This window comes from Wenyingzhuangia aestuarii (genome assembly GCF_011927765.1).
Lineage (GTDB): Bacteria > Bacteroidota > Bacteroidia > Flavobacteriales > Flavobacteriaceae > Wenyingzhuangia > Wenyingzhuangia aestuarii.
Map to the genome: position 1 here is coordinate 57,672 of NZ_JAATJG010000004.1, position 57,671 is coordinate 115,342.

The 57,671-nt window shown below is 31.8% G+C and carries 50 protein-coding genes and 1 tRNA gene (2 of these 51 cut by a window edge); 24 read left to right on the forward strand and 27 right to left on the reverse strand.

Translation table 11 applies throughout. From position 1 onward, the window contains the following. Both GGR97_RS05025 and GGR97_RS05030 read right to left on the reverse strand, forming a co-directional pair. Nucleotides 1-1,158, reverse strand: the 5' portion of a protein-coding gene (locus GGR97_RS05025; RefSeq protein ID WP_167897429.1) for a hypothetical protein. It extends 69 nt beyond the left edge of the window; 1,158 of the gene's 1,227 nt are visible here — the first part of the coding sequence; the start codon lies at nt 1,156-1,158; its stop codon lies beyond the left edge, outside the window. 4 nt (nt 1,159-1,162) lie between these two features. Further along, on the reverse strand, nt 1,163-2,467 hold the full coding sequence (locus GGR97_RS05030; RefSeq protein ID WP_167897430.1) for a DUF4270 family protein: 1,305 nt from the start codon (nt 2,465-2,467) through the stop codon (nt 1,163-1,165). Nucleotides 2,468-2,714: 247 nt separating this feature from the next. Between GGR97_RS05030 and GGR97_RS05035 the strand changes: the two genes are divergently transcribed. The 4 genes from GGR97_RS05035 to GGR97_RS05045 all read left to right on the forward strand — a co-directional run bounded on the left by GGR97_RS05035 (nt 2,715) and on the right by GGR97_RS05045 (nt 5,577). Beyond that, nucleotides 2,715-3,716: a Kelch repeat-containing protein gene (locus tag GGR97_RS05035; protein ID WP_167897431.1), complete on the forward strand. Its 1,002-nt coding sequence runs from the start codon at nt 2,715-2,717 to the stop codon at nt 3,714-3,716. A 92-nt stretch (nt 3,717-3,808) separates the two neighbouring features. Continuing rightward, complete coding sequence (locus GGR97_RS05040; RefSeq protein WP_167897432.1) at nt 3,809-4,858, forward strand: sensor histidine kinase; 1,050 nt, start codon at nt 3,809-3,811, stop codon at nt 4,856-4,858. 4 nt (nt 4,859-4,862) lie between these two features. Continuing rightward, entirely contained in the window at nt 4,863-5,075 is a 213-nt protein-coding gene (locus tag GGR97_RS15390) for a LytR/AlgR family response regulator transcription factor (protein ID WP_317165740.1), read from the forward strand. Nucleotides 5,076-5,079: 4 nt separating this feature from the next. Continuing rightward, entirely contained in the window at nt 5,080-5,577 is a 498-nt protein-coding gene (locus tag GGR97_RS05045; RefSeq protein ID WP_317165741.1) for a LytR/AlgR family response regulator transcription factor, read from the forward strand. Nucleotides 5,578-5,589: 12 nt separating this feature from the next. On the opposite strand, the gene GGR97_RS05050 is transcribed toward GGR97_RS05045, so the two are convergent. The 11 genes from GGR97_RS05050 to GGR97_RS05100 all read right to left on the reverse strand — a co-directional run bounded on the left by GGR97_RS05050 (nt 5,590) and on the right by GGR97_RS05100 (nt 16,274). After that, a complete protein-coding gene (locus GGR97_RS05050) occupies nt 5,590-6,159 on the reverse strand; it encodes a pseudouridine synthase (RefSeq protein WP_167897433.1) in 570 nt (189 codons plus the stop codon). 212 nt (nt 6,160-6,371) lie between these two features. Further along, nucleotides 6,372-6,908: a Crp/Fnr family transcriptional regulator gene (locus tag GGR97_RS05055; protein ID WP_245229453.1), complete on the reverse strand. Its 537-nt coding sequence runs from the start codon at nt 6,906-6,908 to the stop codon at nt 6,372-6,374. Between the two features lie 75 nt (nt 6,909-6,983). Further along, complete coding sequence (gene arsC / locus GGR97_RS05060) at nt 6,984-7,325, reverse strand: arsenate reductase (glutaredoxin) (RefSeq protein WP_167897435.1); 342 nt, start codon at nt 7,323-7,325, stop codon at nt 6,984-6,986. Between the two features lie 11 nt (nt 7,326-7,336). Continuing rightward, nucleotides 7,337-8,443: a peptide chain release factor 2 gene (gene prfB, locus GGR97_RS05065; protein WP_167897436.1), complete on the reverse strand. Its 1,107-nt coding sequence runs from the start codon at nt 8,441-8,443 to the stop codon at nt 7,337-7,339. 80 nt (nt 8,444-8,523) lie between these two features. Continuing rightward, a complete protein-coding gene (locus GGR97_RS05070; RefSeq protein WP_167897437.1) occupies nt 8,524-10,671 on the reverse strand; it encodes a peptidylprolyl isomerase in 2,148 nt (715 codons plus the stop codon). A gap of 89 nt (nt 10,672-10,760) precedes the next feature. Next, complete coding sequence (locus GGR97_RS05075) at nt 10,761-12,017, reverse strand: hemolysin family protein (RefSeq protein ID WP_167897438.1); 1,257 nt, start codon at nt 12,015-12,017, stop codon at nt 10,761-10,763. A 5-nt stretch (nt 12,018-12,022) separates the two neighbouring features. After that, nucleotides 12,023-12,208 (reverse strand): hypothetical protein, encoded by a 186-nt coding sequence (locus GGR97_RS05080; protein WP_167897439.1) that lies wholly within the window; start codon nt 12,206-12,208, stop codon nt 12,023-12,025. After that, entirely contained in the window at nt 12,201-12,791 is a 591-nt protein-coding gene (lptC, locus tag GGR97_RS05085) for an LPS export ABC transporter periplasmic protein LptC (RefSeq protein WP_245229454.1), read from the reverse strand. Before lptC ends, GGR97_RS05080 begins: the two co-directional genes overlap by 8 nt. A gap of 126 nt (nt 12,792-12,917) precedes the next feature. Next, nucleotides 12,918-14,276, reverse strand: a complete 1,359-nt coding sequence (locus GGR97_RS05090) for a tetratricopeptide repeat protein (RefSeq protein WP_167897440.1) — start codon at nt 14,274-14,276, stop codon at nt 12,918-12,920. A gap of 11 nt (nt 14,277-14,287) precedes the next feature. Then, complete coding sequence (locus GGR97_RS05095) at nt 14,288-15,550, reverse strand: hypothetical protein (protein WP_167897441.1); 1,263 nt, start codon at nt 15,548-15,550, stop codon at nt 14,288-14,290. Beyond that, nucleotides 15,531-16,274 (reverse strand): type III pantothenate kinase, encoded by a 744-nt coding sequence (locus GGR97_RS05100; RefSeq protein WP_167897442.1) that lies wholly within the window; start codon nt 16,272-16,274, stop codon nt 15,531-15,533. Before GGR97_RS05100 ends, GGR97_RS05095 begins: the two co-directional genes overlap by 20 nt. A 99-nt stretch (nt 16,275-16,373) precedes the next feature. On the opposite strand from GGR97_RS05100, the gene GGR97_RS05105 reads away from it, so the two are divergent. Beyond that, nucleotides 16,374-16,446, forward strand: a tRNA-Phe gene (locus GGR97_RS05105). Between the two features lie 60 nt (nt 16,447-16,506). On the opposite strand, the gene GGR97_RS05110 is transcribed toward GGR97_RS05105, so the two are convergent. Further along, entirely contained in the window at nt 16,507-17,367 is an 861-nt protein-coding gene (locus GGR97_RS05110; RefSeq protein WP_167897443.1) for an AraC family transcriptional regulator, read from the reverse strand. A gap of 233 nt (nt 17,368-17,600) precedes the next feature. Here GGR97_RS05110 and GGR97_RS05115 point away from each other — a divergent pair, with 233 nt between their 5' ends. The 12 genes from GGR97_RS05115 to GGR97_RS05170 all read left to right on the forward strand — a co-directional run bounded on the left by GGR97_RS05115 (nt 17,601) and on the right by GGR97_RS05170 (nt 37,263). Further along, nucleotides 17,601-20,675, forward strand: a complete 3,075-nt coding sequence (locus GGR97_RS05115; RefSeq protein WP_245229455.1) for a SusC/RagA family TonB-linked outer membrane protein — start codon at nt 17,601-17,603, stop codon at nt 20,673-20,675. 11 nt (nt 20,676-20,686) lie between these two features. Next, nucleotides 20,687-22,225 carry a RagB/SusD family nutrient uptake outer membrane protein gene (locus tag GGR97_RS05120; RefSeq protein WP_245229456.1) on the forward strand — a complete coding sequence of 513 codons (1,539 nt, stop codon included), beginning with the start codon at nt 20,687-20,689 and terminating at the stop codon, nt 22,223-22,225. A 10-nt stretch (nt 22,226-22,235) separates the two neighbouring features. Beyond that, nucleotides 22,236-23,906 (forward strand): type 1 periplasmic-binding domain-containing protein, encoded by a 1,671-nt coding sequence (locus GGR97_RS05125; RefSeq protein ID WP_167897444.1) that lies wholly within the window; start codon nt 22,236-22,238, stop codon nt 23,904-23,906. A 67-nt stretch (nt 23,907-23,973) separates the two neighbouring features. After that, nucleotides 23,974-25,491 (forward strand): hypothetical protein, encoded by a 1,518-nt coding sequence (locus GGR97_RS05130; RefSeq protein WP_167897445.1) that lies wholly within the window; start codon nt 23,974-23,976, stop codon nt 25,489-25,491. Between the two features lie 41 nt (nt 25,492-25,532). Then, on the forward strand, nt 25,533-26,576 hold the full coding sequence (locus GGR97_RS05135) for a glycoside hydrolase family 130 protein (protein WP_167897446.1): 1,044 nt from the start codon (nt 25,533-25,535) through the stop codon (nt 26,574-26,576). A 1-nt stretch (nt 26,577) separates the two neighbouring features. Continuing rightward, on the forward strand, nt 26,578-28,146 hold the full coding sequence (locus tag GGR97_RS05140; protein ID WP_167897447.1) for a hypothetical protein: 1,569 nt from the start codon (nt 26,578-26,580) through the stop codon (nt 28,144-28,146). Between the two features lie 27 nt (nt 28,147-28,173). Next, nucleotides 28,174-29,769, forward strand: coding sequence for a sodium:solute symporter (locus tag GGR97_RS05145; RefSeq protein ID WP_167897448.1), 1,596 nt, complete (start codon nt 28,174-28,176; stop codon nt 29,767-29,769). A gap of 197 nt (nt 29,770-29,966) precedes the next feature. After that, a complete protein-coding gene (locus tag GGR97_RS05150) occupies nt 29,967-30,896 on the forward strand; it encodes a T9SS type A sorting domain-containing protein (protein WP_167897449.1) in 930 nt (309 codons plus the stop codon). Nucleotides 30,897-31,008: 112 nt separating this feature from the next. Continuing rightward, on the forward strand, nt 31,009-33,597 hold the full coding sequence (locus GGR97_RS05155) for a beta-mannosidase (RefSeq protein WP_167897450.1): 2,589 nt from the start codon (nt 31,009-31,011) through the stop codon (nt 33,595-33,597). An 11-nt stretch (nt 33,598-33,608) separates the two neighbouring features. After that, nucleotides 33,609-34,580 (forward strand): type I phosphomannose isomerase catalytic subunit, encoded by a 972-nt coding sequence (locus GGR97_RS05160; RefSeq protein ID WP_167897451.1) that lies wholly within the window; start codon nt 33,609-33,611, stop codon nt 34,578-34,580. Nucleotides 34,581-34,602: 22 nt separating this feature from the next. After that, a complete protein-coding gene (locus GGR97_RS05165; protein ID WP_209272323.1) occupies nt 34,603-35,436 on the forward strand; it encodes a sialate O-acetylesterase in 834 nt (277 codons plus the stop codon). A gap of 261 nt (nt 35,437-35,697) precedes the next feature. Beyond that, nucleotides 35,698-37,263 (forward strand): choice-of-anchor I family protein, encoded by a 1,566-nt coding sequence (locus tag GGR97_RS05170; RefSeq protein WP_167897452.1) that lies wholly within the window; start codon nt 35,698-35,700, stop codon nt 37,261-37,263. A 35-nt stretch (nt 37,264-37,298) separates the two neighbouring features. Here GGR97_RS05170 and GGR97_RS05175 read toward each other — a convergent pair whose 3' ends face one another. Both GGR97_RS05175 and GGR97_RS05180 read right to left on the reverse strand, forming a co-directional pair. After that, nucleotides 37,299-38,090: an alpha/beta fold hydrolase gene (locus GGR97_RS05175; RefSeq protein ID WP_167897453.1), complete on the reverse strand. Its 792-nt coding sequence runs from the start codon at nt 38,088-38,090 to the stop codon at nt 37,299-37,301. Nucleotides 38,091-38,169: 79 nt separating this feature from the next. Further along, on the reverse strand, nt 38,170-39,018 hold the full coding sequence (locus tag GGR97_RS05180) for a transketolase (RefSeq protein WP_167897454.1): 849 nt from the start codon (nt 39,016-39,018) through the stop codon (nt 38,170-38,172). A gap of 227 nt (nt 39,019-39,245) precedes the next feature. Here GGR97_RS05180 and GGR97_RS05185 point away from each other — a divergent pair, with 227 nt between their 5' ends. Further along, entirely contained in the window at nt 39,246-40,154 is a 909-nt protein-coding gene (locus tag GGR97_RS05185; protein WP_167897455.1) for an ROK family protein, read from the forward strand. Between the two features lie 37 nt (nt 40,155-40,191). Here the strand turns inward: GGR97_RS05185 and GGR97_RS05190 are convergent, their stop codons facing one another. Further along, nucleotides 40,192-41,373: an aspartate aminotransferase family protein gene (locus GGR97_RS05190; protein ID WP_167897456.1), complete on the reverse strand. Its 1,182-nt coding sequence runs from the start codon at nt 41,371-41,373 to the stop codon at nt 40,192-40,194. After that, a complete protein-coding gene (locus tag GGR97_RS05195; protein WP_167897457.1) occupies nt 41,366-42,868 on the reverse strand; it encodes an OstA-like protein in 1,503 nt (500 codons plus the stop codon). Before GGR97_RS05195 ends, GGR97_RS05190 begins: the two co-directional genes overlap by 8 nt. Nucleotides 42,869-43,038: 170 nt before the next feature. Between GGR97_RS05195 and GGR97_RS05200 the strand changes: the two genes are divergently transcribed. Then, on the forward strand, nt 43,039-43,374 hold the full coding sequence (locus GGR97_RS05200; protein WP_167897458.1) for a cupin domain-containing protein: 336 nt from the start codon (nt 43,039-43,041) through the stop codon (nt 43,372-43,374). A gap of 58 nt (nt 43,375-43,432) precedes the next feature. Here GGR97_RS05200 and GGR97_RS05205 read toward each other — a convergent pair whose 3' ends face one another. The 5 genes from GGR97_RS05205 to GGR97_RS05225 form a co-directional block, all read right to left on the reverse strand. Beyond that, nucleotides 43,433-44,704 carry an adenylosuccinate synthase gene (locus GGR97_RS05205; protein WP_167897459.1) on the reverse strand — a complete coding sequence of 424 codons (1,272 nt, stop codon included), beginning with the start codon at nt 44,702-44,704 and terminating at the stop codon, nt 43,433-43,435. Nucleotides 44,705-44,727: 23 nt separating this feature from the next. Further along, complete coding sequence (locus GGR97_RS05210; protein WP_167897460.1) at nt 44,728-45,168, reverse strand: Fur family transcriptional regulator; 441 nt, start codon at nt 45,166-45,168, stop codon at nt 44,728-44,730. A gap of 82 nt (nt 45,169-45,250) precedes the next feature. Continuing rightward, on the reverse strand, nt 45,251-47,452 hold the full coding sequence (locus GGR97_RS05215; RefSeq protein WP_167897461.1) for a RelA/SpoT family protein: 2,202 nt from the start codon (nt 47,450-47,452) through the stop codon (nt 45,251-45,253). A gap of 97 nt (nt 47,453-47,549) precedes the next feature. Next, nucleotides 47,550-48,794, reverse strand: coding sequence for a M48 family metallopeptidase (locus tag GGR97_RS05220; RefSeq protein ID WP_167897462.1), 1,245 nt, complete (start codon nt 48,792-48,794; stop codon nt 47,550-47,552). Further along, nucleotides 48,795-49,592 carry a TrmH family RNA methyltransferase gene (locus GGR97_RS05225; RefSeq protein ID WP_167897463.1) on the reverse strand — a complete coding sequence of 266 codons (798 nt, stop codon included), beginning with the start codon at nt 49,590-49,592 and terminating at the stop codon, nt 48,795-48,797. 102 nt (nt 49,593-49,694) lie between these two features. Between GGR97_RS05225 and GGR97_RS05230 the strand changes: the two genes are divergently transcribed. Then, on the forward strand, nt 49,695-50,330 hold the full coding sequence (locus GGR97_RS05230; RefSeq protein ID WP_167897464.1) for a hypothetical protein: 636 nt from the start codon (nt 49,695-49,697) through the stop codon (nt 50,328-50,330). A gap of 4 nt (nt 50,331-50,334) precedes the next feature. Here GGR97_RS05230 and GGR97_RS05235 read toward each other — a convergent pair whose 3' ends face one another. Continuing rightward, nucleotides 50,335-51,138 carry an HAD family hydrolase gene (locus GGR97_RS05235; RefSeq protein ID WP_167897465.1) on the reverse strand — a complete coding sequence of 268 codons (804 nt, stop codon included), beginning with the start codon at nt 51,136-51,138 and terminating at the stop codon, nt 50,335-50,337. Between the two features lie 223 nt (nt 51,139-51,361). Here GGR97_RS05235 and dnaB point away from each other — a divergent pair, with 223 nt between their 5' ends. The 4 genes from dnaB (at nt 51,362) to GGR97_RS05255 (ending at nt 54,963) form a co-directional block, all read left to right on the forward strand. Further along, on the forward strand, nt 51,362-52,879 hold the full coding sequence (gene dnaB, locus GGR97_RS05240; RefSeq protein WP_167897466.1) for a replicative DNA helicase: 1,518 nt from the start codon (nt 51,362-51,364) through the stop codon (nt 52,877-52,879). A 163-nt stretch (nt 52,880-53,042) separates the two neighbouring features. After that, nucleotides 53,043-53,594 carry a hypothetical protein gene (locus GGR97_RS05245; RefSeq protein WP_167897467.1) on the forward strand — a complete coding sequence of 184 codons (552 nt, stop codon included), beginning with the start codon at nt 53,043-53,045 and terminating at the stop codon, nt 53,592-53,594. Between the two features lie 231 nt (nt 53,595-53,825). Next, nucleotides 53,826-54,320, forward strand: coding sequence for a VOC family protein (locus GGR97_RS05250; protein WP_167897468.1), 495 nt, complete (start codon nt 53,826-53,828; stop codon nt 54,318-54,320). Nucleotides 54,321-54,423: 103 nt separating this feature from the next. Continuing rightward, a complete protein-coding gene (locus GGR97_RS05255; RefSeq protein WP_167897469.1) occupies nt 54,424-54,963 on the forward strand; it encodes a pyridoxamine 5'-phosphate oxidase family protein in 540 nt (179 codons plus the stop codon). A gap of 29 nt (nt 54,964-54,992) precedes the next feature. Here GGR97_RS05255 and GGR97_RS05260 read toward each other — a convergent pair whose 3' ends face one another. The 3 genes from GGR97_RS05260 to GGR97_RS05270 form a co-directional block, all read right to left on the reverse strand. Then, nucleotides 54,993-55,985 carry a ThuA domain-containing protein gene (locus GGR97_RS05260; protein ID WP_167897470.1) on the reverse strand — a complete coding sequence of 331 codons (993 nt, stop codon included), beginning with the start codon at nt 55,983-55,985 and terminating at the stop codon, nt 54,993-54,995. Between the two features lie 95 nt (nt 55,986-56,080). After that, the gene (locus tag GGR97_RS05265) at nt 56,081-57,025 is read right to left on the reverse strand and encodes a glycosyltransferase (RefSeq protein ID WP_167897471.1); all 945 of its coding nucleotides are present in this window, start codon (nt 57,023-57,025) and stop codon (nt 56,081-56,083) included. 10 nt (nt 57,026-57,035) lie between these two features. After that, a protein-coding gene (locus tag GGR97_RS05270) for a quinone-dependent dihydroorotate dehydrogenase (RefSeq protein ID WP_167897472.1) crosses the window boundary here: on the reverse strand, nt 57,036-57,671 show its 3' portion. It continues 405 nt past the right edge of the window; the window shows 636 of its 1,041 coding nt (coding positions 406-1,041); its start codon lies off the right edge, out of view; the stop codon is at nt 57,036-57,038.

The window sequence follows — 57,671 nt, forward strand, 5'->3', positions numbered from 1 at the left end:
TTCTTGAACCAAACCTCCGTTTATAGCACCTTCTTTACCATAAGAATAAGATATATTTACTCTATCCTCTCCAGATTTGTTAATAGGAAAACCAATTCCTACAGATCCAAAGTAACTATCTATTTGGGTGTTAGATATATTTAAAAATCCCGTATTGTAATTTAACCCAAATCTGTATTTAGTACGACTATAGATATTGTTACTTTTGTATTCCATACCAAAAGCATACATGGTTTGATTTACATATCGTTCATCATTTAATTGTTGGTTGGTATTACTCCAAAACGTTTTCTTAAAATCTAAGTTTGTTTTTATTTGATTGAATGTAGAATTTAATCCAAAACCAAAAGACATAGGAAGCTCTACATTGTCTAAATCATATTCCTCATCTTCTTCTATCATAGTTACAGATCCAGCTGCAGATGTTTTATAGGATGTTCTTGTTTGTGATCCACTTAAAGAAGATGGCAATTCAAAAACTCCCCCTAAAGTTATTTTGTATTTTTCTTTTTGAAACAAAGCATATTGAAACCCAGTTTTTAAAAGTACACCATTGTAATAATTAGTTTCATTAATATTTACCGCATAACCAACAGCCAACTGACTATCTTGTTTGATAGAACCAAATAAGGCCGAAAAATCTAATCCTAAATGCAATCTAGATCCTAACTTAAAACCTGTAGACACATAAGCTTTGTTTAAGCCTCCAGATCCTGTAATTCTTGTTGTGTAAGTACCTATTCCACCATCAATATTATTAGCTATATCTACTTTGTAACCTGTAGAGGTGTAAGGCAATAATCCTAAACTCATTCCCCATCCTTTTTTAAGAGGAAACGCAAACGCTATATGCGATACATTTCCTTTTGTAGAACTTTCACTAATACTGTTATTTTTTAAAGTACTATACAAACCGCTTACTCCCAGTTCTTGCAAAAAAGTTTCGGGTACCATAGCTCCTAAACTGGCTGGGTTAAAAAGATTGATTTCGTTAAAAACACTTTCTGCAATTCCAGAATTTCCCATTCCTGCCAATCCTCCAGAAACGGCAATATTTTCGGATCCTACTCCATATAATGAATACGGAGAGTTAATGTTCTGAGCTTGTAAAACAAGAGTTGCAGTAAACAAATAAAACACTATAATAATTCTAAACATGCTTTTAATAATTTAAGTATTTAACGGTTAGTTTAACATTGTTTTTGTTCTCTAATATTATCTTATCTACGTTGTCAGATAAATTAGCAAACTGCACCATTAAAGCATAATTTAAGGCTTCATCAGCATTAATCATTTGTGTTACAAAACCTGTTAAATCCACTGAATAATATGTAGTGTTTTCAAACTCGTTATATCCTCCATTAAGTATTGCATTGGCCAATGCTCCATCTGCATCGGTAAGTGTACCTATAATTCTATTTTTATGATCTACTATATAGACGTACAAAACTTCCGGAAAAAATTCTATGTTAGCACTTGACTTGTGCGGATAAAAAACCAATTCAGCATCTAACACCGTACCTGTTTCTGCTATGTATTTTAGCTGTCTTAAATGTGGTACTTCTATTCTAGCAGAAATTCCCGTTCCTGCCTGACTATAAAATAATTGATTAGAATCTTCAGATGAAATTACCGTTTCTACATTGGTAAAACCATTTATTTCTGCAGATGACAAATCGGTTTTAATGGCATTAAACTGCTTATCAATACTAGAAATATAAAAATCCATGTAATAACTGATCACAGCATCTCCTCCTCCTTGTGGTACCGAAAAATAAAGCCTCATGCAAGAATTATTAGCTACGTTGGCACTGGTTACTACATTAAAACCTAGTATATGACTATCTAAAGAAGTATCTGGAACAATGGTTACACCTTTAAAATATTGAATAAAATCATCTACATTATTAATTTCGTTGTCTTGAATTTTATCAAAAATTTCTGCTCCCAATGTATTGTCCATAGGAATGTAAATAGAATCTTGACTAATTTTAGGAACAAAGGTTAAAGATCCTAAAGACTCATTAGCATAGGATAAGCTAGAGGTGTTGTAAAAAGCATCCTCTTCCACAGGTTCTACTGTTTCTAAAACTCTATGTATGGTATAGGTTTGTGTTTTGGTAGTATCTGCAAAATAATATCCATCATAACTTAAAACAAATCCAATAGAATCAAAAACAGCTTCCGAGTCTATTGTAAAAACTCCGTTCTGTAGCTCAAAATATGACTGGGAAGTTAATTTTCCTAAAAAATCATCAGTAACACTTCCTAATAAAATTCTACTTGTGCTAGACGTTTCTAAGGAATCTAATAAATAGGTTCCTGTATTTATAGAAAAAGTATCTATTTCCCTAACACGTATATCACTTTCAACAAAATTGCTTCCAACAGTATAATTACTTAATTCATCCGATGAGCATGATGTTAAAAACAACACCCCCAGTATCCACACAAATAAAAACCTCATTGTTTACTTTTTTAAACAAATATATTGGAGGACTCTAAACAAAGAGCTAACAAATATACCAACACCTATTTTTTATAGATAACTTTTAAAAACCAGTAAAAAGGCTAAAATTCAATTTTATCGTTTTTTTTAACAACTATATAGATACATTTTACGTGTTAATCTATTTTGTGGTTTTTTCTCTAAAGCAACTCCTACTTTTGGTTCATAATCAAGAAAATGTTAACCAAAATAAAATCCTTTTTAAATGAAATATTTAATACCTAAAAGAGTCCTTTTATCTTTATCAGTACTTACGTCAGTCTTTCTAATTAGTTGTTCTAGCGATGATAGTGACGACGATGAATTTGGAAACTGGGTAGAAAGTTCCACTTTTGATGGAAATTCTAGATCTAACTCTGTAAGTTTTACCATTGGTACTAAAGGTTATTTAGTTGCAGGGTATGATGGTGATGATTATTTAGCAGATACATGGGAATACAACTCTGACAACGATTACTGGGTAAAAAGAGCAGCTTTTCCTGGTGTAGCTAGAAGTGGTGCTGTAGGTTTTACTATTAATGGAAAAGGCTATATAGGTACAGGATACGATGGTAGCAACAGGTTAAATGATTTTTGGGAATACGATCCTACAAACGATACTTGGACACAAAAAGCTGACTTTATTGGAACAGCAAGATACAATGCCATTGGTTTTTCTATTGGAAATAACGGATACATTGGTAGTGGTTACGATGGTAGCGAGCAAAAAGATTTTTTTAAATACAACCCTGCCACAGATACTTGGGAACAAGCTTTAGGTTTTGGTGGAGAAAAAAGACAAGAAGCTTTTGTATTTACTATTAACGATGTAGCTTATATTGGTGGAGGAATTCACAACGGATCTTACGAAGAAGATTTTTACGCTTTTGATGGAACCAACTGGACAAGATTAACAGATTTGGATGATGACGAAGATGATGATGATGACTATGAAATTTTACTAAGCAATGGTGTTGGTTTATCTCTAAATGGAAAAGGATATGTTTCTACAGGAATATCTAACATTGTAAACTCTACTACCTGGGAATACACACCTGCAACAGATACTTGGGAAGAAATGCCAAACTTTGAAGGTTCTGCAAGACAAGATGCATCTGCTTTTGTTTTTGACAATAAAGCATATCTATTAATGGGTAGAAACGGAAACTACTATTTTGATGATGTTTGGGAGTTTAGACCCGAAGAATTAGAAAATGAAGATGATTAATCTATATACATAACACCCAATCCTTTTTTTACTTTGAGAGTTTTTTGTTAATTACAAAAGAACTCTCAATTTCTGTTTCTAAAAATTTTAATATGGTATTTAAAAAGTCATCTGCAATTCTTATTCACTTTTTGGTGTGGATTTTACTATTTGCCATTTTAGGTATTCAGCTCTATTTAAAATTTAACACTATACCAAATGACTTTTATATCAAAGCTGTAACCTACTTAAGTGTGTTTTATTTTAACTACTTAATTTTGGTGCCTTATTTATTATTAAACAAAAGAATATTTTTATACATCACCGTTTCCATTGTCTTTTTTGTGTTGATTCCAATGCTTATAGAACCTTTAAATAGACATCCTAATTTTAGAGATTTTAATCCTAGAGTACCTAGATTTGATGATCCAAACACCATATTTCCAAGATTTAGAAGAGATTTTAAACATCCAGGATTCTTAAATTATTTGTTAGTAATTTTGTTCTTTGCTCTAAGTACTAGTGCACGTTTAATGATGGAATGGTACAAAAAAGAAAAAGAGAGAGTTTTAATAGCTTCTCAAAAAGTTAGTTCCGAACTATCTTTTTTAAGAACACAATTAAATCCACATTTTCTATTTAACACCTTAAATAGTATTTACTCTTTAGCTAATAAAAAATCGGATGATACAACCACAGCTATTATAACATTGTCCGAATTAATGCGTTATATGATTTATGAGGTAAATGAAGAATTGGTTCCTTTAAAAAAAGAGGTTGCCTACATTCAAAATTATATTGACCTACAACTCTTGCGGTTAAAAGATTCTAGCGGTGTTAGAATTAATATTATTGGAGATTTAAATTATAGAATTGAACCCTTATTACTAATTTCGTTTATAGAAAATGCGTTTAAATACGGTACAGATTTTAAAGGTAACACAGATATTTGTATAAAAATTACGGTTACCAACCATGTACTGCATCTATATGTTTACAATACATTGTCTATACAAAAAGATAAAAACAAAAGCTCAGGAATTGGGTTAGAAAACATTAAAAACAGATTAAATTTACTGTATCCTAATCAACATGAATTAACTATTACAGCTGATAAAAATTCATTTAAAGTAAACCTAAACATTCAACTAAAAAAGCAATAAAAACATGAAATGTATTATCATAGATGATGAGCCTTTAGCTGTAGAACTAATTGAAGATTTTGTTTCTAAGATTTCTTTTTTAGAATTGGTTGCTTCTTGCTCCAATGGTTTTGAAGCTACAGAAATCCTTGAAAAACAAGAGGTTGATTTGATTTTTACAGATATTGAAATGCCTAATTTTTCTGGAATTGATGTAATTAAAATCGCTTACCAATAAGCCAATGTTTATTTTTACCACTGCTTATACGCATTATGCTATAGAGGGATTTAATTTAAATGCTATTGATTATTTGGTAAAGCCCATTCCATTTCATCGATTTTTAAAAGCAGCCACTAGAGCTCATGATCAATTTAAATTAAAGGTAGAAAAGCCTATAGAACCAAAGGTAAGTAATACGCAACAACAATATATTTTTGTAAAATCTGAATACGAGAATATTAAGATTGATTTAGATGATATTAAATATATTGAATCTTTAAAAGACTACCTTAAAATTTATACGCATTTAAAAAAACCTATTCTTACCCTTAGCAGTATAAAAAGTTTTGAAGAAAAACTAGGAAATCAAAATTTTGTTAGAGTTCATAAATCGTTTATTGTATCTATAAAACATATATACTCTGTACAACGAAACAGAATTATTATTGATGAAAAATGGATTCCTATAGGTCTTACTTACAAAGATGATTTTATCAAAAAAATTGGAAAAGTTATCTAAAACACCAATCATTTATGTAAAAGATTCTACCTCTAATATTCCAGTTTCTGGTATTTGATCTAAATGCATATTCCCAATTCTTACACGTATCAAACGTAAAACAGGATAGCCTACGGCAGAAAACATTTTTCTAACCTGTCTAAATTTTCCTTCGGTAATAGTAATACTTGCCCAACTAGTTGGACCATGCCTATCATCTCTTACTGTTTTAGCTCTATGTGGTAGTTTTACCGGTGTTTCTATTTTTTTAGCAACACACGGAAGCGTTTGGTATTTTTCTTTCTCTACTCCTATTAAAACACCTTCTTTAAGCAGATTAATTGCTGTTTCTGTAATTATACCATCAAGCTGAACATGATATTCTTTTTCTACCTTTTTAGAACGTACTCTTTCGCTTTCCATTCCGTCTGTTGTTAATAACAATAAGCCTTCACTAGGTTCATCTAGTCTACCAATAGCCATGGTTTCTTTGGGTACAACGTACAAATCTCCTAAAAACTTTTTTTTATGCGCATTCTTTTCGGCACTCGTAAATTGAGAAATATATCCGTAAGGTTTGTGTATTAAAAAATGTCTGTGCATGTAGATACTTGTTATAAAATAAGAGGAGTAAGATAAAAAAATAGCGACTCTAAACAAGTTAGAGTCGCTACAAAAATTTTATAGATATTTTTTCTTGGGTAGATAAGTAAAGTTTCAGTTTAAAACTTTCTTAGTCATAACGCATTTAAAATAGTTTAGTACTACAAATCTAATACTATATTGAGTTTAAAAAATTGATTTATGATAAGAAATCAATTTTCTATTATTTCTTTTCTAATTCTACTTAATGTTTCTGTAGTTACCCCTAAATAAGAAGCTATGTGATAGTTTTTAACCATCTTTTCTATATCTGGGTAGGTTAACACAAAATCTAAATAACGTTCTTTGGTTGTTTTGTATAAGGTTCCTAAAATTCTTTTTTGAAAAAAAGCATATGCCTTTTCTAACTTTAGTCTAATAAAGGTTTCTGTTTGTGGTACATTTTTATACAAAAAGTTCATGTCTTTTTTAGACACTCTATACAAAACAGAAGGCTGAATACATTCTATAGTCATTATAGCTTTTGATGTTGTAAAAAACGCAGTATAATCACTTAACCACCAATCTGCAATAGCAAATTGTACTGTATGTTCTTTGCCAGAGGCATCTCTATAAAAAATTCTTAAACATCCAGATGCTACATAATATTGATCGTAAACCACTTCTCCAACATTTAAAATAATCTCCGATTTTTGTACCAAAACTTTATGAAATTTTGGTTCTATCAATTCTATTTCTTTTTGGCTCAAAGAAATATTTTTAAAGATTTCTGTGGCTATGGATTCTTTTCTTAGCATCAATTTAAACTACAAAATAAAGACTACTTATAACACATTTTCTATTGTTTCGGTGGGTCTTGCTACTACTGCCTTATTATTGTTTACAATAATAGGTCTTTCTATTAATTTAGGATGTTCTACCATTGCTTGTATAATTTCAGCATCAGATAATTCTTTTCCTTTAAATTCACTTTTCCAAATAGCCTCTGTTTTTCTAACCAATTCTATTGGTTTCATATCTAACTGAGTTAACACTTCTGTTAAAGTCTTAGTGGTAAAATTGTCTTCTAAATATTTTACAACTTCAAAATCAAGTCCTTTAGCTTCTAAAAAAGCAACACCTTGCCTACTCTTTGTACAACGTGGATTGTGATATATTTTAATCATCTTAATTTTTATTACAATTCGTTTTTAGCTTCTGGTTGTCCAGATTTCATTAAATATGATTTTAAGAAACCATCAATATCTCCATTCATAACTGCATCTACATTTCCTGTTTCATGTCCCGTTCGTACATCTTTTACCAATTTGTAAGGATGCATTACATAGTTACGAATTTGAGATCCAAAATCTATTTTCATTTTATTAGCTTCAATCTCTGTACGAGCAGCCATTTTTTTCTGTAATTCCAATTCGTACAACTGAGATTTTAACAATTGCATTGCTTTGGTTTTGTTATCTAACTGAGAACGGGTTTCGGAATTCTCTATAATAATTCCTGTAGGATGGTGACGTAAACGCACAGCAGTTTCTACCTTATTTACATTCTGACCTCCTGCTCCACTAGCTCTCATGGTTTCAAAAGTGTATTCTGATGGATCTATTTTAATTTCAATAGAATCATCAACCAAAGGATATACGTATACAGAAGCAAATGAAGTATGTCTTTTAGCATTGCTGTCAAACGGAGAAATTCTTACCAAGCGATGTACTCCATTTTCTCCTTTTAAATATCCAAAAGCAAATTCACCCTCTATTTCAATGGTTACGGTTTTAATACCAGCCGTATCACCATCTTGCATATTTAGTTCTTTTAACTTAAAACCTTGTTTGTTAGACCACATGCTGTACATGCGTAACAGCATAGCCGCCCAATCGCAACTTTCTGTTCCTCCCGCACCTGCAGTAATTTGTAAAACCGCACTCATTTCATCACCTTCTTCAGAAAGCATGTTTCTAAACTCAATATTTTCTATCAGCTCAACAGCCTCAGCTTCTAATTCATTTACCTCTTCTTCGGTAGCTTCTCCTTCTTTGTAAAACTCAAGAGTAACTCCTAAATCATCTATAAAAGTTGTTGCTTGCTTGTAATCATTTACCCATTTTTTTATTCCACGCAAAACTTTCATATGCGCTTCTGCTTCCTTTGGATTGTTCCAAAAGTCAGGAGCCAAAGATTGCTCTTCTAAGTTGGCAATTTCTATTAGCTTTTTATCTATTTCTAAATATTCCTTAAGCTTTACAACTCGTTCAGTAAGCTTTTGTAGTTGTTCTTGAGTGATCATATCACAAAGGTATGAAAGGTTAATTATGAGTACAAAAAAAGAGGCTTAAAAGCCTCTTTTTTATCTTATTTGTGTAAAGATTAGTAACGTGAAGCTCTGTAATCTTTAATTTCTACATTGTCTTTTAAACCTGTAAATAACTGTCTAGATACTGAAGATTTTAATTGAGTAGAAGCAACTTCTAAACTCTCTTTGGCATCTTCTTCTTTAGGTTGTTTTACAGATTTTGTTACCACTGCAAAAACTCCTTTGTTACCTACAACTTCTTTTACCAAGTTGTTTGGAGTTGCTACAGAAGCTACACTTACTACAGCTGGTTCAATACCAACTCCTGCAATTGTAGGAGCTCCTAAAGTAACATCGTTAAAACTAGCAACTTCTACATTGTTTGCTTTAGCAATTGCCTCTAAGCTTCCTGCATCCATTTTAGCTTTTAAAATTTCTGCTTTTTTCTCTTTCATTAAAATTGGCTCAACTTGGCTAAACGCTGTTGTTGCAGATTTTAATCCTTTTTCTTGTTTTCCAGATAACGCGACTACCGCATATCCTTTTTCATCTAAATCAAAACGTTGTGTTGAGTTGATGTTTGTATCTTCTTCAAAAGCCCATCTTACAATTCTTCTGTTTTCTCCAACAGAACCAACGTAAACGTCTAATGCTTTTAATCCATTTACTGGACTTACTGCATATCCTTTTTCTTTAGCCAACGCTTCAAAATCTCCACCGTTTCTTAATTCGTTTGCAAAAGTTTCAGCTTCTTCAAAAGTTTTGTTTTCTGTAGCTTCAGAAGCTTCTATTTTTCTAGAAATAGTCGCTAATTTATAGGCTTGATTAAAGTCTTTTTGATTTTCAATTTTAATAACGTGAAAACCAAAGTTAGTTCTTACCACTCCAATATCTCCTTTTTTGTTTTCAAAACAGAAATCTCTAAATTCTGGAACCATACTTCTGTATGCAAACCATCCTAAATTTCCTCCTTTTGATGCAGAACCTGGATCAATTGAATAGTTCTCTGCCAACGTAGCAAATTTTCTAGGCGATTTTTTAACAACTGCTAAAATACTATCTGCTAATTTTTGAGCATCAGCTAAAGTTCTTGTTGTGTTTGCTTGTGCACTTTGTGCTCCTACAAAATTGATTAAGATATGACTTGCATTTACCGAGTCTGGTAATTTTTGAGAATCAATAATCTTAGTTAACTTGTAATATTTAGAAAACTTATAAGGTCCTACAACAGCTCCTTTAGTTCCGTTTGTAATTTCTTCTTTAATTACAGTTGGAATTTCGCTTTCTGCTTGAAATCTATTTTCTAAAGGTAAATCAGAACCTACTTCTTCTGCATATAAAAATGCATCTGGAGTGTTTTTAAATCCTTTAACTAATTCTGTACTCTTAGATATTTTATTGTATTCTTCTTTATCCTCTACTAACTTAGCTAAGTTGTGCTTAATTTCTTCTTCATCTTCTTTAGATGCTTGAAAAGAAAACTTAACTAATTTTAAATCTCTAGTTTCTTCCGTTTCAAATAAGCTTGCATGTTCTTTTACATAACTAGCAACTTCTTCTTTTGTTACTTTTACATCTGTATTTGGAATAGATGCAAACGGTAAGTAAACATAATCTGCACTTACTTTGGTATTGTTTAATACATAATCGTTAACAGCTTCTTTTTCTGGAACAGAAAACCCAACGTTTACCAATTCGTTATACGCTTGTGTTAACAAGTTTTGCTTTACTGCTTTCTCGTAGCTTAACCATCCTTGTAAACGAGCTTTCCCGTCAGGAGTTTTATCTGCTTCTAAATTTGCAATATATTCTTTTAACAAATCTTCATTAAAAACACCTTGTGCGTTTTTAAATTGAGGTGAGTTAGTTACTTGTGGACTTGTAATAATAGACTGCCAAATTTCTCCTTCACCAACAATAACTCCAGCTTCTTCTAACTTAGATTCGTAAATTTTTTCACTTACCATTTGGTTCCAAACCATGTTTTCCATAGTTAAAGTTCCGTAAGATGATTGACCTCCTTGATTTTTTGCATTCTCTACTCTAGTTGCAAATTCTTTATAGGTAATTTCTTTTCCGTTAACTTCTCCAATGATGTCGCTATTTTTATTACTAAAAAAGTCGATGATATCCTTTGGACTCACTACGAATGAAAACATCGCTAAACCAATAACGATGATTAAAAATCCTGAACGATCTCTGATTTTTGATAATATTGCCATTTACTTATGTGTAATTATTTTTGATTGTCCGCTAAAATACAATTTCAATTGAAATCAGAAAACAAAAAGATGGGAATTAAAGAAAAAACTTACTCTACTGCGTAATTAGATTTTATATACACTTCTTCTATATGTGTATTGTTCACCTTAATAATTTTAATATATAGGTTATTCATTACAAATTCTTCTCCCAATTGAGGAATGTCTTCTATGCTTTCTATAATATAACCTCCTAAGGTTTCGTAAGATTCAGATTTAGGAATATTTAATTCGTAAGCTTCATTTAAATAGTTCACCTCTAACCTTGCAGATAATTGATATTCATTATCGCTAATTTTTTCATCTGTTAAAGCTATTTTATCGTGCTCATCTTCTATTTCTCCAAACAATTCTTCTATAATATCTTCTACAGTAATTACTCCAGATGTACCTCCATATTCATCAATAACAACTGCTATACTTCTACGCTTTTTAGTCATTACGTTTAACACATCGTTAATCATCATAGATTCTGGAATATACTCTACAGGTAATATTACAGATTTAATGTTTTTAGGAAGTTTAAACATATCAAAAGCATGTACATAACCTACAATATCATCTAAAGAAGTTTTATAAATTAATATCTTAGAAAAACCTGTATCTACAAAACGGAGTTTTAATCTACTTACACGTTCGTGAATTTCAACAGCTTCAATATCTGTTCTTGGCACCATAATTTCACGTGCTTTTACAGAGTTAAAGCTTAATGCGTTTTGAAAAATCTGAATTTCAGAATCTATTACATCATCACTCTTACCTGTTTCAATCTGCTTGTCTATGTAATGTCCTAATTCTTCCTTGCTAAAATCTTCTTCTTCTTCTTCAGAACTGGTATTAAAAAATAATTTTAACAATCCGTCTGATATTTTTTTTATCACCCCAGATACTGGATAAAAAAGAATGTAAAACACATAGGCAGGTAATGCAAAAAAACGCAAGGTTTCGTTGGCATACACTCTAAAAATAGCTTTGGGTAAAAACTCTGCTGTAATTAGAATAACTAATGTTGAAATTACTGTTTGTATAAATAGAGAATCGTTAAAAGGCTCTGGTAAAATAGATACCAATTTAATTCCCATGTAATAACTATAAATAACCAAAGCAATATTGTTACCTACCAACATGGTTGTAATAAATCTTGATGATTTTTCTGTTAGTATGGTTAACAATTTAGAGGTTAATCCCTCTTTTTTCTTTTCTAGAGCTACTTGCAATTTGTTAGAAGACACAAAAGCAATTTCCAAGCCCGAAAAAAAGGCTGAAAGTAATATTGATATAAGAATTATGAGGTTTTCTAGATCCATTTAAGTTATTTTTTCATTTGTTTACTCCTAAACTTACGTTTAAAAACAAACATAAAGAATGCCAAAGCAGCCATAAATAAAGAAACGTACGATTTTTGTCTATCGGTATTCCAATTTGTAAATACTTCTACTAAAAAAACAAATCCTACGGCTAAATATGCCCACGCTATAATTTTTGAAAACTTATTCATTTGATTCTTCTTTATTATCGACAACAAAGTTACCGTTTGTATTATTTAATATCCAATTATTTAAACCACTATCCGACTCAAAACCAACACCGTGCAAGGTATCTTTTTCTGTATACAAAGTAAAAGGACTTTCTGTAAAAAAGTATTGTTCTTTTTGGTCCCAATACATTTGCTCGGAATTTAAAGTTGCATTGTTCTGATGGTTAATAACCACTACATCTCCTATAATTTCAGAAAAGTGAGTTAAATCGTAACTAACTGCATAGTTTCCTGTTACGGTTACAGAATCTCTTGTAATTCTATCTATAGAAACAATTTTAACTCCTTTAGGAAACTCCGAATAAGGATTTAATTTTCTATTGGTATAATCCCATAGTACAGGAGCTATTAACCTACTAGTAACTCTACCTGAGTCTTTATACACATGGTTTATATGTTCTGCAACACCAATAGGTAAATTCTGATCGGCTAAAAAGTCATTAATTTCTTTTGAGGAATTTTTACAACTAAAAAAAACAACCATAATAAATAGGGATATCCCCCATTGGTTTGTTTTTATTTTATTTCTTTTCCTTTGATTCATCTTCTTTTGTAAGTCCTACAAATATATAATTATAAATTCTAATGATTTCTATTCTTAAGCAAACAAAAACGCATAAAAAAAGCCAAAGAAATATCTTTGGCTTTTAATTTTTTATAAGAGTTTAGCTTAAGGTACTCTTACTGTTTCATGAATCCAACATTCAACAGTATAGCTATCTCCAGATTTTAATCCTAACTCATTGTTAAAGACTAGTTTTTTACTTGGTTGATTTGCTTTGTAAGATCTTGCTAAGTTTGCAGCATATACTCCAATACTTGGATCTACTCTACCCGCTTTTAAAGCATAGCTTTCTGCAACTACATAAGTCATACGTTTTTCAAACTCATCTCTACCACAACTGTTAGCTGCATCTGCATAAGATGTTGCTATTAATGTGTAAGCTCTACCTAAGTTAGGTTTTACAGCAATAGCTTTTTTGGCATAAGAAACAGCCTTTGCAGTTTGTCCTCTCTTTTTAAAGATATTTGCTACTTTATATAAGTTCTTCGCTTTTTTAGTAGGATCTGTTTCTTGAGAAATAGCTTTTTCAAAAAACTCAATTGCTTTTACAGTTTCTCCTTTGTCCATTAAAATACCTGCATACAATACAGAAGCTTCTGGAGATGGGTTTACATCTTGGTACTGAGCTACTAATTCAGTATACAATGGATCTTGAGTACAATCTTTTTTAAACATACGGTTAATAGCTCTTGTTAACCATTGTACATCTGTTTTGTGAGATGGAAATTCTTCTTTGTATAAAGGAATTAAATATTCACAAGTAGAAATTTCTTCAATTTTCTTATCTAAAATTCCTTCTACCTGACCTAAAGCTTTAGAGTTTTGGCTACTTATTTTTAATTTTCTCTTTTCAGAAGAAATTAATGTTTGACCAGATTCTTCTTTAGCTTGTAACTCTTGTACAATTTCTAAATAACCTTCAACCTTTTTATTCATTGCCTCTACAGTAACATCGTATGTGTTAAATACTAACTGTAAATTGTGATCTTTATTCTTTTCTACTACTGCATTAAAGAAATAAATAATAGAACCTACTCCTAATTTTGTAGGATCAATTTTAAATGCTTGTTCGTAGTGGCTGTAAATTTCTTCTTTATCTCCTTCTGTATCTACTAAGAAATCTGCATAATCACTATGTGCTTTTGCAGGGTCTACATTTGGATAAAACTCAAAACGTTTGTTAAACATTTTTTTACCTAAGGCTACAATTGCTGGTTTTTGTTCTGGTGTAGCAGTTTTTAAAACCGTATTAATTAATCCACCTCCATACTTATATATGTTAGCTGTTAAATTAGCACAGTTATCTAAACTGTATTCTAAATTTTTTAATGCTGAATCGTAATTTTTTGTTTTAATATCCGTTTTTAACATGTTGTACTTCAAAGCACAATCATCTTGCGCTTGAGCAGTGAACATAAAAACCGAAAATAAGGCTGTAAATAATGTGATTAGTTTTGTTTTCATTGTGATTATTGTTAGTCTATTACTCTTTTATTAAACCATTTATCTGAAAGTGAGAAATTAATTCCCACGTTAAAATACTCTTCTTGGTATTTGTTTTTATCTACATCTCCAATTTTACCAAGTTCAAATGATAGATTTAAATAAGAAACTCTTTTTCCTACAGGTAAACCAAACCCAAAAGACATGCCAAGATTTTTAACGCTGTTGTTATTTAGCACCAATCCTGTTGTTTCGTATTTAAAACCAGCTCTATAAGCTACTCTATTAAAATAGTTTTTTAACGCATACTTTTCAGGAATTATGTATCCTCCAATACTAATTTTATTAGAAGCTTCGTAAGATGCTGTAATTTCTGATGAATTTGTTTGATTAAAAACCGCTCCTGTGTAAGACAATGCATCCTGATTTTCATAAGAAAGCCCTGCAAACCAACGATTACGTTGTCCCAATCCTAATCCTACTATAGATTTAAATGGATTCGTTTCTGTTCCACTAATACTTTTTTGTTGGCTATTATCTCCTATCTCAGAATATACATTTTCATCTGTTTGAATAGCTTCGTAAAACTTTGAAGTTCCTGTTGCAGTAATATCATAAGCTAAAACACCGGTAGCACCAATGGTAGCTTCTAATTTTTCTGATAATGCATATTTATATTCTAGTCCAATTTTAGCAGAAGTACCTGTTACATTATAAGTATTGTCAAAAACAGTAGATTGTTGTACTCCTTTAAAAGCTTGTTTTTTTTCTGTTCTTCCAAAATACTGATTGAATTGTGCTCCTACAGACAAACCTTTAAAGACTTTGTATCCTAATCCAAAATAAGCCTGATTAACACCTCCGCTTCCGTAGTTGTAAAAATCATCATTATCTATTTCAAAACCTACGGCAGAATGGGCTCTTAATCCTACTGCCACACCTCCTTTTGTTCCTAACGGAAATCCTAAAGATAGGTTTGCTAACGAAATAGCAGAACTATTATAAGTAGCATTTTCTGTTTCAACATTAGTTCCTAATGCATTCATAGAAAGTGAAAAAGAAGTTAATTGCAAATTACTTAATAATGCTGGGTTTGTTATAGAAATTACTTCTTGAGTATTGTTATTTACTACTGATAAATCTCCTTGACCTTTTTCAGCAGTAGTAGCTTGGGAAAAAGGAGTTCCTAAACCATAATTAGACAACAAAGAAGAAACCTGCTGCTCTTGTGCGTAAACACTAGAAATAAAAACTGATACTATAAATATTAAGACACTATTTTTTCTTTGCTTCATCTGTACTTTGATATGTTAGAACCTCATTTAATCCTTCTAACAGAAAATTCGGGTTGACAAATATGCTATTTTTTAATTGCTTACACAAGAATTTAGCATCACCTCCTGTTAATATTATATTAACAATCCCGTATTTTTGTTCATAAGAGTTAATCATGCCTGCTATCTCAAACATTGTACCATTCAAAACCCCACTATACATAGAGGCTTCTGTTGTTTCTCCTTCTAAAGAAACAAACTCCTCTTTTACAGACAATTGAGGGAGTTTTTGAGTAAACAGATGCATACTTTTAAACTTCATTTCTATACCTGGAGAAATTGCACCACCTAGGTAGCATCCATTTTCATTTATAAAATCATAAGTAATGCAAGTTCCCGCATCAATTACTAAACAATTCTGATTTGGATACTTTATATAGGCTCCTGTAGTTAATGCAATTCTATCAACTCCTAAAGTTTTAGGTGTTTTGTACAAGTTTTTAAAAGGAATTGGAGTGGTATGAGAAAGGATTATCTTGTTTTTAATAGGTAAAGAATTAAAAATCTCTAAAATTTTATCAGTAACCGAAGAAACGATTGCTCCTTTAAAAGCGTATTTTGTAATTAATTCTTGAATTACTTTTTCACAAGAATCAAAATTAACCTGCTCTAAATCAAGCATCTTATTTCCATCAAAAACAGCAAGTTTTATTCTGGTATTTCCTTCATCAATAATTAAATTCATAGGTAGATTCATTTCAATTCAAATATAAGAACATTTTTTCTTCAAAAAGTTTGCAAAACTTTAAAAAGGTACTATATTTGCAACCGCTAAGTTAAGCATGGTGCCTTAGCTCAGTTGGTAGAGCAAAGGACTGAAAATCCTTGTGTCCCTGGTTCGATTCCTGGAGGCACCACAACAAAAACCACAACTTAATTGTTGTGGTTTTTTTGTTTTATAATACTTCTAAGAAAAACTAAACTCCCGCTACTTTATCATAATTTGTTTTAAACTCTTTTGGAGACATATTGTGTTTCTTTTTAAAAGCTCTGTTAAAACTTGATAAAGAATTAAAACCAGCAGCGTAAGAAATTTCACTAATAGGCATATTTGTTTCTGTTAGTAATTTTGTAACCACTCCCAACCTATAATCTAAAAGGTAGCTTGTAAAACTTTGATTGGTTCTTTTCTTAAAATAATGACTAAATGCAGATTCTGACATGTTTACCATTTCTGCAATTTTAGGCATTCTTATGTTTTTTTGATAATGCTCTTTAATATAGCTCATTACCAAAGAAATACGTCTACTTTCTCTTTGCTGACTATAATCTACACTTGCAGAACTACTCAATATTTTTTTATCTTCGGATGTTGACAGTATATGCAATATTTCTAAAAAAGTTAAAAAAGATTTAAAGTCTTTATTATGTTCTATCGTGTTTAATAAATCTAACACTCTTTGTTTGGTTGGATTCGAAAAAGTAATACCTCGTTTAGAAAGTTCTAATAATTTTTTAACCTCTTTAGATACGGAGTAGCTCATTATTTTAGAATACAAAAAATGCTCCTGAAACTGTATAGTTGTTACTCGAGCATTACTTATAATAGCATCAGAAGTCCAGAAATGTTTTAATTCAGGACCTAAAAGTGTTAAATCCACCCCTTCACATAATTCTACAGAATCTCCTACCGTTCTTTTCCCTTTAAAGTTTTCTATCAAATTTAACTCATATTCGTTATGAAAATGCAATGGATAATCAAATAACGCATTATCGTGTTTTAGAATTACAAATGGGTCATCTGACTTTATTGGGGTAATTTCTTTGATTGATTTCATCTAAAAAAAACAGTTATACAATTAATAAACAATCAGTTACATACTTTAAATCAATTTCTCTAAAATTAAATCATAATGACAACAAAGAGATCTATTGATTAAATTATTCATCAATATTAAATAAAAAAAATACAAATAGCTCAAAAAACGCACAGTATTCAGCATTATTTTACCAAAAAACCCTTAACTATATATCTAATTTTGACTCACTATTAACTCATAAACTATAATCAATGTATATAAAGAACCCAAAATGGCTTTTATCCGCCTTTTTATTTATGCTATGCATTAGTGCTATAAATGCTCAAACAACCGTTCGTGGTGTAGTATCCGATGAAAACAATCAATTACTACCTATTGTTAATGTTTTAGAAATAGGTACTAATAACGGAGCTACTACAGATTTTGATGGGAATTTTGAAATTAAAGTAACCAACAAAAATGCAGTTCTTGAATTTTCTTTTATTGGTTACAAAACACAAACAGTTGTGGTTGGAGATCAAGAAAATTTAAACGTTATATTAACGGAAGATGTTTCTCAACTAGAAGAAGTTGTTATTGTAGGATATGGATCTGTTAAAAAGAGCGACTTAACAGGATCTGTTTCTTCTGTAGACATGAAAAATCTACCCTCAAAGCCCGCAAATTCTATAGATGGTTTGTTACAAGGTCAAGTAGCAGGTGTACAAGTAACCTCATCTTCTGATGATCCTGGTGCAGGGGCAACTATAAGAATTAGAGGAGGTAGTTCTCTTAATGGTGGTAACGATCCTCTAGTGGTGGTTGATGGATTTCCTATTGGATATGCAGGTGATTTAAAGCAAATTTCACCTCAAGACATTGCTTCTATGGAAGTTTTAAAAGATGCTTCTGCTTCTGCAATCTACGGATCTCGTGGAGCTAACGGAGTAATAATGATTACTACCAAAAAAGGAAGTAAGCACAAAACAGAAATTAGCGTTTCACAACAAACCACATTTTCAGAATTTACTTCTGAATTAAACTTATGGAGAGATCCTGTATTAATGGCTCAAATAAGTAACGAAAGCCGTATAAATGGTGGTTTTACTCCTCTTTACATTGGTGCTAATGATCCTAACGGAGTTTATTACCCATCAGTAACAGAATTAAGAAACGGAACTTGGACTACTAATACTAAATGGGATGATATTGTGTTTAGAGCCCCAATATCTAACAATACCAACGTAGCTATTAGAAATCAAACCGATAAAACTCAGTTTAGCTTAAGTACTACCTATTTTACAAATCAAGGTGTGTATATAGAAGATGACTACAAAAAACTAAACATCAACTTAAACGTAGTTCATAAAATCTACAACGACAAAGCAACCGTAGGAACCAATGTTATCTATTCTAAAGGAAACAAAAACAACAACGGTGGCTTGGCTTATTGGCGTAACCCTATTTTTCCTGTGTATAATGGAACTGATGATTATTATTTAATAGGAAATCAAGATTATAGTCATCCTATAGCCTTAACAGAGAAAAGAAGTAATCAAAATAATTTTAAAGACTTTATAGGTTCTGCTTTTATAGACGTGCAATTACTTCCTTCTTTAAAATTAAAAACACAATTAAACCACAAATTTGGATCTTCTATAACAGATTACTACAATCCTAAAATATATACAGAAGACGGAAACTTTAACAATGGATCTGGAGGAATTAACAACTGGGAAAGTAGTGAAACTGTAGCTGAATCTTTTTTAACTTTTAGCAAAACATATAACGATATACATGACTTTAGTGCCATGGGTGGTTTTTCATACCAATACTACCAAAGTCGTTCATCAGATTTAAAAGCCTATGATTTTTTAAACGAATCTTTAGGTAACGGAAATCTTTCTGCAGGAAACCCTGATCAGCAATCTGTTGCCAATAGTTTTACAGAAACTGTAATGTACTCTGGTTTAGGTCGTTTAAATTATACTTATAAAAGTAAATACCTAGCTACTTTTACCATGCGTGCAGATGGTTCTTCTAAATTTGGAGCTAATAATAGATGGGCTTATTTCCCTTCTGGAGCTTTAGGATGGAAAATGCATCAAGAAGAGTTTATTAAAGAATTAGACATTTTTAATGAACTAAAATTAAGATCTAGTTATGGTATTTCTGGAAATCAAGGTATTTCTCCTTATTTAATTAATAGCAGATACGGACAAGATCAATACTATGTAAACGGTCGTTTTCAAACAACTATTGGTCCAGGATATGTAATTGGACAAGATGCACAAAGCGGTAAAAAATCATGGGGAGGTATTCCTAATCCAGATTTAAAATGGGAAACAACCTCGCAATTTAACATCGGTGCCGATTTTGCTTTCTTTAATCGTGCTTTAAAAGTAACCTTTGATTACTACAACAAATACACTACAGATTTACTTAGAGAACGTTTACTTTCTCCCTCTTCTTCTTATGATAGAATGTGGGTAAATGATGGAGAAATTGAAAATCAAGGAGTAGAATTAACTATTGATGCAAACATTATTAATAAAACAGATTGGGGAATTAGCGGAACTCTAATGCTATCTAAAAACAAAAACAAAGTAGTTAGCCTTGGAAACGCAGTTTCTTCTGGATTAAATACCGATGCATTAACTGGAATGAAATATGAGTTTTCTGGAAGTCAAGTAGAAGCTTTTAGAGCAGTACCTAACATTTTAGCTGTAGGACAACCTATCAACGTATTTTATGGGTACAAAGTAGATGGTATTATTCAATCTAATGCCGAAGGATTGGCTGCAGGTTTAACTGGAGATTTAGCACAACCTGGAGAATTTAAATATGTAGATTTAAATGAAGATGGTGTTATAGACCAAGATGACCGTACTATTATTGGAAATCCTAATCCTGATTTTATTGCTAGTTTAAATCTACAAGGTCGTTACAAAAAGTTTGACATCTCACTATTCTTTAACGGTAGTTTTGGACAAGACATTTTTAACACCAAAGCTTTTGGAGAACCAAGCAATCAACCTCTACGTTGGACTCAAGACAACACTACAAACAATTATCCTAGCTTAAGAGATGGACGTAATTTAAGCATGTCTGATTGGTTTATAGAAAACGGAAGCTTTTTACGTCTTCAAAACCTTTCTGTAGGATACAAACTAGATAACTTAAGTACATCTGGAATTACCAATGGTAGAGTATTTATTAACGGAACAAACTTATTTACCCTTACTAATTTTAAAGGTTATGATCCAGAAGTAGGAACTGATGGAATTTACTGGGGAGGATATCCTAAATTAAGAAATTGGACCATAGGTGTAGAACTAACCTTTTAATTCTAAACATGATGAAAAACACATTAACAATACGAAAAGAATTGAAAAAAATGAATATTAAAAAAATAATATTAGGAATTACACTGGCTATAGGAATTGTTTCTTGTGAGAGTTTAGATGTAGAACCAAAAGGTTTTTATTCTGATCAAAACTTTTACAAAACTGTAGACGATGCAGAAGCAGCAACGCTATATGCATATGATGCCCTTACCTTAGTAAGTTACGCACCGGTAACCTTTTATTTAACAGAGCTAGCCACAGACAACTGTTCTGTAAAACCTGATGAAGGTGCAGATGCTCAAGCTTTTGTAAATTGGGAAGTAAGCTCACAAAACGAATTGTTAACTCAGTTTTATAGATCTATATACATTGCTATTAACCGTGCCAATGCTGTTATAGAAAACATACCAGGCAAAGGCTTTAATCAAGAAGATGAAAGAAGATTAATGGGAGAAGCTTTGTTCTTAAGAGCCTTTAATCACTTTAATGCCGTAAAAGCTTTTGGCTTGGCTCCTATTCAAAAATCTTTAATTGATGAACTAAACGAAACAACAGCTTCGTTACCCAACGACATGCAAGAAATGTATGCATTCATTATAGAAGATCTTACAACTGCTATTGATTATTTAGAAATTAATAGAGTTACAGGTAGAGCAGATAAAGTGGCTGCACAAGCACTTTTGTCTAAAGTCTATTTATTTGCAGCCTCTGCTAAAGAAAGTGGGGTTCCTAAGTACAATGCGCTTACAGAAAGTGTAGACAACTTATACGCTAAAGCTGCAGAATATTCTGGATATGTTTTAAATAATCAAGGAGAATATGCACACGACACCAATATTCAGAACATCTATAATTCAGAAATGCCAAATGGTCCAGAACACATCTTTATTTTATCCCTAGATCGTACAGGAACTCAAGAAGGTGATTATTCTAAACTTTCAAAATATTTTATTCCTTATATCAGTGGAGCAAATGTCTATTTAAAAAACACTGACGATAGTTTTTCAAAAACTCATGATGGATGGAGCGTATTTCAAACAAATGATGATTTATACAATTCTTACGAACCTACAGACAAACGTCGTACTGAATTAATTGTTTCAGAAGTGTTTAATGAAGCTGGTACTTCTATTGGAACCGTAGCAGATGAAACCATTATTTATCCGTTTACTAGAAAATATGTAGACCCTAATTTTGAAGGAGACAAAACAAGTACAAGACCCTATTTAATTCGTTATTCAGACATTCAATTAGTGTATGCAGAAGCTACTGCCAATACAGATGGATTGATACAATACAATCAAATTAGAAACAGAGCTGGTATTGATGAATTAGCAGATTTAGGAGGTTTATCTAAAGCCGATTTTAGAGACTTGGTAGTTCAAGAACGTCAGAGAGAATTAGCTTTTGAAGGAGACCGTCTTTGGGATTTAAGACGTAAAAATATTGTACAAGCTAATGTTACAGAGGCAGCAGGATTGTCTCCAGAAGCAGTTGCTTTTTTCCCAATTCCTCAGCGTGAAATAGATTTAAATCCAAACATCAATTAAACCTAAAAAAATGAAAAAATTACACAACATATATCTTATGATACTTGTAGTTTTTATGGCTGCTTGTACACAAGATCCTCTTAAAGACATTACAGAAGGAACAAATTGGCAAAAAGAACGCAACATTGTTTCTATATTAATTGAAGGACAAATAGGTACCGCTGTTATTGAACGTGAAAACGACAAAGCAGAAATTAAAATTTATGCAAAAACAGAAAACATTGCCGATATTTCTAAAGTACAAATCAAAGCTATAGAATTGGCTTACGGAGCTAGTACTACTAACAAATCAGGTACTACTTTAGACTTTACAAGCGGAACAACCAACATTACCGTTACATCTGGTGCAAACACAACATTAGATTGGAAAGTTTCTTTACTTCCTTTTAAATCAGACCTAGAAGGTGTGTGGTATATTGGAGACATTCGTATGTACTGTGATATGTTTACTTGGGAAACTTGGGGATGGGAAAAAAATGAAAGCATTTTTGGTTACTTGCCAGAGTTAAGTCCAGAATGGGACAACACCATTACTTTTACTGTAGAAGGTGCCGATGAAAAAGGAAATCCTTTTGGTAGTTACCAACACAGTGCAGGAAACGATGATGTATTTGGAAATTTTGGAGACACAGCTAAAGGATGGGATTTTAATGAAAGATTCCGTAAAATTCCAAAAAACGAAGGTACTTGGTTAAGAGATTTTGAACGTAACAAAGTAATTATTACGGATGAAAACAATATAGAGCATGAGTTAGATTTAGAGGTTTTAACAGAAACCAATGAAGTATCTCTTAAAGCAACAATTCCTTATTTATCAGATCTTTTTAGCTGGACAGATACAGATTATACTTACGAAGAACTGGCTCATATGTCTAACCCAATGTGGTACACCTTAACTAAAAATCGCGTACTACAAACAGGAAACAGCATTACTGATTTTACCGTAAAAGACCAAGATGGTAATGCAACTATAGATGTTGACAATAAAGAAATTACAGTCGTAATATCAGACAGTGGAGCTAATCTAGCAGCTATAGAAGTTACAGACTTAGCCATTTCTTATGGAGCAACTGCAACAATTAACACAGGAGATACATTAGACTTTTCATCAGAAAACAAAACTACCATTACCGTAACTTCCGAAACAAATGAAGCTGTTATATGGACTGTTAAAATTGTAGTTAAAAACAATCTAGAAGGTTCATACTCTAATCCTAAATCTACCATTTACGTAAATCAAGAATTTGGTAGTGACTACAGTAAAAACATTAGTGATGATTTTACAAATGCAGCTTTAGAATTTGACAACACAATTTCTATTACAAGCACAGGTTACAATGGAGATAGACCAAACGGAACTATAACCAATAACGCTGGTACAGATGGATTGTATGCTAATTATGATCATGTAGATACAGATGTAGATTTAAATGCAAAACTTAGGCACTTACTTCCTACAGGAGAATCTTATTGGGAAATGGATGCCAGTACAAATACCCTATACATAGGTACATCCAAAGACAATATAACCTCTCAAGCAAAAATTATATCTACAGACACAGGTATGGTACTAGCATTTGATCTTACTTATAAAGAAAACGAACCTAAATGGAATTATGGTAATTACGACAATTACATGTGCTGGTCTTATAAATTCGAAATCACACTAGACAAGCAATAATAAGTTTATGATAAGAACCTACTAACCAAATTTTATTTGTTAACGGGTTCCTTTAAAAATATTTAAAATGAAAACAAACAATATGTTAACAGCAATTTTTTCACTGTTTCTTACACTTGTAAGTTGTGATGATATAGAACCTTCTTTTGATAGTGTTCAAAAAAACAGAGAACTAACCATTACCAACGAACTTCTTTCTTCATCATTTGTAGGAAACGGAGCACAATGGGGCGGATATGATGTAGTACCTACTTGGCTAGGAACAGAAACTTTAAGCGATGCTGACTGGAACAAACTATATGAAAGAATAGATTTTATGAGACCTCCATTTTTAAGAATCCTTACGAACTCCGGTTGGTCTTATGATAACAATGGAACTTATGATGAAACTACCAAAACAGCTTCCTTATTTAAAATGTTAGACTATGCTAAAAGTAGAAACATAGAAATAACCTATGGAGAATGGGGACACAGTTATGTAGACAATATTAACACCATAGACATGGATTGGATTGCTAATTCTGTAAAGTTTTTAAACTACTTAGTAAACACTAAAGGCTATACCAATATTAAAACCGTAAACATTATAAACGAACCTAACGGAAGTTGGTCTACAACAGCAGGTAGCTATACTATTTGGAAAGATGTACAACTAGCCTATGTTGCAGAAATGGCTAACTACAGCTTAGACAACGTAAAATTAATGGGTCCAGATATTGCCGTATTCAATACAGCAAGTCAAACAAATTGGCTTACAGATACACACACAGATTTAGGAGACAATATAGGATTGTATGATATTCATGTATACCCTAAACAACAATTAATTCGCAATGGTGATTTTGCTGATATGTTAAGAGCCTATAAAAAAGCAACTCCAGCAAACAAACAATTGGTCTTAGGAGAAATAGGATTTAAATACACCGAAGTAGATGCTGAATTAAAAACACTAAACGAAGAAGCCATTGCCAATGACCCTTATGCTGGAGAAGATTCTAACATGATGATTTATAAAGCTTTTTATGGAATAGACATGGCAGATGCTTTAATCCAAGCAATGAGAGAAGGATACTCTGGTTCTTTAGTATGGAATATGGATGATGCCATGTACAATAGTCCAGATAATGGCGATTATCAAACTACTAAATTAAAACGTTGGGGATTCTGGAATATTTTAGGAGATGAATTAACAGGAAAACCTGAAGACGAAGACATTAGACCTTACTTCTACCCTGTTTCTTTATTAACACGTTATTTTCCTGCTGGTAGTGATATTTACAATGTAGAGCTACCCGATAAAAAAGGAGTTAGAGCAGTTGTTGGAGTACACAATGGCAAACACACTATTGCTTTAGTTAACTCACACTACACCACTTATAACATTGTTTTAAAATCAGATTTCATCAAAAACTTAGTAGCAGATAAATATACCTACACATCAAAATCCGACGGATCATTCATCGGAAAAGTAGATGAAAATGGTTTTGCTAGCCCTATAGAAACCAACATGAATTTAAACTTTGAAAAAGGAGTAAATATGACACTTTCTGGAGAGTCATTCATTTTATTCACAAACATGAATTAATCTAAACCAATACAAAAACAATAACAAAAAAATTAAACAAAATGAATCATACTTTAGAAAACAAAACCGCCTTATTTCGCTTAGAAAAACATCAAAACAATCCTATTTTTAGCCCAAACCCAGAGAATCAATGGGAAAACATAGTTGTATGTAATCCAGGTGTTTGGTATGAAAATGGTAAATTCTCTATGTTATACAGAGCTGCCGGTGATGATAAAGAACATTATATTAGATTTGGATTGGCAGAAAGCACAGATGGAATTAATTTTACCAGAGTTTCAGATGAACCTGTATTTTCTCCAAGTATAGATGGTCCAGATATGGGAGGTGTAGAAGATCCTAGAATTGCAAAATTTGGAGATGAATTTTACGTGACTTATGCATACAGACCTTTTCCTCCTGGACAATATTGGAAATTTGCACACGACGTAATTTTGTTACCAGAATCTGGAGAAGATACTCCTAAGGTATATAAAAACAACGTTGCCAATTCAGGTTTAGCCATTTCAAAAGACTTAAAAACATTTAAAAGATTAGGGAGAATTACCACATCAAACTTAGACGATAGAGATGTTATTCTTTTTCCAGAAAAAATAAACGGAAAATATGCAATGCTTCACAGACCTAAAGAATGGGTTGGTGAAAAATACGGTACCAACAAACCTGCCATATGGATTCGATTTTCTGATGACTTAATGGTTTGGGAAGAAGAAAGTACTTTATTAATTGCTGGAATTCCTGGAACATGGGAAGAAAAAGTAGGTGGAAGTACTCCTCCTTTAAGAACCAAAGACGGATGGTTGGTTATTTACCACGGTGTAGAAAACGGAGGTTTAGGCTACTACAGAGCTGGAGTTGCTTTGTTAGACATTAACGATCCTACAAAAGTAATTGGTAGATTAGAGAACTGGATTATGGAACCAGAACACAGTTACGAAATTGAAGGATACTACAAAGGTTGTGTATTTCCTACAGGAAATATTATTATAGACGATACTTTACATGTATACTATGGTGCTGCCGATAAATATATTGGTTTAGCTACTTGTAGTGTTAGTGCTTTATTAGACGAATTAAAAAAATAAAATGCTTAAAAAACAATTCACATATTTCATAGTAATCACATTCGCTCTTTTATTGGGCGGATGTGCTAACACCCATAAAAGCAAAGCTGACATTGCTATTTCTATTCTTCAAACAGATGCTTTAAATTTTCCTTTTGTAGGACACGGTGTTCAGTGGTCTGCCTATCCGCATGCAGATTCAGAAAATGCAGAGTGGGGATTCTTAATGACTGATGAAAAATGGAGTGAATTATACAAACGTTTAGATTTTGTAAATCCACACATCATTCGTGTTATGGATGTTGCTAGCTGGAGGTATTACAAGGGACTTGACAAAAACAAGCAGCCCATTTTAGATTTTAACAATCAGGAAATAAAAAGTTTGTGTAAACTTTTAGACTATTGTCAACAGAACAACATTCCCGTTTTATTTGGAGAATGGGGAGCTCCTGGTTTTTGGGACCCTACTAAAAACCCAGACAATATTCATTTGGCTACAGATGATAGATGGATTGATATGATTACCAAATACCTTGATTTTTTAATTGTAGAAAAAGGATATACTTGTATTAAGTACTACAATCTTGTAAACGAACCTAACGGATACTGGGCTTCTACAGATGGGAAATGGGAAGAATGGAAATCAGGATATCAAAAACTAAACAAAGCTTTTGTTAAAACAGGACTACATAAATATGTAACCCTAGCAGGACCTGATGCTGTTACTCAATGGGATCATCCTAAACATCCTAAAAAAGCAGCAGACTGGGTTTACAGTACCGTAGATGAATTAGATAGTATTACTGGAATTTACGATTTTCACATCTATGCCGATCAAGATTTAATTAGAACCGGTAATTTCATCTCTTATTTAACTCCTTTTACTGATAAAATAAACCAAACTAAAAAACCTTTTGTTCTTGGAGAATTAGGAATGAAATATAGTGGAGAGTTACAAAAGCTAAACACCCAAAAAGGAAAAGAAGATCCTTTTGCAGGTCCAGATGATTCATCCATGTTTGTTTACGATTATTTTTATGGTATGGATATGGCAGATGCGACTATACAAAGTATGCTTGCAGGAGTAGGTGGTGCCATTGCGTGGGATTTAGATGATGCAATGCATACCGTAGGTGATTTGGGAGAAAAAAATCAACTAAAAAAATGGGGAATGTGGAATATTTTATCCGAAGAATTTGGAGATTTAGATGTTGATAAAACTCCTAGACCTTGGGCTTATTCTTGGACCTTGCTATGTAATTTATTTCCTCCACAAGCCACTATTTACAAACCAATCATATCTGTTCAGAATGATAGCATTAGATCCGTAGCTTCTTTACATCAAAAAGATTTTACGTTTGCTGTTGTAAATCAATCAAACCAAACAAAAACTATAGCCTTAGAAACCACTATAGCTACTAGTAACAAACCTTTGTATTTGTATGAATATTCAGAAACAAACAGACCTCAAAACAAGAATGGTTTTCCTGTTGCTGTAAAAACAATTACAGCTAATTTAAACAAAGAGAAACTTGTGATAACTGCAAAAGCAAACAGTCTAGTTTTTCTTAGCTCAATTTTAATCAAATAGCTTTTTAAGCTTTATCAAAATAAAAAAATGGACTACAATTTAGACATTATCGATATTTCCGTTTTAATACTGTACTTTATTTTTATTGTATGGTTTGGAATAAAATCATCTAAAAAAGGAAACGACTCCTCTAGTGATTATTTTTTAGCAGGACGTAACATGACATGGCCTGTTATTGGTTTTTCATTATTTGCAGCCAGTATTTCTAGCACCACTCTTATTGGTAAAAGTGGAGATGCCTACTCTACAGGAATTGCCGTATTTAATTACGATTTGGTCTCCGTACTTGTAATGGTTGTTTTTGCTATGTTCTTTTTACCTTTCTACATTAAGTCTGGAATTTTTACTATTCCAGAATTTTTAGAAAAAAGATTCGACAAAAGATCTAGATACTACTTTTCGTTTATCACCTTAATTGGAGCTACCTTTTTAGATGCAGCAGGAGCTTTGTACGCAGCTTCTTTATTAATGAAGCTGGTATTTCCTGCCTTATCTATTATGCAACTTTCTGTAATTTTTGCTATTGTAGTTGCAGCCTACACAATTCCGGGAGGATTAGCTGCTGCAATTAAAGTAGATTTAATTCAAGGAATTTTACTACTTGTTGGTACATTTATATTAACCTTTTTGGCCATGGGTAATGGAGGTTTAGATTACCTTAAAACATTGTTACTAGAAGATGATACCATTATGAAATTGGTAAGACCTATGAACGACAATTCTGTTCCGTGGTTAGGAACCATTGTGGGAATACCCATTCTTGGATTTTACTTTTGGGGAAACAACCAAATGTTGGTACAACGTGTACTTACAGCAAAATCTGTAGATCATGGTAGAAAAGGAATTCTTTTGGTTGGTTTTTTAACCGTATTAATTATTTTCATTATTATATTTCCTGCAGTAATTGGTAAAAAATTATTTCCGGGACTTCCTAAAAACGATATGATTTATCCTAAAATGGTAATTGAACTAATGCCTACAGGATTGTTAGGATTAATGTTAGCCGCTATGGTTGCTGCCCTAACCTCATCTTTAAGTGCATTGCTAAATTCTGTTGCTACCTTATTTACCATGGACTTTTATGTAAAGTTTAAAAAAGACACTACTGAAAAAGAACAAGTTTATGTAGGTAAAATTGTATCTGTAGTTGTTTTAATTTTAGCTGTATCTTGGGTTCCTTTTGTTTCTAAATTCGACTCTCTTTTAAAATACTATCAAGAAATGCTAACCTACATTGCACCACCAGTTGTTGCCGTATTCTTTTTAGGTGTTTTTTGGAGAAAAATAAACAAAGACGGAGCTTTTTGGGGATTAATGGCAGGTGCTTTTGCAGCAGTCTTAACCATTGTTCTTAAAGTATTTTTTGATTATGAATTATTAGGAAACATTCACTTTTTATTAAAAGTTCCTTTCTATTTTATCTTTAGTTCTATCATTATTATTGTGGTAAGTTTATTTACCAAACCCGATGATATTAAAAAAATAGGAGAATACATCTGGACCAAGCAGATATATAGAGACGAAACCAAAGAATTAATTGGAGTTCCTTTTTACAGAAACTTTAGATTTTGGTGCGTGGTATTAATTCTGTTTTGTTTTGCCGTTTTATACCTATTTCAATAACATATAGTTTAATTACTACAAGCTATTAAAGGTTGTAAAACAAAAAAGGGTTCCATTCTATGTAAGAATGGAACCCTTTTTTACATTCAAAATAGTTGACCTCAAAAATTCATAAAACGACATTTATTTAACCTTATTTAACCAATATTCAATAAAAAACAGCTTTAATTTTACTAATAACTTAAAACTAAAAGCTCATGCAATTAAAAACTACTTTAGTAAAGAATATTTTAAAACAAGTATCCATTTTTGGCTTACTTTTTATCACAAGCGTTTTATATGCACAAGATCCCAATGCTCCAACAGGTTTAACAACATCAGATGGAACACCTAATGAATTTACATTATCATGGGATGCTGATGCAAACGCTACAGGAGGATATAATATTTTTATTGTGGAAGGTACTAGTGGAGATGTTTACATAACTACGGTTCCTGCAGGAACCACCTCTTACACTTATTCTGGAACCTATGGAAGTATTACCATTACCGATGGAAATACCTATACAGCAAAAATACAAGCCTTGCCTGATGGAAATTATAATGCTTATGCTGATACTACAGTAACAGTAAACGCAACTCCTCCACAAGACCCAGAAGCACCTACAGGATTAGTAGCTACAGACAGCGCTTTAAATCAATTTACCCTATCATGGGAGGCTGATGCAAACGCTACAGGAGGATATAATATTTTTATTGTAGAAGGAACTAGTGGAGATGTTTACATAACAACTGTTCCCGCTGGCACCAACTCCTATACCTATTCTGGTACTTACGGAAGTGTTACCGTTGCTAACGGAAATACATACACAGCTAAAATACAAGCATTACCCGATGGAAATTATAATGCTTATGCTGATTTAGAAGTTACTGTTGGTTCTTTATCTGTAAACAACCTTAACTCTATGGGCTTGGTTTCTTATTACCAAGCTAACAATATACATATAGAAGGAGATGCGGATTCATTAAACGGAATTACAACTCATATTTATACAATTACCGGAAAGCTTATTCAGTCTACAAACAACACAACTATTAATGTTGAAGAATTAACAGACGGAGTATACATTCTAGTAATTGAAAACAATAAAGGTCAAAAAGCCTCTAAAAAGATTTTAAAGAATTAATTTTCGCAGTAGTTTCTTTATTAAGCACTCCTAAAACTTAGTTTTCAGGAGTGCTTTTTTCAAAACCAATTAACAAAGAACAGTCATATTTACAAACGCTTCATCTGCTATTATGATTTCTAAAATTCTAAAATATCTAACAGTAACTTTCCTTGTGATATTTGCTGGCTCTTGCAAAAACACTCCTAATTATCTATCTAAAAAATTAGACAGTAACTGGACCTTTAAAGCCATTAAAGACTCTGTTTGGCTAAAAGCAATTGTACCTGGCTCTGTGCATACAGATTTAATTGCCAATCAAATTATTAAAGATCCTTTTTACAGATTAAACGAGAAAAATGTTCAGTGGGTAGACAAACAAGATTGGGAGTATCAAACTTCTTTTACTGTTGAAAAAACACTGTTTGAAAAAGATGTTATAGAGTTAGATTTTAAAGGATTGGATACATATGCTTCTATTTTTCTAAACAATCAATTAATTTTAGAAACCAACAACATGTTTGTTGGATATAAGATAGATTGTAAAAAACACCTAAAACAAGGAGAAAATTCTCTGAAAATTATTTTTAAATCACCCATACAAAAGGGATTAGAAAAACGTAATCAATTAGGTTATCAACTCCCTAATGCCGTTAACGATCAATCTGAAAATGGTGGCTTAGGTAAAAAACAAGTGGCAGTATTTAGTCGTAAAGCAGGTTACCATTTTGGCTGGGATTGGGGACCTAGATTGGTTTCTAGCGGTATTTGGAAAGAAATTAAGCTAAACGCATGGAACAAAGCAAATATTACAGATATTTACATACAACAAAATCAGCTTTCTAAAAAAGAAGCATCCTTAAATGCTCAAATAGAAATTATGGCTACTAATCCTTTTTCATCACAAATAACCATTTTGGTTGATAATGAAAATACAATTACCCAAAATGTTGATTTAAAAAAAGGTTCTAATAAAATTAAAATTCCAATACGTATAAAAAAACCAAAACTTTGGTGGACAAACGGATTGGGATCTCAAAAATTATATACTATTACAACCAAGCTTCATCAACAAGAAAAAACACTAGCTGTTGATTCTAAAAAAATAGGATTAAAAACCTTAGAAGTTGTTCAAGATAAAGATAGCATTGGAGAAAGTTTTTACTTTAAGTTAAACGGACATCCTGTATTTATGAAAGGGGCTAACTACATTCCTCAAGATGTTTTTTTAAACAGAGTTACTAGAAACGACTATCAAAAAATTATTAAAAACATGGTAGATGCCAACTTTAACATGATCCGTGTTTGGGGAGGTGGTATTTACGAAAAAGATCTTTTTTACGACTTATGTGATGAAAATGGAATTTTAGTATGGCAAGATTTTATGTTTGCTTGTGCCATGTATCCTGGCGATACATCCTTTTTGAAAAACGTTAAAAAAGAAGCAGAATACAATGTAAAAAGATTAAGAAATCACACCTCTATTGCTTTGTGGTGTGGTAATAATGAAAATTTAACCGCTTGGAAAAATTGGGGTTGGATAAACGAAGTAAAAAATACTCAAGATGATAAAATTGTAGACACTATATGGAAAGGATATCAAGATGTTTTTCACACCATTTTACCTAAAGTAGTACAAGAGTTAGATAACGACACTTTTTACTGGGCTTCTTCTCCAACATCAGCTAGAGGAAAAGATGCTACTTTAACTTCTGGAGATTATCATTATTGGAAAGTTTGGGGACAACAAGCTCCTTTAACTACTTTTAATACATACATTCCTCGTTTTATGTCTGAATATGGATTTCAATCTTTTCCAGAATTTAAAGCTGTAAAACAATACACCACCCAAGAAGATTGGAGTATATATTCCGATGTGATGAAATCTCATCAACGCTCCCCCATTGGAAACAAAAACATAGAAATGTATATGAAATCTTGGTACAAAACTCCCAAAGATTTTGAATCATTTTTATATGTAAGTCAGTTACTACAAGCCAAAGCCATGAAAATTGCTATTGAAGCTCATAGAAGAAATATGCCCTACTGCATGGGATCTTTGTATTGGCAAATTAACGATTGCTGGCCTGTGGCCTCTTGGTCTAGTATAGATTATTATGGAAACTGGAAGGCTTCTCATTACAAAGTAAAAGAACTTTATGCTCCTGTTAAAACCTTGTTTTTTAAAACTGACAATACAATAAATATTCATATTGTTTCTGATTATTTAACAGATACAAAAGCAAAATTACATTTAAAACTCATCAACTTTAAAGGAGAAATTTTAAACCAAACCGAAGCAGAAATTACCGTAAAAGCAAACAGTAGTAAAATCTATTTAAATTTAAAAGATGAAGAATTTACTAAAAAACACAACTTAAAAGAAGTGCTTTTAGTATCAGAACTTATGTTACCAGATCAAACTATTTTGGATGAAAGTATGTACTATTTTAAAGAACCTAATAAGTTAAACTTAACAAAACCTACGTTGAGTTATACTGTAAAACTAGTGAGTAAAAAAGAAGTTTTGCTTCAAACATCTACAAATACATTGGCTAAAAACGTGCGTTTTAGCACAAGCTTACAAGGACATTTTTCTAATAATTATTTTGATGTATTACCCAACAAAACACACTCAATTTCTTTTACATCAGCAAAAGAAATAAATGTAGAAGAATTTAAACAAACACTAACAACCACATCTTTAATTAACACTTATTAAAACAATATAATATGAATTCTTATCCAATAAAATTTAATCCCATTTTAAAAGAACGTATTTGGGGAGGAACAAAATTAATCAACACTTTTAAAAAAGAATCTAACAAAACAAATATTGGCGAAAGTTGGGAAATTTCCGATGTAAAAGGAGATGTATCTATGGTAGCCAATGGTGCATTTAAAGGCAAAAGCTTAAAAGAATTAATCACCACATACAAAGGAAATTTTGTAGGAAACAAAGTCTACCATCAATTTGGTGATGAATTTCCTATTCTGATTAAATTTATAGATGCTAAAACCCCCTTATCTATACAAGTACACCCTAGTAACCAACTAGCCAAAGAACGTCATAACTCATTTGGAAAAAATGAAATGTGGTATGTAATGGATGTAGATTCTGATGGAGAACTTATTGTTGGTTTTAACAAAGAAGTGTCTAAAAAAGAATATATAGACACCTTAGAAAACGGAAATATTTTAAATATTCTTAATACTGAAAAAGTAAAAACTGGAGATACTTTTTACATTCCAACAGGTAGAGTCCATGCCATAGGAGCAGGAACTGTTATTGCAGAAATTCAGCAAACATCAGATATTACATATCGTATTTATGATTATGAACGTGTAGATGCTATTACAGGACAACCCCGTGAATTGCATACCGATTTAGCCGTGGATGCAATAGATTATCGCGTTTCTAAAGATTATAAAACCAATTATTCTTTAACAGAAAACACATCTTCTACTTTAGTACATTCTCCTTATTTTAAAACAGACATTATTCAATTAACCCATAGTATTCAAAAAGATTATTCATACCTAGATTCTTTTGTTATTTACATGTGTGTAGCAGGTTCTTTTAGTATAGACTGTAATGGAGATACTTTAATTGTAAACACTGGAGAAACTGTATTGTTACCTGCAACTACAAAGAATCTTAATTTAAGTTCTAAACAAGCAACTGTTCTAGAAGTTTATTTATAAAATCTAAAAAAATTAATCCCTTATGAAAACTAGAGTTTTATTCTCTTCTATTTTTTTTCTATCATTTATAACGCTGTTTGCTCAAGATCCTAACTTTCATATTTACATCTGTTTTGGACAATCAAACATGGAAGGATCTGCAACAATACAAGCACAAGACAAAGTGGTAAATAATCGTTTTAAAGTATTACAATCTTTAGACTGTCCTAATTTAGGCTACATTAAAAATAAATGGAGAACCGCAACACCTCCTTTAACACAATGCTATACGGGTCTTTCTCCTGCAGATTATTTTGGAAGAACCATGGTAGAAAAATTACCAGACAGTATAACTATTGGTGTTATAAATGTTGCTGTTGGTGGATGTGATATTAGATTGTTTGATAAAACTATTTATCAAAACTTTAAAAACACATACCCTGAAGATTGGTTTCAGGACAAAATTAAAGCTTACGGAAACAATCCTTATCAGCATTTAATACATCTTGCCAAGCTAGCACAAAAAAAGGGAGTTATTAAGGGAATACTTTTACATCAAGGAGAAAGTAATCAAGACGATACTAATTGGCCTTTGTACGTAAAAAAAGTATACAACCACATGCTTACAGACTTAGAACTAAAAGCCAATCTAGTTCCTTTGTTAAGTGGTGAAGTGGTACACAAAGACCAAAACGGATTGTGCGCTAGTATGAATCCTATTATTAATAAACTACCGGAAACTATTCCTACAGCTCACATTATATCATCAAAAGGATGTAGTGTACGTAGTGACAGCGTTCACTTTAACTCAGCTGGAGTAAGAAAAATAGGAAAAAGATATGCTTTAAAAATGCTTTCTTTACACAATATTAAATAGAGCTACAAAACAAGCTTTGTTTCTACGGAATACTCTAAAGGAACAAAGTTTTTTATTTAATATCTATATTAGAACTATAAATCATACACTATTCCTTCATGTTACTACATACACTCTCTAAAAACTTTCTCTTTACTTACCTCTAACAGTTATATAACATCTAAATAGAAATAATCATTAGAAGTTAATATTACATTGTTACCCAATTAACATTTTTTAAACAAAAGGGTTCTTTATTTGTGCCAAACAAAACTTTAACAAATGAACAATTTATTTAAACTTTTTTCTATTGGGGTTTTAAGTACTTTTACACTAATCTCTTGTAGTGAAGATGGACTTGATGGAATTAATGGTACTGATGGTACAAACGGAACAAATGGAGAAAACGGTAAGGATGCTGATGTAACCAAAACTATTTCTCAACTTACTTTCTCAAAAATTGGATCTTTTACAAACGGTGATGATGAAGCTTATGCAGAAATTTCTGCTTTTGATCCTATCACTAAAAAATTATTTATTGCCAATTCTGAAGAAAACGAAGTCTCTGTTTTAGATCTAACAGATGCTACCAATCCTGTAAAACTTACCTCTATCAGCTTAACAGGAAACCCTAATTCTGTAGCTGTACACAATGGAGTTTTAGCTGTAGCTGTTGAAAATAATAACAAACAAGCAAACGGTACTATTGAAACTTACAATACAGATACACAAGTTTCTATTCAATCTTATACTACTGGAGCTTTACCAGACATGGTTACTTTTTCACCTGATGGAAAATATTTAATATCTGCAAACGAAGGTGAACCTAATGATGATTACGATAATGATCCAGAAGGTTCTATTACCATTGTAGACGTTGCTACAGGAGTAATAACTCAAGTTCCTTTTACAGGATTAACAAACCCAGGAAACGACTTTAGAGTATTTGGTCCTGGTGCTACATTACAACAAGATGTTGAACCAGAATACATTGCTGTTTCTGAAGATTCTAAAACAGCTTATGTGGCATTACAAGAAAACAATGGAATGGCAATAGTAGACTTAGATTCTAAAACCATTACCAAATTAGTTGGTCTAGGTGTTAAAGATTTTAATATTACAGGAAACGAAATTGATGCTTCTAACAAAGATGGTATTGCTGGTAACTTAAAAAACTGGAACGTATTAAGTTATTACATGCCAGATGCAATTGACTTTTTTACAGCTAACGGAAACGGATACATTGTATCTGCAAACGAAGGTGATTCTAGAGATTACGATGGTTACTCTGAAGAAGAAAGAGTAAAAGATATAGAATTAGACCCTAGCGCATACCCAAATGCAGAATGGCTACAAGAAGACGAAAACTTAGGTCGTTTAAAAATAACTACTGCCAATGGTAAAAATGACGATGGTAAATACGAACAAATTTATGGATACGGAGCACGTTCTTTTTCTATTTGGAACACAAACGGAGAAAGAGTATATGATTCTGGTTCTGAAATTGCTAGAAGAACGTTAACTCTTACTCCATCTATATTTAACCAAGATGAAGGAAAAGCAGATGGAAGATCTGATGATAAAGGTGCAGAACCTGAAGCTGTAAAAACATTAAAAGTTGGTAATGAAACAATGTTATTTGTAGGTTTAGAAAGAACTAGTGGAATACTTGTATACAACGTAACCAATCCATTAAATCCTGAATTCGTTACATGGCTATACGATGGAGATGATATTGCTCCTGAAGGCTTAACTGTTGTTGATAAGGCTGATAGCCCTACAGGAAACTATTTAATGATTTCTACAAACGAAGTATCTAGTACAATTGCTATTTACGAGATTAAATAAGCATAGGAAAAATTTAACAACCTTAAAAAGAAACCCTACTTACTTAAAGTAGGGTTTCTTTGTTTTAAATAGCTAATAACAGCTGTATTAAACAACGCAGAAGCTTCTATATTTACAACATGACCACAATCCTTCAGTAATTCTATAACACTGTTTGTGTGACTTGCTACTATCTTTTTTACACTTGGTAAAAACATATAATCTTGGGCTCCCATTATATAAAGCACAGGAGTCTCTATTTTTGTTTTTCTAAAAAAAGATAACAACTTATTTACACTAGACACTAAAGAAAACCATTTTATAAACTCTTTTTGATTCATTTTTTTAGCCTCATTAATAAAAAACAATCTAGAGGGTGTATGATTCTTTTTAGGCATAATAATAAATGCAAATAACTTATAAAGCCATAAATAAGGAACTACTCTTTTTAACCCCACACCTACTCTCATTAAAAACTGAGCACGAAAGTTTAAATACATTACAGCACCTCCCATTACTAAGGAGCTAACTTTTGCTGAATACCTATGGGCAATATCCATAATAATAATCGTACCTAAAGATATGCCTATAAAATGAGTTTGTTTTATCTCTAAGAAATCTAAAACCTCAACAACCTCATCAGAAATAGAAGAAAAACTATAGTTATTTTCTGATTTAAAAGATGTAGACTTTCCATGACCTCTTAAATCAACAAGCAATAAATTAAATTCTTTTTTAAAAGATCTTATCTGAGAAAACCAAATAGAACTACTACCACCTGCTCCATGAACAAAAGTAACCCATGGTTTCTCTATATCTTTATGATGGTATGTTTTGTAATGTAGCATACTTATTTTTGTTAAACATAAAAAAAGCTCTGTTAAACAACAGAGCTTTTTTTTAATATGTAACTATAAAGATATTCTCTTAATAGTCTCCTAAAGTTGCAGGGTTTTGAGCCAATGCACTTTCTAATTGTTCATCGTTAGGAGCTTTACCATGCCAAGCATGTGTATGCATCATAAAGTCAATTCCGTTACCCATTTCTGTATACAATAAAATACAAACTGGTTTTCCTTTTCCTGTTAATGCTTGTGCTTCTTTAATACTTGCAATAATAACTTCAATATCATTACCTTTTTCAACTTCTAAAACATCCCATCCAAAAGCTTCAAACTTAGCTTTTAAAGAACCCATTGGCATTACCTCATCAGTAGTACCATCAATTTGTTTTAAGTTAACGTCAATAGCAGCAATGTAGTTGTCTACTTTTTTACCAGCAGCATACATAATTGCTTCCCAGTTTTGACCTTCTTGTAATTCACCATCTCCGTGTAAACTATACACTAAACGATCATCACCATTTAATTTTTTAGCTTGAGCCGCTCCAAGAGCAACACTCATTCCTTGTCCTAAAGAACCAGATGCAATTCTAATTCCAGGTAATCCTTCGTGAGTAGTTGGGTGTCCTTGTAATCTTGAATTTAACAAACGGAATGTTGCTAATTCTGATACTGGAAAATATCCACTACGAGCTAATACACTATAAAATACAGGAGAAATGTGTCCGTTTGATAAAAAGAATAAATCTTCACCTTTTCCATCCATTTCAAAATTAGAAGCATCATACTTCATAATTTCTTGATACAAAGCCGTAATGTACTCTGCACATCCTAATGAACCACCTGGGTGTCCAGAACTTACAGCATGTACCATACGTACAATATCTCTTCTAACTTGTTGTGTAAAATCTTTTAGCTCTTGAATAGTTGCCATTATAAATAATTTAGTGTGGCAAAAATACAGTTTTATTTATGTAGGGCAAATTATTTCTAATTAGATATTCCCCTTATTTTCAGAAAAAAACATTTTCTAATTTTAAATAGAACTCACCTCTCCTGTTATCCTACTCTTTTGGTTCAATAGTTTTCTGTATCTTTAACTTAGAAACCCCTTATTTATGGTGATTTTCAATCATCATTTGGAACAAATAAAGCAAAAAAATGACAGAAGAATATCTTGGAATTGATGTTGGAGGAACCAACATAAAGTTTGGTATTGTAAGCCAAAAAGGTGAATTACTATCAAAAACAAAACATCCAACGCTGAATTTAAGAGAGACTAACGATTTTATTACTGCTTTTGTTAAGAAAATAGGTCATCAACTAAAAGAATACCCTCATATTAAAAAAGTAGGAATTGCTGTACCTGGATTAATTTCCAAAGACAGAAGATCTACCGTATTTATGGCTAATATTCCCGAATTTAACAACATAGCTTTAATTACTATTTTAGAAGAAAAGTATCCAAATATTACTTTCTTTTTAGACAATGATGCAAACGCAGCCGCTATTGGAGAATTACATTTTTCTAAATCTAAAGCAGTTCCTGCTGATTTTATTTTTATGACTTTAGGAACCGGACTAGGAAGTGCTGCTGTTTTAGATGGTGAAATTTTTAAAGGCGGAAACGGAAATGCTATGGAAGCTGGTCATATTATTACTTCTAACGGAAAAACAGCCGAAGAAAATATGGGAAAAAAAGCCATTGTAGAAATGGCCTTGTCTAAAATTAAAAAAGGAAAAGAAACCAGTTTAAAAGTCAAAGATTTAGATTCTAAAGCCGTGGTGTTGGCTTGTACCAAAGCAGACCCTGTAGCTATAGAAGTTTTTGAAAAAGTGGGAACAATATTAGGAGAAGCCTTAGTTTCTACCATTCGTATTTTAGATATTGAAACTGTATTTATTGGTGGTGGAGTTAGTAAATCTTTTAGCATTGTTAGAAAGAATATGCATAAAGAACTTAAAAAAAGACTACCCCATTATTACATTAACAAACTAGATATTAGATTAGCTACTTTAGGTAACGATGCTGGTATTTTAGGAGCTGCTGCTCTTTGCTTTAAAGCATAAAAAAGGGAAATGATTTTATCATTTCCCTTTTTTAAAATTAGTTATTTAATACTTCTAAAATAATAGCACAACCTTTTTTTATTTCTTCGTCTGATATGGTTAGTGGTGGACTAATTCTAACCGCTTTTTTCTCAAACAACAAAAAGAACAACAACAATCCTTTGTTCATACAAGTTAACACCAAATCTGTTGCTATATGTTCATTTTCCATAATTAGAGCCAACATCAATCCTTTTCCTCTAATTTCTTTAATGGCACTGTGTTGTAAACAATCTTTTATTAACTGTTCTTTTCTTATTGCTTCTTGCATTAAATTAGTTTCTGTAATCTCTTTTAAAGTAGCCAAAGCGGCTGCTGCAATTACAGGATGCCCTCCAAACGTAGTTATATGTCCTAACTTAGGATGTTCTTGCAGTTGTTCCATATGTTTAAAACTGCTAATAAAAGCACCAATAGGCATTCCTCCTCCTAAACCTTTTCCTGTAATTAAAATATCGGGAACACAGTTGTAATGTTCAAAACCAAATAGTTTTCCTGTTCTTCCAACTCCTGATTGTATTTCATCAAGAATTAATAAAGCACCTACTTCATCACAACGTTTTCTAACTTTTTCTAAATAGTTATTTTGAGACACAATAAAACCAGCTCCTCCTTGAATGGTTTCTAAAATAACCGCAGCTGTTTCTTCTGTTATTTTATGTAAATCTTCTTCGTTATTAAAAGTGATGAATTTAGTTCCCGGAATTAAGGGTCTAAAGGCACTGTTCTGTACCTCGGTTCCACAAACACTCATTGCTCCTTGCGTATTTCCGTGATAAGCATTTTTACCTGCTACTACCTCGGCTCTACCCGTTACTCTTTTAGCTAATTTTAAAGCACCTTCTGTAGCTTCTGTTCCAGAGTTTACCAAATAAACAGTATCTAAATTTGAAGGCAATAAATCTGCTAACAACTTACATAATTCCGTTTGTGGTTGCTGTATAAACTCACCATAAACCATTACATGTGTATAACTATCAACCTGATCTTTAATAGCTTTAGATACTTTAGGATGATTATGCCCTAGACTATTGGCAGAAACTCCCGCTATAAAATCTAAATAAGATTTTCCGTCTGTTCCATACACATAAGATCCCTTTGCACTTGCAATTTCAATAGCCAATGCATGTGGGGTTGTTTGTGCCTGATGCTTAAAAAACTGTTCTCTTAAATTAGTCATGAATAAAAATATCTTCTTTTTTTAACGGTCTTTCTGTACCTCTCCAAATAAATCCTTTGATAAGTTTTCTATCTTCTGGAAACTTTTCGGGCGGATAGGTTTTTCCATCTGGCTTTTTTAAGAACATAATATCCTGAATTTTATTCTCTTTTAAATTAAACAGAATATTACTACACTCCATATCCATAATAGCCGTTAACTCAGCATTTTCATTTCTTGCATAATTTACCACAGCTCCATTTCCTTTTGCTAATAGCGATGTTAACTTTTGCTCTACAAACTTACCAAACATGTTTTTTCCTTTAATTTGATTGTAGCCTACGCTATCTTTTTGAACAATTAAAGCATTTTTAATAATGTTTAGCGAATCCAATTTATTGGTTTCTAAATTATTAATCAATCTAATACTATCTCCTGTAATTTGATTACTTCCAGACCATAAGACAGGGTTGGTAAATAACTCAGTAATTCCTTTTCCTTGATGTGTAACTAAAGAATCGCATTTTCCACTTAAATCCGATTTAAAAATCTTTACATGATGAAATACTTTCATCAACTTATTATTTTCTGGACCTGTAATAGACAAGGTATCACCGTGAATAAACATAGAATCTTTTTCTACTGTAGAAATTGCCAAAGGTCTTTTGGTTACTATAATAGAATCTTTATCTCTATACACTTCTCCATAATCTCCGGTCACAATAATTTTATTTACGGTATCGGTAATTATTAAATTCCCAGTACCCGAAGCAAAAGCTTTTAATTTATTGTAATACAAACTATCCCCTTCTATCTCATTACTTTCATGATAAATAATTGAGTTTTTTAACAAATACCCAAGCGACAATCTTGTATCGTAAATTCCTCTCTCTGTATACAACTCACTCTCCTTATTTATAATAGTTGAGGGTCCATACAAATATGTTTTTCCTGTAGTGGTATAATAATCCATATGCCCAGTTGTTAAATTCATATCTGGATTTACAACTTTTACATTTTGCCTTGCCGTTAATTTTTTATCATTGGCAAAATATTCCCCTATCTGGCTAGTTAGCGTATTTTCTAAATTTACAATAGTTCCAAAACAATCGTATTTTAGAACTTGTGTAACTCTATTAAAATGAAGTGTATCGGTAGTTAAAGTTATCTCCTTATCTTTTACAACTACTTTTCCCCAAGACAAAGCTTTTTGACTGTCTCCATCATACTGTAAATGATCACTTTTTTGAGTTAAAGTATCTGCCTGATTGATGAACACATCACCATAGGCATACAATCTATTTTCTAATTGATAAAACAATGCTTTTTTACAGGTTAGTAAAGCTCCTTGGTGTTCTACCTGAACATCTCCATTTAAGACCATAGCACCAGGATATTGCTTTTGATCTCTATAGGTTTGATTGGAATGTATTATTTTAATTTTACTTGTTTGTGCCATTCCCACTAAAGGAATAAACAGCAGTAAAAATACTTTTAGGTTTGTTGCTAATTTCATACGCTAGCAAAGATACTTTATTCCGTGTATTTTGGAAATCTTTGTTCTACAATTGACTTACAACCTTAATGCCAATCTTAAATTTACTTTTTACAAATCAAAATAGACCTAACTAAAGTAGATTAACAACTCAATAGATATCTTTATTTTTTATTGATAATAATATACATATGGAAATTACCAAAAACAACAATGGATATCAATCTATTCTCAACAACCCAAACATTCAAAGGAAAATAGTTTCTTTAGAAAACCTAATGATGGTAGTTATAGAAATTACAGGAGGCCCTATGAAAGATCCGGAAATACCTCATCAGCATCCACATGAGCAAATTACTTATGTAGCCAAAGGATCTTTAAAAGTATTTATAGAAGACCGAGAATATGTATTAAACGAAGGTGATACTTTTAAAGTAGCTCCTAATTTAAAACACGGAAGTCAAACCTTAACAGAATACGTTAAATTAATTGATACCTTTTCGCCAATTAGAAAAGAATTCTTATAAAAACAAAAATCCCTCATCAAAATGATGAGGGATTTTTTATAGTAAAATACGTTTTGTATTATCTTTCAATAGTTTGTTTTCTGTCTGGTCCTACAGAAACAATGGTAATTTTAATTCCAGTTTCTTTTTCAATAAAAGCAATGTAATCATTTAACGCTTGTGGCAATTCTCCTTCAGAAGTCATTCCTGTTAAATCTTCTTTCCAACCTTTTAATTCTGTATAGATTGGTTTTACATTTTCTGGCTCAATATTGTAAGGAAAATGGCTAATTACTTCTCCTTTATATTCGTAAGCAGTACACACTTTTAACGTATCAAAACCAGATAAAACATCTGCTTTCATCATATTTAATTGTGTAACTCCGTTTACTTGACAAGCATACTTTAAAGCCACCATATCTAACCATCCACATCTACGTGCACGACCTGTAGTTGCTCCAAACTCATGACCTACTTTAGCCATAGTTGCACCATCTTCATCAAACAATTCTGTTGGGAATGGTCCTGAACCTACACGAGTAGTATACGCTTTAAAAATTCCAAAAACTTCTCCAATTTGGTTAGGTGCTACACCTAAACCAGTACAAGCTCCTGCTGCAGTAGTGTTAGATGAAGTTACAAATGGGTACGTTCCAAAATCAACATCTAATAAAGAACCTTGTGCTCCTTCTGCTAATATTGTTTTTTTGTTTTTAATAGCTGTGTGTAAATACTCTTCACTATCTATAAAAGTTAATTTTCTTAACTCTGCTACACTTTTAAAGAACTCTTCTCTTAAAGCATCTAAGTCATATTCTAATTCTACTTTGTAGAAATCTAACATGTTAATGTGCTTTTGAGTTAATGTCTCAAAAATTTCTTTCCAGTTGTCTAACTCTAAATCTCCAACACGCATACCGTTACGTCCTGTTTTGTCCATATAAGTTGGACCAATACCTTTTAAAGTAGAACCAATTTTATCTTTCCCTTTTGATTTTTCAGATGCAGCATCTAACAAACGGTGAGTTGGTAAAATTAAGTGTGCTTTTCTAGAAATTAATAAGACTTTTTTAAAGTCGATATCAAACTGAGATAAGTCTTCTATTTCTTTGTTAAAAATTACAGGATCTATTACGACTCCGTTACCTACAACATTGATAGCATCTTTGTGGAAAATTCCAGAAGGAATTGTATGTAATACGTGTTTGTGTCCATCAAAGATTAAAGTGTGTCCTGCGTTTGGACCTCCTTGAAAACGAGATATTAAATTATAGTTTTGTGTTAACACATCAACTATTTTCCCTTTACCTTCATCTCCCCACTGTAATCCTAATAATAAATCTACTGCCATTTTAATTTTGTAAATGTAAAATTCTATTTCTCTTTTTTGTTCCCGTAAAAATAAAGCGAATGCTTTGATATTTCTACATTAAAAACCTCTTCTATTGTCTTCTTAATTGTCTGTATTCTAGGATCACAAAACTCAATAACTTCTCCAGTATCTAAAATCAAATGATCATGCTGTTTGTCAAAAAAACTTTTCTCATAATGAGCTTGATTCTGACCAAACTGATGTCTTCTTACCAATCCACACTCTAGCAATAATTCTATAGTGTTGTACAACGTAGCTCTACTTACACGATACTTTTTGTTCTTCATATTAATATACAAAGACTCAATGTCAAAATGTTCTTCCAAATCGTATATCTCCTGTAAAATAGCAAAACGCTCAGGGGTTTTACGATGTTTGTTAGTTTCTAAAAACTTAACAAACACGTTTTTAACAATGTCTTGATTTTTCTGCTTAGTATCCATAACTAGATTGTTGTTTAAAAACAGCAAGATGCAAATTTATACTTTTATTTCTTTTACCAATAAGAAAAGAAATGCTTTTTTTCTAAATAATACGTTTTACACGCTTTACCCCTTTAACACCTTGCAATTGGTTAATAATTTTTCTCAATTTTGTACGATTTTGTACCGTAATTGTAAACTTTCCTTCGAACAAACTTCCATCACCCGCAATATTTAAGTTGTTTATGTTAACATTATTGTTAGATATAATACGTGTAATATTTCCTAACATACCCGATCCATCTTCACCGGTAATGCTTAACGTAACTTTAAATATTTGCTTGGTAGAATCTACCCAAGTAGCCTTCATAATTCTATATGCATAGTTAGACTGCATACTAATGGCATTTGGACAGTTGTTTTTATGAACTTTAATTCCTTCACTTACTGTTAAAAAAGCAAATACTTTATCTCCCGGAATAGGATTACAACATTTAGACAAGGTATATTCTAACTTTTCGTTATCATTTCCAAACAACAGTAAGTCATAGTTTGTACTAACCTCTTCTTTCTTAACTACTTTAGAAGTATCTGATTTTGTTCTTCTAAAGAATTTAGCAAACGTACTAGATTGTTGATTTGCAAAGTTTCTAATTTGAGTGTTATCTATAGTTCCCACTCCAATTCTATAGAACAAATCAAACGTTGTTTTTAACTTAAAGAAAACCACCATTGCTCCTAAAGTTTTATCTGTAGGCTCAATTTTTAAATGACGTAATTTTCTCTTTAAAATTTCTCTTCCGTATTCTGCTACTTTTCTTTCTTCTTCTTTTAAGGCTTGACGAATTTTAGCTCTTGCTCTGGCCGTAACCACAAAAGTTAACCATCTTTCTGATGGTTTTTGATTTTCTGAAGTAATTACCTCTACCTGATCTCCACTGTTTAAAACTCTATCTAGAGGAGTTAATTTTCCGTTTACTTTTACCCCTCTACATTTTAATCCAACATCTGTATGTACTCCAAATGCAAAATCTAAGGCTGATGAACCTTTAGGTAATGATTTAATATCTCCTTTAGGAGTAAAGATGAAAATTTCTTTAGCATATAAATTCAGTTTAAAATCTTCTACAAAATCTACCGCATTTCCTGCCTGATTTTCTAACGTATCTTTTAATCTATTTAACCAACCTTCTAAACCACTTTCATTAACCTCTCCTTGTTTGTATTTAAAGTGAGCTGCATATCCTTTTTCGGCAATCTCGTTCATACGTTTAGAACGAATTTGCACTTCTACCCATCTACCTTCGGGTCCCATTACGGTAATATGCAAAGCCTCATAACCAGTTGTTTTAGGCTGAGAAATCCAATCTCTTAACCTACTTGGATTTGGTCTGTAATTATCGGTAACGATGGAATATATTTTCCAAGCATCAAACTTTTCGTTTCCTTCGTCAGATTCATAAATAATTCGAATTGCAAATTTATCATACACCTCTTCGTAACGAACCCCTTGAGAACGCATTTTTTTACGAATAGAAAATATAGATTTTGTTCTTCCTTTTATCTCAAAATTAAAACCTTGTTTTCTTAAATCTTCACTTAATCTAGAAGAAAAACTATCAATATAATCTATTTGATTGTCTTTATTGGCTATAATTTTTGCTTCAATATCATTATAAACCTCAGGCTCTGTATATTTTAATCCTAAATCTTCTAATTCTGTTTTAATGTTAAACAAACCTAAACGGTGCGCTAACGGAGCATAGATATAAAGTGTTTCTGATGATATTTTAATCTGTTTGTGAGCAGGCATAGAATCCATGGTCTGCATGTTATGCAAACGATCGGCTATTTTTATTAAAATAACACGTACATCATCATTTAAGGTTAATAGCATTTTACGGAAGTTTTCCGCCTGAATAGATGCCATTTGATCCTTGCTCATTCTAGAAATCTTGGTCAAACCATTTACGATTTTTGCAATTTTTTCTCCAAACAAACGTTCCATATCTTCTATGGTGTAGTCTGTATCTTCTACCACATCATGCAACAAAGCGGCTGCAATAGAAACAGCTCCCAAACCAATTTCCGAAGCCACAATTTTAGCTACAGCAATAGGATGATAAATATAAGGTTCTCCTGTTTTTCTTCTTTGTTCGCTATGAGCTTCTACAGCAATATCAAAAGCGCTACGAATCAACTTTTTATCTTCATCAGATAAATGCTGGTAGCTGTCTTTTAATAAATCTTTATACCTACGTGTAATTTCTTTGTTTTCCAATTCTGGATCAATAACATACCCCATAAACTCCAAGTTTTATAAACAAAAAATTACTGAGAACATTACAACAATGTCTTCAGTAAATTTTTAGGTTCTTATGTATTAAATATAGTGATTTTATCTAAGATGTACGAGTCTTTTTTAAATTCAACACTCGCTGTAATAATGTAGGATGTGAGTAGTGAAAAAACACATTCCATTTGTGAGGTGTTAAATTACTTAAACTGTTTTTAGACAATTTTTTAAGTGATGATATTAAGTACTTACTGTCAAATGTTTCTTTGGCAAAATCATCTGCTTGGTATTCAAATTTTCTAGAAAGCACGTTCATTAACAAGCCTGTAAATTCAGAAATTGGACTGTATAAAATTCCAAAAGCAATCAATCCTATATGAAAACTGCTATGTTCTACCTTAAAAGCTTCTGCTAACAAAGTGTTACCTAATAACAATCCTAAAATGTATAAAGTAAGCCCTGTTAACAATAAAGACAAGACTAGGTTGTAAATGGTATGTTTTCTTTTGTAATGCCCTACTTCGTGTGCAAATACTGCTACAATTTCTTCTTCACTTAAATCGTTTATTAAAGTATCATACAATACAATTCTTTTTTTAGGGCCAAATCCTGTAAAATAAGCATTGGCTTTGGTAGAACGTTTAGAGCCATCAATTACATAAATATTATCTAATTTAAAGCCTTGTTTATTACTGTAAGCAACTAATTTATCTTTTAAAGTTCCCTCTTCTAAAGGAGTTTGTTTGTTAAACAAAGGAACTATAATGCTTGAATAGAACAAGGTTAAAAACAAGGTAAACGCTGCAAACACCAACCATGTGTACCACCAAAAATTAGCTCCAGTTTTTAAATACAACCAAGTAATCACAAATAACAATCCACCTCCTAAAACCAGGGTCATTAACAAGCCTTTTAGTTTGTCCATAAAAAACAGCTTTTTGCTGCTTTTGTTAAATCCAAAATTTTCTTCAATCACAAAGGTTTGATAATATGCAAAAGGAATCTGAATGATTGAACTTACCAATCCTATAATTCCAAAAAAGACCAATGTTTGTAAAATTTGATTTTGAGTAATTTCTGTAGCAATTCCTTCTACAAAAGCAACACCATTTAACAAAAAGAACAAAAGCGTAATAGCAAAAGATACCATTCCAGAAAAAGTAGCAAACTTGTAATTGGTTAGTTTGTAGGCCTGAGACTTTTTGTACGCTTCATCGTCATACACATCTGCTAATTCCAAAGGAACCTCATCATTAAAATGTTTGGCATTTACATAGCTAATAATTTCTTCTTTGATAAAATTTACAATCAACACCGCTATAATGATGATAAACAATATATTTCCTGTCATTTATTTAAAATTACGTTGTCTTTTTGCTTCGTATACCAAAATTCCTGCCGCAACAGACACATTCATAGAATCAATTTTTCCCAACATAGGGATCATTATTTTTTTAGTGGCCTTGTTTAACCATTCCTCAGACAAACCAACAGCTTCTGTTCCTACTACCAAAGCAGTTCCTTGCGTATAATCTTGTTCGTGATAATTTTCAGAATCTTCTTTTAATGCGGCAGCATATGTTTTAATATTCTGAGTTTCTAAATACTCTAATATTTCCTGAGTAGTTCCTGTAGCAATTTGCGTGGTAAACAAACATCCTACACTAGAGCGAATAATATTAGGATTAAACAGATCTGTTTTAGGATTTGCAATTAAAACAGCATCTACATTGGCAGCATCTGCTGTACGCAACATAGCTCCAATATTTCCCGGTTTTTCTGGAGCTTCTGCCACTAAAATTAAAGGAGTTTTTGTTTTAAAAGTTAAATTAGACAATAGCATAGATTTGTCTTTTACAACAGCTAACACCCCTTCTGTAGTAGATCTATATGCTACTTTTTCGTAAACTTCTTTGCTTACCTCAATATATTCATCCGCAATAAACTCGGTCACATCAAAATTAGCAGGTAATAAATCTTTATAATAAAACAATTGTTTTACTAAATAACCTCCTTGTAGTGCTAAAGAAATTTCTCTTCTACCTTCTACCAAAAAAGTTCCCGATTGTTTTCTAGCTTTTGATTTGTCTCCTAAAACCACTAAAGATTTTATCAAACTATTTTGCGAACTACTTATTTGCTTGTGCATAAACATATCCTATATTGAATAGCGAAAATACTATTTTTATATAGTTTCCATGTAATTGGTTTGCTTTTTGATTGTTATTTTTTAGAACCTAAACATCAACATATGAAACAAACATTACTTCTATTATTTGTACTAATTGGTACGTACAGTTTTTCACAAAACGTTAAAATCGATATTTTTAACAACCTTGAGCACAAATCTCAAAACGGAAATTACCAAGCCTTTTTAAAAAAAGATATTTTTGATGATTATGAGTTTACAGATACTCATAAAAACAAATTACATTTTAATAAAAAATACATACTTGCAAACTACCCTTTGATTGACAAAGAAGTAAAAACTAAAATTTCTTTTTTTAAATCGTTAATTAGACAGCACAAACAAGAATACAACCTTGAAGTATTTCATGAAATTGACATTTTTGGAAACGAAATTGTTCGTGACAACAGAGATAACGAAACCGAAATATCTACCGATATTTTTGACAATAAAATCTATACTCGTAAATCAAAAGGCCCTACATCAACCTTTAAAAAAGGAACTGATGGAAATATTGAATATACCCTAGGAAATTTTACAGCCACTTTAGAAAAAGGCTTTAGAAACGAATGGGTTTATGAAGACAGTACTGACAACGAATTTAGTTTTAGTAAAAAAACTTGGAGCAAGTTAATAAGCATACACAGAACTACAGAAAACATTTTTATGTTTTTGCTTGATGAATTTACATATCAATAAAATACTAAAACCCTTCTATCAGCTGATTAATTACCGTTTCTACTCCAAAATGATTGTTAGATAAGGTTTTGTAATTGGCTGTTTTTAATACATCCGGATGTGCATTTTCCATAGCAAAACTATATTTTACTTTTCTAAGCATTTCTATATCGTTTTGATAATCTCCAAAAGCCATAGTTTCCTCATCAGAAATCCCTAATTGCTCTTGAATACGTTCCAAAGCATTCCCTTTATGATTGGCTTTTAAAGCAACATCTACCCACATTTCTCCCGATACTTTTACCAACCAATCTCCAACTAAATCTTTTAAATACGGATAAATATTAGCCTCTGCTCCTTGGGTATTACAAAGGGCTATTTTTAAAAACTCATCATCTGGCAAATTTTCAAAACTCTCTATAATTTCATATTCGCTGTAATATTCCGATACTGTACTTTCAAACTCCTTAGATACCTTTAAAAAATAAGCTTTCTTTTTACCCGCAAGTACAATGTTTGTATTGGGTATTTTTCCACTCACTTTTAACAAATCAATTACATCCTTTTTAGCAAAAGCATTAGCAAATACTTCTTTGCCATTTTCTACCACATAAGCCCCGTTTTCTGCCACAATAGTAATGTGTTCTTTTATGCTTTCTAATTTTTGTAAAATACTGTGATATTGTCTTCCACTAGCCGCTACAAATTTGATGTTTTTTGCTTTTAACTTTTTAAATTGTTCAAAAAACAAATCACTTACGTTGTGTTCAGAATTTAATAGTGTACCATCCATGTCTGATACGATTAATTTCACCTTAGATAAATCCATATTTTGTGGCTTTAATTTGCAAAAACAAAGATATGCTTTTGCCTTTTGTTCTTTCCCTTTCTTAAAAATGAATCCAAAGCTGTTTTTATCACTAAAAAGGGGAGCCACATTGACCTTATCATCTAGTTATTAACAAAATAAAAGTTATCAACACTTTTTGTCGAGAAATTAATCCTAGTTTTTTTGCTGAAAAATCAGAATATCGATTAAATTTGTTTTCCCTATGGAACAAACAAAAAGCTTTTCTGGAAAAAAGGTTGACAAGAGTAAAGTTGTCAATTTAGCACATGGAAAAATCCCGCCACAAGCAGTGGATATGGAGACTGCCGTGCTAGGTGCTATGATGATTGATAAGAAAGGTATTGATGCTGTTATTGATATTTTGCATCCTGATGCTTTTTACAAAGAACAGCACCAAGCTATTTACGCAGCCATTCACACTTTGTTTCAAAACTCAGAACCAACTGACTTATTAACAGTATCTAATCAGTTAAAAAAGGATGGAAAACTGAACATGGTTGGTGGAGATTTTTACCTAATTGAGCTAACTCAAAAGGTATCATCTTCTGCACATATTGAATTCCACGCTCGTATTATTTTACAAAAATACATTCAAAGACAGTTAATTAGTATTTCTAGTGAAATTATAGAACAATCTTACGATGAAACTGCGGATGTTTTTGATTTGTTAGACATGGCAGAAACTAAGTTTTTTGAGGTAACTCAAGGAAACTTAAAAAAGAGTTCAGAAAGTTCTGACTCTTTAGTTAGGCAAGCACTTAAAAAGATTGAAGAATTAGGAGGTAAAGAAGGAATGTCTGGTTTTGCTACTGGATTTACCAAATTAGATGCCTTAACCTCTGGTTGGCAACCTTCCGATTTAATTATTATTGCGGCTCGTCCGGGTATGGGTAAAACGGCCTTTGTAATTTCTATGGCCAAAAACATGGCTATTGATTTTGGACACGGAGTAGCAGTTTTCTCTTTAGAGATGTCATCGGTACAGTTAATTACTCGTATGATTTCTTCTGAAACAGGATTGTCATCAGAAAAATTAAGAAAAGGAACCCTAGAACCACACGAATGGGAACAGTTAAATGTTAAGGTTAAAAACTTATCCGAAGCTCCTATTTTTATTGATGATACTCCATCACTTTCTATTTTTGATTTACGTGCAAAAGCAAGAAGATTAAAATCTCAACACGACATAAAAGTAATTGTAATTGACTACTTGCAGTTAATGACTGCTGGTGGTGCTGCAGGAGGTAACCGTGAACAAGAAATTTCTATGATTTCTCGTAACTTAAAAGCCTTAGCCAAAGAATTACACATTCCTGTAATTGCACTTTCTCAGTTATCTCGTTCAGTAGAAACACGTGGAGGTAGCAAAAGACCTTTATTGTCAGATTTACGTGAATCTGGAGCCATTGAGCAAGATGCCGATATTGTATCTTTTATTTTCCGTCCAGAATACTATGGTATGACAGAATGGGATGATGATGATCATACTCCATGTGAAGGACAAGGAGAATTTATTGTAGCCAAGCATCGTAACGGTGGATTGGATAATATTAGATTAAAGTTTACAGGTCACTTAGCTAAATTCTCGGATTTAGAAGATGATTTTGGAGGACAGTTAGAGTCTTCTATGAATAGTTTTAATGATATTTCTGGAAACATAAATCCTGCAGATGCTTTTGATGCTCCTGTAGCTCCAGACAACGATGATGTTCCTTTTTAAACATCAACTAAATACTAAAAAAAACAAACCCCTCGCAAAATTTTGTGAGGGGTTTATTTTTAACAAACACCTGTGTAAAAACATAACGTACTTTTAAAGAATCATCATTTGTCTCTAATTTTTGTTATACCTAGATTTGGGTAAAAATTATTATTTAAATTTTATGAAAAAGAAACTTGCACTATTTACAACTATTATTACAATTATCTTAAGCTTTACTTCTTGTCAAAAAGACGATTATATAAAATATGATGACGTAAGAGCAACCAATGGCTACATAAAAGGTACTATTACTGGAACAACTACTGATGGTACTGTGGTTAATGAGTCTATAAATCTTACAGCATCTTATCCTGGTCGTAACAACATCACTACTTTTGTAAGCTCAGGAACAATTAACTACAACTTTAACGTAAGAAATAACAACGCTAAACTTAACCCTAACTATTCTTCTGAAGTTTATTTAAATATTGCTTACTCTAACTCCATAGCTCGCTTAAGTGATTTTGAAATCAACTTCTCTAAAACTTTATCTGGAAACAGAATATTAGAGATTGATGTATACTCTTCTAATAACCTTGGAATTACCGACTTTATTTATGATAGCAATACAAATAAAATATCGGGAAAAATTATAGGAAACATTAGAGATGGTAACAATACTTATGATGTAGATTTAAGCTTTGATACGACTGTTTGGGAAGAAGTAAAATAAAGAAAAATTGAAAGGGATTTTAGAAAAAAAAACAGGCAGTAGTCTAAAACAATTAAATAAGGTTTTGCATTTGTAAAACTGTTTTAAAATGCTGTTTAATGAGAAAGAAAGTCTAACAAAAAAGCTCTTTCTACCCTTTTTTATAAATAGTATTTATTGTTTCACTTGTACAATTTCAATTCACCAATTCTAAATAAATTCACTTTGTATAACTATATTATCCTAACATAAATGAAAAGAGTATTTTTAAGTGTTTCTATTCTGTTTGCAATTAGTTTTGTTGCTTGTAAAAAGCAACGCAAACCAGATTTAGAAATAAAAAAACAAAATTTGACTATAGAAAAAAACATTAATGATATGAATAGTTACATTTCCCTTTTTGAAATACCAGCAACTGATCTTTCAAGAGCCATCACTTTTTATCAAGAAATTTTGAATATTAATATTCAAAAAATGGAAATGCCAGGAATGGAAATGGGAATATTTCCCTACGAAAATCAAACGGTTACAGGAGTAATAATGAAAGGAGGGGATTTTAAACCATCTGCTAATGGTGTAACCATTTATTTAAATGGAGGAGACAACCTTCAAACCATACTTGACAAAGTTGAAGTTAATGGTGGAAAAATTATTGTTCCTAAAACAGCACACGCTGATGAAAGTGGATTTTTTGCTTTGTTTATAGATACTGAAGGAAATAGGCTCGGTCTAAACTCTCCTAACTAAAAGAAAAACAAACATACAGCAATTTATAAAAGCTGTAAAACAAATTTTACATCATCAATAATTTAATCATTATTCGTAATATTAACGTTGTAAAGAAAACACAATGGGTAAAAAATTAGAATCAATTACTAGCGAACTAAAAGAGTTTATAGCACAGCAAAAAATATTTTTTGTGGGTACTGCAGCTGCCGAAGGAAACGTAAATGTTTCTCCTAAAGGAATGGATTCTTTTAGAGTACTTAACAGCAACAAAATTGCTTGGATGAATTTAACAGGAAGCGGTAACGAAACAGCAGCTCACTTGTTAAAAAACAACAGAATGACGATTATGTTCTGTGCTTTTGAAGGAAAACCTTTGATTTTAAGATTATATGGTACTGCCAAAATTTATCATCCTAGAGATATTGAATATAAAAACCTTGTTGATTTATTTCCTAAAACTCCTGGAACCAGACAAGTCATAGAAATGGAAGTAGATCTCGTACAAACCTCATGTGGTTTTGCAGTTCCTTTTATGGATTATAAAGAAGATAGAAGCGTTTTAAGAGACTGGGCTCAAAAACAAGGTGATGAAAAAATTAAAGAATATTGGTTAGAAAAAAACACCAAAAGTATTGATGGCTTTGAAACAAAAATCAGTTGATGTATCCATCAACTGATTTTTATTTGTAACTATTTAAGTTCAAATTTTCTTCTTGATGAGTTATTTTTTGTTGGAAAATCTTCTGGAACAACTTGCGTTACCTTACCTGTAGCTACCCATTCTACTCCACGTGTAAAAGAAACTATAAACCCTACACTTTCAAAAGACACTGTATCGTGTCCTAAAATAGTATTAAAAACTCTTCCTTTTCCATAATTAGTCACAACAAAAATAGGTTCATGTCTATGGGTAGGAGCTTTTACATTTTGATCTTTTCCTGTTGCTAAAATAGTCATGTTTTCTGCAGGCCCTCTTAACTTAGCATAACATTCATCAGCGGTTGTTAACCAAACTTTTGGCATTCCTTTAGTAATGGGATGATTTGCTTTTCTTATCGTAACAGGAAATTCATGTCTTTTTCCATGGGCTCCAGCATTACCTGGTGAATTGTCTTTAACCAATTCTCCTTGATTGTTGTAATACACATAAGGTCCATCTTTCTCATTTCTACCTCCCCAACCACCTAGGCCTATCATTTTATTATAATTCAGCCATTTGGGAAAAGAATTATTAGCTGCATGAACCGATACAAATCCTCCTCCTTTTTTTATAAACTTATCAAAAGCTTTTTGTGCTTTTTCTGGCCAATTAGCCGCTTTCCATCCAAAATTAGAAACTACAACATCGTACTTTTTAAAATTAGGACAAAAATCAGGATCTACTTTTGGTTGTTTTAAGAATTCTGAATCTCCTTTTGTATTTGCCAATGCTAAAAACTCTTTTTCTCCTTCACCTTTCCACAAGTATTTAGTTCTTTCAATAGTTACTTCAAACAAGTTTGTTTCTTCTAAATATTGCTTCATCATAATAGTTGACTTAGGCCAAACTCCATGATTATTTTGACCATCAACAATTAATACTTTTATTTTTTTAGGAGGTTTAACATCATTGCTATAGGCTGTTGATGAAAAAATTAATAAGGCTAAAAATACACTTACAGAAAAAAGCTTTTTAAAATTCATAATGAATACTATTATTGTTATCACATCACAATATAGTAAGCATTTCTGTTTTTTGTGTTTAAATAAACACATTGAAAAAATTTGGACAAAAATGTTTAACTTTTTAAGAATTGAGATTTTAAGAATCCTAATCCGTAACCTGCCATTTGTACCAAGGTGGTAATAATAGATAAAAAGGCTACTGTTATGTTTTTATTTACAACTAAAGAAGTCATAAATAAGAGTATAAAATAGAAGTAATACAACGTAATTAACTCCCAAGAACCGAAAAGAAAAAACACAGATGCCCATAAAAAACCTATAATAAACAAGCTAGGAAACCAATACGTAAGCTTAGCTGTTCCAGGATATTTTTGATTCAACACGGGTCTGGCTTGCCCAAATTTATAGGTTTGTATAAAAAAAGAATCTATGGTATTTCTACGTTTATGATAAACGTAAGCTTCTGATATCAATTGAGTTTCGAAACCGTTGTTCCACAATCGGAAAGACAAATCTATATCTTCTCCAATTTTCATAGCAGAAAAACCTCTTGTGGTTTGAAAAGCTTTTTTTGAAATTCCTAAATTAAAACTACGGGGTTGAAATTTTCCTACTGCTTTCTTTTTTCCTCTAATCCCTCCTGTGGTTAGCAAAGAAGTCATAGAAAAATTAATGGCTTTTTGTAAAGGAGTGAATGATGGATGTGCAGCATCTGGACCACCAAAAGCATCTGTATAATTTGCTTTTAAGGCTTTATCTACAGATTTTAAATAGTTTGCAGGCACTAACACATCAGAATCTAATACAATAAAATAATCTCCTTTTGCCTGAGACATTCCATAATTACGAGCCATTCCTGCTCCTTGATTCTCCGTTAAAAAATATTGTATATTTAATCTATCATTGTAACTATCTACAATTTTAGTAGCATTGTTTTCAGAACCATCTTCCACTACAACAACCTCAAAAGACTTTGCGTAATTTTGTTTGGTTAAACTGTATAGCAGCTCATCTATTTCATCGGGTCTGTTATAGAGTGGAATAATAAAGGAATACATAAAGAACGGCTTACAAAGACTTTAAAACAGCCTTATTTATATTTTTAACTAAGGCAGGTCCTTCGTAAATAAATCCGGTATAAACCTGAACTAAATCTGCACCTGCTGCTATTTTTTCCAATGCATCTTGAGCCGAATGAATTCCTCCTACTCCAATAATTGGAAAAGCTTTGTTAGATTTTTCTGCCAAATACTTAATTGTAGCGGTACTTCTATCTTTAATAGGCAAACCACTTAAGCCTCCGTTACCAATAGCTGTTAACTGTTCTTCTGTAGCTTTTAAACCTTTTCTATTTACAGAAGTGTTAGATGCTATAACTCCATCTATTTTAGTTTCTGCAACCAACTCAACAATTTCATCTAATTGCTGATTGTTTAAATCCGGAGCAATTTTTAATAAAATAGGTCTTTGTTCGTTTTCTGCATTGTTCAATTTCTGAACTGCTGCAATTAACTCTAACAAATAATCTTTATCTCCTAATTTAGCATGACTACTTACATTAGGACAACTTACGTTTAACACAAAATAATCCACATAAGGATGTAATGCTTTAAACACCTCACAATAATCTTGTGTATATTGTTCTGTAGAAATGTTGGTGTTTTTTCCAATATTACCTCCTACAATTACTTTTCCTTTGTTCTT

Coding starts and splice junctions, on each gene's coding strand:
- GGR97_RS05030 (WP_167897430.1), bottom strand. CDS start 2,467: ATGAGGTTTTTATTTGTGTGGATACTGGGGGTGTTGTTTTTAACATCA.
- GGR97_RS05035 (WP_167897431.1), top strand. CDS start 2,715: ATGAAATATTTAATACCTAAAAGAGTCCTTTTATCTTTATCAGTACTT.
- GGR97_RS05040 (WP_167897432.1), top strand. CDS start 3,809: ATGGTATTTAAAAAGTCATCTGCAATTCTTATTCACTTTTTGGTGTGG.
- GGR97_RS15390 (WP_317165740.1), top strand. CDS start 4,863: ATGAAATGTATTATCATAGATGATGAGCCTTTAGCTGTAGAACTAATT.
- GGR97_RS05045 (WP_317165741.1), top strand. CDS start 5,080: ATGTTTATTTTTACCACTGCTTATACGCATTATGCTATAGAGGGATTT.
- GGR97_RS05050 (WP_167897433.1), bottom strand. CDS start 6,159: ATGCACAGACATTTTTTAATACACAAACCTTACGGATATATTTCTCAA.
- arsC (WP_167897435.1), bottom strand. CDS start 7,325: ATGATTAAAATATATCACAATCCACGTTGTACAAAGAGTAGGCAAGGT.
- prfB (WP_167897436.1), bottom strand. CDS start 8,443: ATGATCACTCAAGAACAACTACAAAAGCTTACTGAACGAGTTGTAAAG.
- GGR97_RS05070 (WP_167897437.1), bottom strand. CDS start 10,671: ATGGCAATATTATCAAAAATCAGAGATCGTTCAGGATTTTTAATCATC.
- GGR97_RS05075 (WP_167897438.1), bottom strand. CDS start 12,017: ATGGATCTAGAAAACCTCATAATTCTTATATCAATATTACTTTCAGCC.
- GGR97_RS05080 (WP_167897439.1), bottom strand. CDS start 12,208: ATGAATAAGTTTTCAAAAATTATAGCGTGGGCATATTTAGCCGTAGGA.
- lptC (WP_245229454.1), bottom strand. CDS start 12,791: ATGAATCAAAGGAAAAGAAATAAAATAAAAACAAACCAATGGGGGATA.
- GGR97_RS05090 (WP_167897440.1), bottom strand. CDS start 14,276: ATGAAAACAAAACTAATCACATTATTTACAGCCTTATTTTCGGTTTTT.
- GGR97_RS05095 (WP_167897441.1), bottom strand. CDS start 15,550: ATGAAGCAAAGAAAAAATAGTGTCTTAATATTTATAGTATCAGTTTTT.
- GGR97_RS05100 (WP_167897442.1), bottom strand. CDS start 16,274: ATGAATTTAATTATTGATGAAGGAAATACCAGAATAAAACTTGCTGTT.
- GGR97_RS05110 (WP_167897443.1), bottom strand. CDS start 17,367: ATGAAATCAATCAAAGAAATTACCCCAATAAAGTCAGATGACCCATTT.
- GGR97_RS05115 (WP_245229455.1), top strand. CDS start 17,601: ATGTATATAAAGAACCCAAAATGGCTTTTATCCGCCTTTTTATTTATG.
- GGR97_RS05120 (WP_245229456.1), top strand. CDS start 20,687: ATGAAAAACACATTAACAATACGAAAAGAATTGAAAAAAATGAATATT.
- GGR97_RS05125 (WP_167897444.1), top strand. CDS start 22,236: ATGAAAAAATTACACAACATATATCTTATGATACTTGTAGTTTTTATG.
- GGR97_RS05130 (WP_167897445.1), top strand. CDS start 23,974: ATGAAAACAAACAATATGTTAACAGCAATTTTTTCACTGTTTCTTACA.
- GGR97_RS05135 (WP_167897446.1), top strand. CDS start 25,533: ATGAATCATACTTTAGAAAACAAAACCGCCTTATTTCGCTTAGAAAAA.
- GGR97_RS05140 (WP_167897447.1), top strand. CDS start 26,578: ATGCTTAAAAAACAATTCACATATTTCATAGTAATCACATTCGCTCTT.
- GGR97_RS05145 (WP_167897448.1), top strand. CDS start 28,174: ATGGACTACAATTTAGACATTATCGATATTTCCGTTTTAATACTGTAC.
- GGR97_RS05150 (WP_167897449.1), top strand. CDS start 29,967: ATGCAATTAAAAACTACTTTAGTAAAGAATATTTTAAAACAAGTATCC.
- GGR97_RS05155 (WP_167897450.1), top strand. CDS start 31,009: ATGATTTCTAAAATTCTAAAATATCTAACAGTAACTTTCCTTGTGATA.
- GGR97_RS05160 (WP_167897451.1), top strand. CDS start 33,609: ATGAATTCTTATCCAATAAAATTTAATCCCATTTTAAAAGAACGTATT.
- GGR97_RS05165 (WP_209272323.1), top strand. CDS start 34,603: ATGAAAACTAGAGTTTTATTCTCTTCTATTTTTTTTCTATCATTTATA.
- GGR97_RS05170 (WP_167897452.1), top strand. CDS start 35,698: ATGAACAATTTATTTAAACTTTTTTCTATTGGGGTTTTAAGTACTTTT.
- GGR97_RS05175 (WP_167897453.1), bottom strand. CDS start 38,090: ATGCTACATTACAAAACATACCATCATAAAGATATAGAGAAACCATGG.
- GGR97_RS05180 (WP_167897454.1), bottom strand. CDS start 39,018: ATGGCAACTATTCAAGAGCTAAAAGATTTTACACAACAAGTTAGAAGA.
- GGR97_RS05185 (WP_167897455.1), top strand. CDS start 39,246: ATGACAGAAGAATATCTTGGAATTGATGTTGGAGGAACCAACATAAAG.
- GGR97_RS05190 (WP_167897456.1), bottom strand. CDS start 41,373: ATGACTAATTTAAGAGAACAGTTTTTTAAGCATCAGGCACAAACAACC.
- GGR97_RS05195 (WP_167897457.1), bottom strand. CDS start 42,868: ATGAAATTAGCAACAAACCTAAAAGTATTTTTACTGCTGTTTATTCCT.
- GGR97_RS05200 (WP_167897458.1), top strand. CDS start 43,039: ATGGAAATTACCAAAAACAACAATGGATATCAATCTATTCTCAACAAC.
- GGR97_RS05205 (WP_167897459.1), bottom strand. CDS start 44,704: ATGGCAGTAGATTTATTATTAGGATTACAGTGGGGAGATGAAGGTAAA.
- GGR97_RS05210 (WP_167897460.1), bottom strand. CDS start 45,168: ATGGATACTAAGCAGAAAAATCAAGACATTGTTAAAAACGTGTTTGTT.
- GGR97_RS05215 (WP_167897461.1), bottom strand. CDS start 47,452: ATGGGGTATGTTATTGATCCAGAATTGGAAAACAAAGAAATTACACGT.
- GGR97_RS05220 (WP_167897462.1), bottom strand. CDS start 48,794: ATGACAGGAAATATATTGTTTATCATCATTATAGCGGTGTTGATTGTA.
- GGR97_RS05225 (WP_167897463.1), bottom strand. CDS start 49,592: ATGCACAAGCAAATAAGTAGTTCGCAAAATAGTTTGATAAAATCTTTA.
- GGR97_RS05230 (WP_167897464.1), top strand. CDS start 49,695: ATGAAACAAACATTACTTCTATTATTTGTACTAATTGGTACGTACAGT.
- GGR97_RS05235 (WP_167897465.1), bottom strand. CDS start 51,138: ATGGATTTATCTAAGGTGAAATTAATCGTATCAGACATGGATGGTACA.
- dnaB (WP_167897466.1), top strand. CDS start 51,362: ATGGAACAAACAAAAAGCTTTTCTGGAAAAAAGGTTGACAAGAGTAAA.
- GGR97_RS05245 (WP_167897467.1), top strand. CDS start 53,043: ATGAAAAAGAAACTTGCACTATTTACAACTATTATTACAATTATCTTA.
- GGR97_RS05250 (WP_167897468.1), top strand. CDS start 53,826: ATGAAAAGAGTATTTTTAAGTGTTTCTATTCTGTTTGCAATTAGTTTT.
- GGR97_RS05255 (WP_167897469.1), top strand. CDS start 54,424: ATGGGTAAAAAATTAGAATCAATTACTAGCGAACTAAAAGAGTTTATA.
- GGR97_RS05260 (WP_167897470.1), bottom strand. CDS start 55,985: ATGAATTTTAAAAAGCTTTTTTCTGTAAGTGTATTTTTAGCCTTATTA.
- GGR97_RS05265 (WP_167897471.1), bottom strand. CDS start 57,025: ATGTATTCCTTTATTATTCCACTCTATAACAGACCCGATGAAATAGAT.